The sequence below is a fragment of the Stappia sp. TSB10GB4 genome (genome assembly GCF_900185745.1).
Lineage (GTDB): Bacteria > Pseudomonadota > Alphaproteobacteria > Rhizobiales > Stappiaceae > Stappia.
In genome coordinates this window covers 1-56,356 of record NZ_FYAV01000047.1, presented here as the reverse complement: position 1 = coordinate 56,356, position 56,356 = coordinate 1, and the positions used below count along the sequence as shown (strand labels likewise).

Here is a 56,356-nt window from a genome sequence, read left to right as displayed (position 1 = left end):
CCATGACCGCGATCCTGTCGGACATGGTCATCGCCTCGGCCTGGTCATGCGTCACGTAGATGAAGGTGGCGCCCAGCGCCCGGTGCAGTTGGGCGATTTCCGTGCGCATGTGCACGCGCAGCTTGGCGTCGAGATTGGACAGCGGCTCGTCGAGCAGGAAGGCGCGCGGCTGGCGCACCATCGCCCGCCCGACCGCCACGCGCTGGCGCTGGCCGCCGGAAAGCTGGCCGGGCTTGCGCCGCATCAGCGCGCCGAGGCCGAGCTGTTCGGCTGTGCGCGCCACCTCCGCGCGGATCTCCCGCTCCACCGCGTGTGTCCCTGGCACCGCGTGGCGGATCAGCGGCATGCGCTGCAGCGTCGACAGCCGACGCATGCGCAACGGCACGGCGATGTTGTCCGCCACACTCAGATGCGGATACAGCGCATAGGACTGGAACACCATGGAGAGGTTGCGCTCCGATGGTCGCACGGCGTCGACCACGTCGTCGCCGATCCGCACATGCCCCGAGTTCTGGCGCTCCAACCCGGCGATGATGCGCAGCAGCGTGGACTTCCCGCAGCCTGACGGTCCGAGCAGCGACAGGAACGATCCGTCCTCTATCGTCAGGTCGATCCCTTTCAGGATCTCCGTCCGCTCGTAGCTTTTCCGGATGCCCTCTAGCGTTACGCTTGCCATTGGATCGGCCTCACTGTTTGTCCCTTGCGGACACTGCCTAGCAAGTCGGGTTGACAGTCACATAACCGGAAATAAGCCCTGCTAATGATACGGCGGAGTCCCATCCACCCGGCAGGAGAAACGCCCGTGAAACCCGGTCTGGCCCAGCTCGAGGCGTTTACCGTAGCGGCGCGCGAGCGCGGATTTTCCCGCGCGGCGACGGTGCTCGGCATCACCCAGTCGGCGGTGACGCAGCATGTCGCCAAACTCGAGCGGTTGATGGGGGTGCCCTTGTTCGTGCGCCGTCGCGGAGGGCTCGAGCTGACGCGCCCCGGACAGGACCTGTTCGAGCTCACCGACCGGGTCTTCACCCTGACCCAGCTTGTCGGTGAACGCCTGCAGGCCTACGGGGCCATCGAATCGGGGCATCTGCGGGTCATCGCCAATGCGCCGCGCCCCGTTCTGCCGCTGATCGCCGCCTTCAACCGCCGCTATCCCGGCGTCCGGGTGGCCTTCTCGTTACACAGTTGGTCGGTGGCGATGCAGCGCTTGCGCGGGCGCGATGTCGACATCGCGGTCGTGACCGAGCCCGAGCACGTCGAGGGCATGTACGAGCTTGAGCTGGAGCGCGCCTGTTTCATGGCCTATCTGCGCGGCGAGCATCCGCTCGCCCGCCAGAAGACCCTGTCGCTACGCGATCTCGCGCAGGAATGCGTCGTGCTGCCCGAGGGCGGCTCTCTCACGCGGCGCGCGGTGTCGCAGGCCCTTGCCAGGAACGGCCTTGCGCTCGACCGCGTGATGGAGATGACGAGCTATCCGGTGGTCAAGGAGGCCGTTCTGCACGGCGTCGGCGTCGGCCTGCTGCTCGGCGCGAGCTTCTTCCCGTCGCGCCAGCTTGTCGTGCGGCCGATCGCCGAGATGCCGGAGGCCTACCGGACGGTGCTTGTCACCCCTGCTGACAAGCGCGCGCTCCGGATCGTGCGCGCCTTCATCGACGTCGCAGAAGAAAGTGTCGGCTGATGCCTGCCGCCCGGTCTCAGGCGAAGCCGCGCTTCTTGAGCAGCGGCCCGGCATCGGGCAGGGCGCCGCGGAAGGCGACATAGGCGTCCTTCGGGTCCTGCCGGCCACCGGCGGAATAGATCGCCTCGCGCAGCCGCCGGGCGAGGTCCGCGTTGAAGATGTCGCCGGTTTCCTCGAAGGCGGTGAAGGCGTCCGCGTCCATCACTTCCGACCACATGTAGCTGTAATAGCCTGCCGAATAGCCATCGCCCGAGAACACATGGGCGAAATGGGTCGGCCGGTGGCGCATGGTGATTTCCGCCGGCATGCCGATACGGCTGAGCGTTTCATGTTCCAGCGCCTCGATATCGGCCTCGCCGTCCGCCTGGCGAGTGTGGACGTCGAGGTCGAAGAGCGCGGAGGAGAGATACTCGACCGTCGCGAATCCCTGGTTGAAGTTGCGCGCCGCCAGAACCCGCTCCATCAGGTCTGCCGGCATCGGTTCGCCGGTCTCCACATGCACGGCGAAGCGCGACAGCACTTCCGGCTCGGACAGCCAGTGCTCGTAGAGCTGCGAGGGCAGTTCGACGAAGTCGCGCGCCACGGACGTGCCGGAGATCACCGGATAGGTCACGTCGGAGAGCAGCCCGTGCAGGGCATGGCCGAATTCGTGGAACAGCGTGCGCGCATCGTCAAAGGTCAGCAGCGTCGGCTGCCCCTTGGGCGCCTTGGCGAAGTTCATCACGTTGACGATGATCGGACGGATGTCGGCCGCCAGCTTCTCCTGCCGGCGATAGGCACTCATCCAGGCGCCGCTGCGCTTGGTCGAGCGGTTGAAATAGTCGCCGAGAAACAGGCCGACATGACCGCCATCGGCATCCAGCACCTCGAAGGCGCGCACATCCGGGTGATAGAGCTTCAGCCCGTCGACCTCTCGAAAGGTCAGACCGAACAGGCGCCCGGCGGTGTGGAACGCCGCCTCGATCATCTTCTCCAACTGGAAATACGGCTTCAGCTCTGCCTCATCGAGCGCATGGTCGCGCAGGCGCAGCTTCTCCGCGTAGAAGCGCCAGTCCCAGGGGGCAATGGCGATATTGTCCCCCGTCTCGGCGGCGAGCCGCTGCAGAGCCTCCGCTTCCTTGCGGGCCTGCGCCACCGCCGGGCTCCAGACAGTCTCCAGCAGGTCGCGAACCGCATCCGGTGTGCCGGCCATCGTGTCGTCCAGCTTGTACGCGGCGAAGCTGTCGAAGCCGAGCAGCCTGGCTCGCTCCTCGCGCAGCCTCAGGATCTCGGCGATGACCGCGCGATTGTCCGTGTCGCCGCCGGTCTCGCCGCGCGAGATCCAGGCCTTGAACGCGGTCTCGCGCAGGTCGCGCCGCGTCGAGAACTGCAGGAACGGCTCGATCAGCGAACGCGACAGGGTGATGACATGCTTGCCCGGGTGACCGCGCTCGCTCGCCGCCTCGGCCGCCGCCTGGCGCAGGAAGCCGGGCAGGCCGGCGAGATCGTCCTCGCTCTCCAGCAGAAGGTGATATCCCGCCTCATCGGCCAGCACGTTCTGGGAGAACCGCGTCCCCAGCACGGCGAGCCGCTGCGAGATCTCGGCCATGCGCTGGCGTCCGGCCTCATCGAGGGCCGCGCCGGCGCGGGTGAACATGCGATGGTAGCGTTCCAGGACGCGCGCCTGTTCCTCGTTGAGAGCAAGACTGTCGCGCGCCTCCCACAGCGCCGCGACGCGGGCATAGAGTGCCTGGTTCAGCAGCGTCTCGCTGGAATGGCGCGCAAGCTTCGGCGCAATATCGCGCTCGATCCGCTGCAACTCGTCGGACGTATGGCTGCCCGCAAGGTTGAAGAACACGGAAGCAACCCGTGTCAAGTCGCGGCCCGAGAGCTCCATTGCTTCGATCGTATTGGCAAAGCTCGCGGCCTGCGGGTCGGCGGCAATCCCGTCGATCGATTGCCGCGCCAGCTTCAATGCCGCCCCGAAGGCCGCCTCGTAGTGCCAGGGCTCGATTTCGCCGAAGGGCGGCAGCCCGAAGGGCGCGGTCCATTCGGCAAGCAACGGATTGCGGTCGGCGACTGCGGCAGCGTCGGTCATGGGGTCCTGAAAGATCTCACGAGGAAGGAAGCGGGCCAATTCCCGAGAATCCGGCCCTGTCGCGGACAATATGGGACGGCGAGGCGCTTCTGTCAGCCCCCGTGGAGCGGCCTTTGCTCACAATCCCGCCCACATCAAAGCGAGGGACACGGTGACCACGCCGGCTGTGGTCGACAACAGGATCGCCGCCGACAGTTGCTGGATGAAGATGCCATAGCGCTCGGCAACGACGAAGACATTGCCGGCGATCGGCAGCGATGCAACCACCACCAGCACCGCCGTGCGCGCCGCATCCAGGCCAAACAGTGTCGCAGCGGTAAGGACGGCGAGCGGATGCACAAACAGCTTCATCACGATCATCAGCGAGATCGCCCGTGCCTCGCCCTCGACCCGCCGTGCGGCAAGCTGCACCCCAAGCGAGAAAAGGGCGGTGGCGCCGGCTGCATCCCCAAGGAAGTTGAGCAGGTTCTCTCCCGCCTGCGGCAGTTTCCCTCCCGCCAGCGACAGGAGCGTGCCGCCGACGATGGCGAGCACGAACGGGTTGAAGATCACGCCTTTCGCCACGGTGACGACCAGCCGCCAGCTCGCGCCCTTGCCGGAGGACCATTCCAGCAGCCCGATGCAGAGCGGAATGAAGATCGTCAGGTCCAATACCAGAACGACGGCCATGGGCGCCGCCGCCCGGTCACCGAAGGCTGCGAGCATCAAGGGCAGTCCGAGAAACCCGATATTACCGATTGTCGCCGCCTGGCCGCTGACGGCCATTTCAGCGAGGCCACCTCCGCACAGGATGCGCATGGCCAGCATGGCGAGGCCGAAGGTTACGGCTCCGGCCAGGATCCACACCGGCACCATCGGCCCGGTCAGTGCCGCGATGATGTCCTGCCCCGCCAGCGCTCGGATCACCAGCGCCGGCATCGCGAAGTTGAACACGAAGACATTCAGGCTGCGCACCGCTCCGTCCGGCATCCAGCCTCGCTTCGCGGCGAAGAACCCGAAGGCAATGACAGCGAAGAACGGGCCGGTGATCGAGAGCGTCAGGAGCATGGCATTGCAATCCTTGGTTGAAATGACAGTGGCGGCTTTGGCGCGCCTGGCTCGAATGCGAGGGAATGGACTCAGGATTCGTTAAGAGGGGACGGGGATACTGTGCAGATCATGTCTGCCCTGTCCATCTCCCTTTCAGGCCTACAGGCCGCCGGTCAGCGCTTCGAGGCGTCCGCCCGCCGCATCGTTGCGGCCGGAGCCGAAGCGGGCAATGCGTTGCTCGCCGCGAGCGGTCGGGAGACGACGGACGGACAGAGCGCGGACGGCGACCAGTCGCCTGCCACCGGAGCGCCGGCCATTGGTTTCTCGCCGGATATGGCGGGGGCCATCGTCGACATGATGCAGGCGGAAAATGCCTTCAAGGCCAATGCGCGCGTCGCCGGCCGCATCAGCGACATGCAGAAGGCCTATCTCGACATGTTGGGCAATCGGTCCACGCGCTGATCGACGCCGGCTTCTGCAGCCGGCCGCCTGCAGGCCTCAGACCTTATAGAAATCCCGATACCACTCGACGAAGGCACGCACGCCGTCCTCCACCGAGGTGCGGGGGCGGAAGCCCGTCGCCTGGGTCAGGTCTTCGACATCCGCCCAGGTGGCCAGAACGTCGCCCGGCTGAAGCGGCATCATGTTGCGGACCGCCGTGACGCCGCAGGCCGCCTCGATGGCATCGACATAGCGCAGCAGCTTCACCGGCTCGGAATTGCCGATATTGTGGATCCGATAGGGGGCGGAGCTGGTCGCCGGGTCGGCGGCGGCCGCGTCCCAGTCCTCGTTGACCGCCGGCGGCCGGTCGGCGATGCGCACGATGCCCTCGACAATGTCGTCGACATAGGTGAAGTCGCGCAGCATCTCGCCATTGTTGTAGATGTCGATCGGCTGGCCCGACAGGATCGCCCGGGTAAACTTGTAGAGCGCCATGTCCGGCCGCGCCCAGGGGCCGTAGACGGTGAAGAAGCGCAGGCCGGTGAGCGGAATGCGGAAGAGGTGGGCGTAGCTGTGCGCCATCGCCTCGTTCGCCTTCTTCGTCGCCGCATAGAGCGAGATCGGATGATTGCCGCCGCGATGCGGCGACAGCGGCATCGTCTCGTCCAATCCATAGATCGAGGAGGTGGAGGCGAAGACCACATGGTCGACGGTGTGGGCGCGCGCCGCCTCCAGCACCGTCAGGAAACCGGTGACATTGGCATCCACATAGGCCTGCGGCGCTTCCAGCGAGTAGCGCACGCCCGGCTGCGCCGCGAGATGAATGATCCGTTGCGGCGCGTGCTCGGCCATCAGCGCCATCACCGCCGGGCGGTCCTCCAGCGAGATCCTTGCCTCGATGAAGTTCGGATGCTGGCGCAGGATCTTCACCCGCGCTTCCTTCAGCGCGGGATCGTAATAGGGGCTGACGCAGTCGAGACCGATCACCTGCCATCCGTCGGCGAGCAGGCGGTTTGCCAGGTGAAATCCGATGAACCCGGCCGAGCCCGTGACGAGGATCTTGCGCATCGATGTCCTCAGGCGTCGAGCAGCGAGCGCAGCAGCGGCCGCAGCTCGCGGGCGAGCTCCTCATCCTCCAGCGCGAAGGCGATGTTGGCGGCAAGGAAGCCGGACTTGGAGCCGCAGTCGTAGGTCTCGCCCTCGAAGCGCAGGCCGGTGAAGGGCTGCATGCCCATCAGCGAGATCATCGCGTCGGTGAGCTGGATCTCGCCGCCGGCGCCGGTCTCCTGGCTGCCGAGCAGTTGGAAGATCTCCGGCTGCAGGATGTAGCGACCGTTGATGAACAGGTTGGTCGGCGCCGTGCCCGGCGCCGGCTTTTCGACCATGCCGGTGATGGTGAAGGTCCGCGCGCTCGCATCGCCGTCGACCTCGACGATGCCGTAGTTCTGGGTCTGGTCCTCCGGTACGGCCTCGACCGAGATGACGTTGCCGCCGGACGCATTGTAGATCTCCACCATCTGCGACAGGCAGCCCGGCTCGGATTTCATCAGCATGTCCGGCAGCAGGATCGCGAAGGGCTCGTTGCCGATGATGTCGCGGGCGCACCAGATGGCATGGCCGAGGCCCAGCGGCTCCTGCTGGCGGGTGAAGCTGGTGGTGCCGGGGGCCGGGCGGATCGCCTCGAGCAGCTTCAGCGCCGCCTGCTTGGAGCGGGCGCGCAGCGTGTCCTCCAGCTCGTAGGCGATGTCGAAATGGTCCTCGATCACGTGCTTGTTGCGCCCGGTGACGAAGACGATGTGCTCGATGCCGGCATTGCGCGCCTCGTCGACCACATACTGGATGATCGGCCGGTCGACGATGGTCAGCATCTCCTTCGGCAGGGCCTTCGTCGCGGGCAGGAAACGGGTGCCGAGGCCAGCCACCGGAAGGACTGCCTTGCGGATCTTCTTGTTCTGCATGAAACGCATTTTCCGTGTCTGGTGGAATCGGGAGGCGGCACGGGCCGCAAGGTAACCTGAAAGGATGACGGAACCAAGTTGGCGAAAAGAATGTCGGCGCAACGACTTCGCGCCAATCCGCGCAAGCTTTGTCCCAGGATTGGGGCAAGGATTGGGCAAGGGAACGACCGCCCCGGACCGCCGAGGCGCTTGCGCGCGCGCGCCATGCGGACTACTGACGGGCGGAACGCGCCAGCGGGCGGGCGGCCCATGAGTTGGGGCTGGCCCAGCAGGAGAGACGAGCTGCCATGACCGAGACATGCAATCGAACCGTGACCGTCGGGAACGTCGCCTTCTCGCAGGACGCGCCGCTGTCGCTGATCGCCGGCCCCTGCCAGATGGAGAGCCGGGCGCATGTGCTGGAATGCGCCGCCGCGGTGAAGGAAATCGCCGACAGCCTCGGCATTTCCGTCGTCTTCAAGGCCTCCTTCGACAAGGCCAACCGCACCTCCATCGCCGCCTCGCGCGGCGTCGGCCTCAACGAGGCGCTGCCGGTCTTTGCCGAAATCCGCGAGACGTATGGCATGCCGGTGCTGACCGACATCCACTCCGCCGACCAGTGCGCCCCGGTGGCCGAGGTCGTCGACGTGCTGCAGATCCCCGCCTTCCTCTGCCGCCAGACCGACCTCCTGGTCGCCGCCGCCAAGACCGGCGCGATCATCAACGTCAAGAAGGGCCAGTTCCTCGCCCCCTGGGACATGAAGAACGTCCTCGCCAAGATCGTCGAGACCGGCAATCCCAACGTGCTCCTGACCGAGCGCGGCGCCTCCTTCGGCTACAACACCCTGGTGTCCGACATGCGCGCGCTGCCGATCATGGCGCAGACCGGCGCGCCGGTCGTCTTCGACGCGACCCATTCGGTGCAGCAGCCGGGCGGGCAGGGCACCTCCTCGGGCGGCGAGCGCCACATGGTGGCGGTGCTGGCGCGCGCGGCCGTTGCCGTCGGCGTTGCCGGCGTCTTCATCGAGACCCACCCGGACCCGGACAACACCATCTCCTCCGACGGGCCGAACATGATCGCGCTCAAGGACCTGAAGGATCTGCTCGCCGACCTGATGGCCTTCGACCGCATCGCCAAGTCGCGCCCGCGCGGCATCTGACACGGCCTTTTCCTTGTCGCCCGGCTCGGCTAGGAACAGCCGGACGGCGGCAGGTCCAACCAGCCTTGGCCCACCCACTTTCACAAAGTCCCACCCGCAGGGAGACGAGAATGACCGCAATTGTCGACATCACCGCCCGCGAGATCCTCGACAGCCGGGGCAACCCGACCGTCGAGGTCGACGTGTATCTGGAAGACGGCGCCTTCGGGCGGGCCGCGGTGCCCTCCGGCGCCTCGACCGGCGCGCATGAGGCGGTGGAGCTGCGCGACGGCGGCGCCCGCTACCTCGGCAAGGGCGTGCAGAAGGCGGTCGACGCGGTCAACACCGAGATCTTCGATGCCATCGGCGGCCTGGATGCGGAAGACCAGATCAAGATCGACGAGGCGATGATCGCCCTCGACGGCACGCCGAATAAGGCGCGCCTCGGCGCCAACGCCATCCTCGGCGTGTCGCTGGCCGTCGCCCGCGCCGCGGCCCAGTCGGCCGGCCTGCCGCTTTACCGCTATGTGGGCGGCGCCGGCGCGCGCCTTCTGCCCGTGCCGATGATGAACATCATCAACGGCGGCGCCCATGCGGACAACCCGATCGACGTGCAGGAATTCATGATCATGCCGGTCGGCGCCGACACGCTCGCCGACGCGGTGCGCATGGGCGCGGAAGTCTTCCACACCCTGAAGAAGGGCCTGAAGGACGCCGGCCACAACACCAATGTCGGCGACGAGGGCGGCTTTGCCCCGAACCTCGCCTCGACCGAGGACGCGCTCGGCTTCATCATGAAGTCCATCGAGAAGGCCGGTTACCGCCCGGGCGAGGACATTTGCCTGGCGCTCGACGCCGCCTCCACGGAGTTCTTCAAGGACGGCAAGTATCACCTTTCCGGCGAGGGCAAGGTGCTCGGCCCGGACGAGATGGCCGCCTATCTCGCCGATTTCGTCGGTCGCTACCCGATCATCTCCATCGAGGACGGCATGGCCGAGGACGACTGGGCCGGCTGGAAGGCGCTGACCGATCTGGTCGGCTCCAAGTGCCAGCTCGTCGGCGACGATCTCTTCGTCACCAATTCGGTGCGCCTGCGCGAGGGCATCGAGAAGGGCGTCGCCAACTCGATCCTGGTCAAGGTCAACCAGATCGGCACCCTGACGGAGACGCTGGACGCGGTGGAGACCGCGCATAAGGCGGCCTATACCGCCGTCATGTCGCACCGCTCGGGCGAGACCGAGGACAGCACCATCGCCGACCTCGCCGTCGCCACCAATTGCGGGCAGATCAAGACCGGCTCGCTGGCCCGTTCCGACCGGCTCGCCAAGTACAACCAGCTCATCCGCATCGAGGAAGAGCTGGGCGAGCAGGCCCGCTATGCCGGCCGCAGCATCCTGAAGGGCTGATCAGCCCCTCGCGCTTCAACGCCTGAAACACCGAAACCCGGTGCGCATCCAGCGCGCCGGGTTTTTGTTTGTCGCTAGGCTAGGGATGCTCAGACGCCCGATACATTCTCGCTTAGCCAGCCCAAAAAGAGAACGCTTCGTCGCACTGTTGTTTGATACACGGCGAGAAGCATTCTTTTCCAAGAAAACCAGCGAGCTTAAGCCATTTCATTTGCGTTTCCGAAATTCCTCGTCTCAAACGATACGACGAGGAAATTGGATAATTTTCCCCGATTCCAAATCTAGTACCTCTCGGCGTTCATTTCGCAAAGATATTGGAGGCATTTGGCTCACCGAATCAGTCAAAGTACCTGGTTCAAGGCATGCGATCTCCTCGATTTCCTCAGCAGGTAAGGACAACTCGGACAGTATAGACGAGCGAGCAAAAAAGCCGGACCCCAAAAGAACTTCAAACCCTCTCCTTAACATTCGCGGCCGCTCTATCGACATCTCTCGGTCAAACGGCTCTCTCAGAGGTCCTCGCCACCTTCTTTTTGTCAATTGCCTAAATAAATAAGACGATTCATCTTGATTAAGCAGGCCAAGATCCTGAGCCCTTACGATCATTGCGGAGATCGCGATTCCCCAGCGCCTCTTCGAGATGCAGAGGTTGTCCAATGAAATAACGTTAACTTCACGCAGAAAGGCTTTCTTTGGAAATAGGAGTGCTCCAGCAAATCGAAAAGCCTGTTTCTCGATAATCTTATGGGATGCAGGAGTGTTTACCTGAGATTTCGTGACGTTTCGGTGCAAAACCATGTGACCAAGTTCATGTGCCGCGTCCAGCCTTACCCGTGATGCACTTGCATTGTTTGTATTTACACCGACGAATGTTCTGCCTAATCTAGGTGAGTGAAAGCAGAAGCCGTCCTGCTTGTCGGATACAATATTCAAGGCAACCACAGGTATTCCCGCATTTTCTAATGCTAGTATCATATCCGGAATAGGCTCAGATCGAAGCCCCCAATGCTCCCGAATTTTTTCGGCCGCATTCTCAATATGATCATTTGTTATGTTTTTGAAATCACTTGGGAGATCTAGATTTGGTAAAACCTCTTCCGAAAATTCCACCTCCTCATTCAAAAAGTAGAATATTTCTCTGAGCCATTTCATGCGTTGTTCTGACATCTCTCGCGCACTTTTGCTTTCGGCGGCGCGAGATCGCCAGTGAACGACGCCGAGATCTTCCTCAAAGATTGGTTTGAAAAAAAAATCCCTAGGGAAATTAAGCGCATTAACGATCCTTCCGAAGCGCTCAGGCTGCGGGCTGTCTTTTCCTTCTTCGTAGTTTGTGATTGCCTGCCCTGTAACGCCGACTAAGGCGCCAAGGGCGTTCTTAAATAAGCCGCGAGATAACCGGGCCTCCTTAAGGCGTGCTCCTTGAAAATTAGGCACACCAACACTCATGCTACATCTCCGTTACGTTTAATCTCGCGCCGTCTTACTTTTACAACGACGTTGTCTTTCTGCACCACGGGCGCTTCGGTTGCTCGTGGCTCCACCACACCGTCAGTCATTGCGTCGAAGCCAAATACCGCGACGCGATGAAGATCTAAACGCATCAACCAGCCGGTATAAGATTCATTTGGAACGCCGAGCATAAAAGCTCCCAGCGATCGGTCTTCTAAAGTGAATTTAGGTCCCGCGGGCGCATGAAGAAGAACTGCAACAAGGCTTCCACTCCAGTCGATTATCCTTCTGTACGAATCTCCAAAATCCATTTCAATTTGCTGCACGAACCCAGTAGCAGACACTAGTTGTCGCTTGTAGTTTGAAGTCCGCGGAGGTTCCAGAACTTCCAGCATTGGCTCCTGAATAACTACGATTCGGCCAATTTTTACGAGTAGCTTTTTTTGTCCGTTACATGAAAGCGTTCTGAATTCGTAGGGAACTCCATGTATTTTACATGCGAAAAGGAGAGATTTTACCGCGCAATAGGCGCGTTGTTTTGAGTATATTTCGGCTTTCAATTCCTCTGGGATCGCTGGATCCTTATTAATTCGCTCAAACAGGGAAGGATACTCCCAGGCCAAATTCTTGCCTACAGAAGCCAAAAAGTCCGGGTCGATGTCGTGTTCAAGCGTTTCATGAGCGGTGCTAAGCAGAGTGTTCACCTGTGGACCCCTTGCCCGTGAGACAACTCAAGCATGCTGGTGTGTTTGTCGAAAAAAATCAAGTGTGACGGATTGTTTTGCCCTCACCCAGCCTTCGTCTCATAGGCGTGCTTGATCGCGGCGGCGAGGGTTTCCGGCTTTTCCGCGCCCATGACGATGAAGCGTTCGTCGATGATGAAGGCGGGGACGCCGGTGACGCCGATGCGGTGGGCCTGCTCGACGGCGGCGGTGATCTTGTTGCGGTCGGAATCCGTCGGCAGCAGTTCGGCGACGAGATCCGACATCATGCCGACATCGGCGGCGGCCGAGACCAGCGTCTGCGGGTCGCTGAGGTCCGCGCCTTCCAGGAAATAGAGGCGGAACAGCCGCTCGGCCATCTCGCTCTGCAGCCCGTCGGCGCGCGACCACAGCAGCAGGCGGTGGCAGTCCAGCGTGTTGGGCGAGGTGCGGATGCGTTCGAAGGCGAAGGGGATGCCTTCCTGCAGGCCGGCGGCGGCGATCTGCTCGTGCAGCGCGTCGATGCGCGCCTGGCTGCCGAATTTCTCCATCAGATATTGCTGGCGGTCCTTGCCCTGCGGCGGGATCGTCGCGTCGAGCTGATAGGGCTGCCAGCGCAGGGCAACGGGAATGTCCGGCAGGCTCGCCAGCGCCTTTTCCAGCCGCCGCTTGCCGATATAGCACCAGGGGCAGACCACGTCGGAAATGACGTCGATGGGCATCGCGGCCTGATCGGCGGCGGTCCGGGCGGCTGCCTGCTGCCCGCTCGCGGTGTCGGTCTCCGTCTCGGCGTGCATGGGCAGTCCTTTCGTCGGTTGCGCCAGGAGCGCGAAGGGAGCGCGCCTTAGGACGCGTCAGGCAAAGGCGGTGCTGGCGACGATGGCGCCGATCCGCCGGCGGATGCGCTCCTGCGCCTCCGCATCCCGCAGCACGGCGATATCGCCCAGCCCCTCGACCGTAGCAACAAAATCCTCCTCGCGCGATGCAGCAAGCGTCGCCGAAAGGACGGGGTTGACGGCGGCACCTGCGAAAGGATCGTCATTCGCGGCCATGGAGGTGAGCGGCGGCGGGGCGATCTGCGCCAGTTGCAGGGTCAGCGGCTCCGCTCCGCGCAAGGCGAGCGCTTCGCCGAGCGCCGCCAGATAGCGCTCGAACGCCTCGCGCGGCAGCACCGGCAGGCCCTTGCCCGAACGATGGCGCGGGCGATAGCCGGCCAGCACCCGGTCGGCAAGCGCCCGGCGCGCGCCGGCCCGCAGCAGGCACAGGAGATGCCGGGCGAGGACCTGCGGCGCGGCCCTGCGCGGCACGCAGTCGCTGGCCCCACTCGTCAGCAGGGCAGCCCCCTCCGCCTCGTCGGCGCACAGCGCCAGCACGGGCAGGGCGATATGGCGCGGATCGGCGCGAAGGCGGGCGAGCAACTCGGCCGCGCGGGGTACGGGCAGGTCGCTCACCAGCAGCCGGGCAGGGGCCTCGTCCAGCGCGGCGAGCGCGGCCTCCGCCGTGAGGCAGCCGCGCAGGTCGAGCGCGGCAAGGCGACCGGACAGCGCCATGCCGATGCGCGCACTGTCGCCGGCGACCAGCACCGGAATGCCTCGGGCAAGACCGCCGGTAGGCGCCGCTCTCGGCAAGGCTCCCGGAGCCAGCGGGCCGAAGACGGCCCGGCGCAACCGCGCCTCCTCCATCCGCCGGGCCTGGCGCACGGTCTCGGCCAGCCGCTCCAGCGCCAGGTCCGGCGGGCAGGCGGCGGAGATCATCGCATCCGGCAGGGGCGCTTCAGGGATTTCCGGGGCTTCTGGCGCGGCACACAGCACGAGGCGCGGCACGTGCACGCCCCTTGCGCGCGCCTCGGCCAGGTGCCGGGCAAGGTCTGGGCAGGTGGGGGCGCCGGCAAGGCTCACCACCGCGTCGGGCAGGAGGGAGCTCTGGTCGCCGGCCCATGAGAGGTCGGCAAGCTCGCCCCACGCTTCAGCAAGACGCGCGAGCAGGCCACCCGGATGCTCTGCGAGCCCGTCCAGCAGCACCGACAGGCGGCGGGCGGCCTCCCGGCTCATGCGACCTGCGAATGGCCGAAGCCGGCGCGGGCGGCCAGCGCCTCGCGGTCGACCTTGCCGGCCGCATTGCGCGGCAGGGCGGCGACGGGCAGCACCCGGTGCGGCACCTCGGCAAGGCTGGCGTGCTCGGCCTCCAGATAGGCATAGAAGCCCTCGACATCGAACAGCAGACCCTTCTGCGGCACCATCGCGGCATAGAGCCGGGCGCCGAGAATGCCGTCCTCGACGAGGAAGGCGGCGGCCTCGCGGATGCCGGGGAAGGCGGCATAGAGCGCGTCCAGCGTCGGCAGCGAGCCGACGCCCGGCGCCATCTGGCCGGGAATGCCGAAGCCGGTGATGCCGTTCTCCGTCTGGCGCAGCGGCAGTAGCGTGTCGACGAAGCCGGCCTTGTCGGTCGGCATGCGCACCTTGCAGGCGGGCCAGGCCGAATCCGGCACCATGGCGCCGCGCACCTTCAGCATTGCCGGGCTCGTTTCCGTATCGATGGCGATTTCCAGCAGCGCCGGCGCCTGCGTGGCGGCGGAAGGCGAGCCGATCCGCCCGCTCGGCAGCGGGCGGGGCAGGGCGCTGCCCTCGCGGGTGCGGGCGACCATGGCGAATTCGTCGGCGATATGCAGGTCGACCAGCTCGCGGTTGCTGCCATGCGGGGCAGGGGCGGGCGAATGCGCCTGCCAGACCGGTACGATGCGGCAGTCGGGCCGCTCGATCCGCCGGTCGAGCGCCGGCACCAGGGCGCCGGGGCACAGCACGATATCGGCGTCCGCCGCATCCGCGTGCGCGGCGAGCCGGCGCAGCGAGCCGGGGTGGTGCAGGTGCAGCGTGCCGCCCGACAGCAGCCAGGGGATCAGGCCGGCGCCGATGCCGGCCATGCCGGTCAGCGCGTAAGGGAGCAGGACGTTCGGCGCCTGCGGCAGGGAGAGTTCCAGATAGGGCATCAGGCCGCAGGCGATCCACTGGTTGTGGCTGCGGGCGATGGGCAGCGGCTCGCCGCTGGTGGAGCGGGTCCAGGTCAGCGTCGCCACATGGTCGGCAGCGTTCTGGTCGCGGCGGATCGGCGCCGGCTCCAGATCGTCGGGCAGTTCGCCAAGGATCTGCTCCACCTCCATCAGGCCGTCGGCGACATCGCGCCCCAGACCGAAGACGAAGCGCAGGGCGAAGAGATCGGCGGCGGTGTCGCGTGCCTCCAGGCCGATGGAGCGCCCGCCGAAGCTCTCTCCGGCGACCAGCGCCTTGGCGCCGGCGCGGGTCAGCGCCTCCAGCACGTTCTTCTGGCGCCAGTGCAGCGGCAGCGGCGCGATGACGAGGCCGGCACGCAAAGCGGCAAGGAACGTGATGACCGCGTCCACCGTGCCGGCGCTCTGCAGGCCGATGACATTATCGTGCTTCAGGCCGACGGCGGCGAAAAAGGCGGCGAGCCGGCTGATCTCGGCATCGGCCTCGCCATAGGTGAGGCGGCGCGGCACCTCGCGAAAGCCGCCGGCATCCTCATCGGCATCGCACAGGGCCAGCCGTTCGGAATGGGCGGTCGCGGTCTTGCGGAACAGCGCATCCAGCGTCACGCGGCCCCAGATGCCGCTCTGCCGGTGTGCCTCGATCGTCTTCAGCGGGGTCAGGATCATCTCGTCATTCCCAAGCCACTCAGCGCCTTGCAGCAGTGGACCACCAGGTTTCGAAGCGCGGTCCGGTGATGGACTGGACCTCGGGGCGGTCGATCGCGGTCCAGCGCGCCACCCATTTTTCAGGAAGATGGAACAGGGGCACCACATAGGCACCCGAAATCAGCGCCCGGTCGAAGGCGCGCACGGCGGCGGTGAAGTCCTCCGCCTCGCGCGCGGCCAGCATGGCGTCGATCATCGCATCGACCGCCGGGCTCTTCACCCCGGCATAGTTGAACGACCCTTCCTGTCCGGCGGCCTCGCTGCCCCAGCGATAGCGCTGTTCGTTGCCGGGCGATAGGGAAACCAGCCAGGTGTTCAGCACCACATCATAGTCGAAGGTCTGGCGGCGACGCTGATATTGGGCGCTGTCGACGGAGCGGATCCGCGCATCGACGCCGACGAGTTTCAGCGCCCGCTGATAGGCGATGGCGAGCCGCTCCTGGTCCTGCGATGCCACGAGGATCTCGAAGGACAGCGCCGCGCCGCCGGGGCCGCGCAGGACGCCTCCGTCGATGCGATAACCGGCTTCGCCAAGCAGTTCGACGGCGGCGCGCAGCACCTTGCGGTCGCGCCCCGATCCATCCGCCTCGGTCGGTTGCCAGGTGCCGGCCAGCACGTCCGGAGCGATCTCGTCGGCGAAGGGGGCGAGCAGCGCGCGTTCCGTCTCGCTTGCCGGGCGGCCGAGAGAGGACAGCACGGAATTGTCGAAATAGCCGCCGGTGCGGGCATAGAGCCCATGATAGAGGGTGCGGTTGACCCATTCGAAGTCGAACAGCATCGCCAGCGCCCGGCGCACCCGCACGTCGGACATGACCGGGCGGCGGGTGTTGAAGACGAAGCCAAACATGCCGGCCGGGGTGCCGAGGCGGAAGCTTTCCTTGACCACCTTGCCACTGGTGACCGCCGGAAAATCGAGCGAGGTTGTCCAGCGGGCCGGGTCGGCGACGGGAAGCACCTGGACCAGTCCCTTCTTGAAGGCCTCGAACAGGGTGTTCTCGTCGCGGTAGTATTCGATGCTCAGTCGATCGAAATTGTAGAGGCCGCGGCGGATCGGCAGTTCCTTCGCCCAGTAGTCGGGATCGCGGCGATAGACGATGCGGGTGCCCGGATCGACGCTGTCGATCACATAGGGCCCGGAGCCGATCGGCGGGACGAGCGTGCTGCGGTCGAAGGTCTCGGGATCGATCGTGTGCTTCGCCAGGATCGGCGACATGCCGACGAGCAGCGGCAGTTCCCGGTCGGCCCCATCGTCGAAGGTGAAGCGAAGGCTCCGCTCACCGGTCTTTTCCATCGAGGCGATGCGGGCATAGCGGGCGCGAAAATGCGGGCGCCCCTTGTCGCGCAGGATCTCGAAGGAGAAGATCACATCCTCGACCGTGACAGGCGTGCCGTCGGAGAACCGCGCCTTGTCGTTCAGGCGAAACTCGATCCACTCTCGCGTTTCCGGCATGCGCACGGATTCGGCGAGCAGGCCGTAGAGGGTGAAGGGCTCGTCGAGATTGCGCTCCAAGAGGCTCTCGATCACCAGCGCTCCGAAATCCGTGTCGCGGATGCCGCGCGCGGTGGTTGTTCCCCCCTGGACGATGAACTGATTGAGGCTGTCGAACGAGCCCTGGACGCCATGGGTGACGGTGCCGCCGCGCGGCGCGTCGGGATCGGCATAGGGCAGATGAAGGAAATCGGCGGGCAGGGCGGGCTCGCCATGCATGGCGATGCCGTGGCTCCATGGCACACCGGTCTCCTCCGCCACGCCGGCAAGCGGCGCAAGCGCAAGCACGGCCGCCGCGAGAACGGCGGACAGCCTGGCCAGGGAGAGAATCGGGGCGGGTTTCATTTCGGTCATGCTGTCGAATCCTAGCGCCCAATCACTTTGTTATGGTTAACGCAGTCTCAACGCCAGCCATGCCTCCGGCAGACCGCCCGGTGGAGCCGGGGACTGCGGCATTCGCGCAACAGCGTGGCAATCCCGCACGAATGAGGCGCCGTTGCGACGGCTCGCGCCGCCGACAAACTGGATATTCCCTGCGCCAGACTGTAAAGATGCGCCCGTGATCGCACGGGCCAATGTCTTGCCGCATTCTTTGCGCACAGGTTTGGCAAGCGAGGACAGAGGTTTTCCCGTTGGTGGCGACGACGCGTTTCCATGTGCCCGCCGCAACGAAACAATGGACTTAGGGACGCATTGCATGGCTGAGAGACTGAAGAACCACTTGGCGGGTCTGGCCGTCGGCGTTGTGGCGAGCATCGCTTTCGCAGGCGGCGCCGTTGCGCAGACTGTCGAGCCTTCGGCGGATTCGCCCTGGGTGAAGATCTGCAACACCGACCCGCAGTCCAACAAGGAAATCTGCGTGGTGACGCAGGAACTGCGCACCGACACCGGTCAGTTTCTGGCATCCGTGGCGGTGCGCGAGATCGCCGGCGAAGCCCGCAAGACCCTGCTGATGGCCGTGCCGCCAGGCATGCTGATCCAGCCGGGCCTGCGCGTGCAGGTCGACAACGGCAAGCAGACCGAAGCCAAGTACGGCATCTGCTTCCCGAATGCCTGTTACTCGGAACTGGTGATCGAGGATGCCTTTATCAGCTCTCTGAAGGCCGGCGGGAACCTGATTCTGACGACGCTGAACCAGCAGGCAAAGCAGGTTCCGTTCCAGTTGACGCTGACCGGCTTCACCAAGGTTTATGACGGCGCGGCGATTAATCCGGAGGAACTGCAGCAGAAGCAGCAGCAGTTGCAGTCCGAACTGCAGAAGCGCGCCGAGGAAGCCCGTCAGAAGCTGATCGAGAAGCAGAAGGAAGTGACCGGCTCGAACTGAGCCGCATTCACCTGCCGGCAGAACAAAAGAAACGCCGCGGCTTCGGGCCGCGGCGTTTTTCGTTGGGCAGGCAAAGGATGCGGGAGAGGCCGGCAGTCAGTGCAGGTCCACGTCGCGCGGCCGGTACGAGCCATCGTCCTGCTGCTCGAAGATCTCGTCGACCTGGGGATGGCGAACGGGCTCGCCCGTGTCGTCCGGCACCAGGTTCTGTTCGGAGACATAGGCGACGTATTCCGTCTCCGCGTTCTCGGCGAGCAGGTGATAGAAGGGCTGGTCACGCTCCGGGCGCACGTCCTCCGGGATCGCTTCCCACCACTCCTCGGTGTTGGAGAAAGTCGGGTCGACATCGAAGATGATCCCACGGAAGGGATACACCCGGTGCTTGACGACCTGACCGATCATGAATTTCGCAGTGCGCATCTGTTCGGTTTCAGCCAATTTGAACGTAGGTCGGGATCTTCTCCCTTTGGTCAACACTAGCGCATACGCCCTCAACAGGCGGTTTACAAGTCGCGACCGGCTCCGCCGATCTACAGGCCGTAGAGGGCCGCCATGTCCGGATCCTTGGCCGCGACGATGCGGGCAAGGTCGACGATAACCTTCGCCTGTTTCCAGGTCGCATCGTCCTGCATCTTGCCGTCGATCATCACCGCGCCGGTGCCGTCGGGCATCGCCTCCAGGATGCGCAGCGCGAAGGCGACCTCGGCCGGCTCCGGGCTGAACACCCGCTTGGCGATGTCGATCTGGCTCGGATGCAGCGACCAGGCGCCGACGCAGCCCATCAGGAAGGCGTTGCGGAACTGCGCCTCGCAGGCGGCGGGATCGGAGAAGTCACCGAAGGGACCGTAGAACGCCTTGATGCCGGCCGCCATGCAGGCATCGACCATCTTGGCGACCGTGTAGTGCCACAGATCCTGCTGGAAGACCGCGCGGGGGGCCGTATCCCCTCCGGCATCGGCCAGCACCGTGTAGTCGGGATGGCCGCCGCCGACGCGGGTGGTCTTCATGCCGCGCGAGGCGGCAAGATCGGCGGGACCAAGGCTCATCCCGTGCATGCGCGGGCTGGCGGTGGCGATCGCCTCGACATTCTTGACGCCCTCGGCGGTCTCCAGGATAGCATGGACGAGGATCGGCTTCGACACGCCGGCCCGAGCCTCGAGCTGGGCAAGAAGCTGGTCGATATAGTGGATGTCCCAAGGCCCCTCGACCTTGGGCAGCATGACGACGTCGAGCTTGTCGCCGACCTCGGTGACGATCTCGACGAGATCGTCCAGCACCCAGGGGCTGTTGAGGCAGTTGATGCGGGTCCACAGGCCGGTGGTGCCGAAATCGTTATCCTGCGCCATACGGATGAAACCGCGACGCGCGTCGGTCTTTGCATCGGCGGGGATCGCGTCCTCCAGATTGCCGAGCACCACATCGACCGACCGAATGAGATCCGGCACCTTCGCGCGCATCTTTTCGACATGCGGCGGCACGAAATGGATCATGCGCTCCAGCCGCACCGGCTGCTCGCGCAGCGGCGCCGGCGCCCCGATGGCCAGCGGCTGATAGAAGGCACGCGGTGTCTTCATGATGGTCTCCTCCCGAACGGCCCGCGTCAGCGCGGTTCCTTACCCGTCATGTTGCATTGCATATAATGGCTTTCGCGTTGCGGCATGCAAGCGGGACCTTCGGGCAAGGCGGAAGGCTTCACAGCCACTTGCGGATGATCCACATCCATTGGGCCGGATATTGGCGGATCCACTGCTCGAACAATGCGTGATAGCGGCGGGTGGCGGCCAGCGCGTCGGCCTTGCGGTCGCCGCTCTGCGGCATTTCGACGATGCGGGCCTCGATGCGGAAGCGATTTCCCGGCAGGCGCACGGTTCGGCTGGCGACGAGGGGCACCCCGGCCGCGCGGGCGATGGAGGCCGGATAGACCGTGGCCCAGGCATCGCGGCCGAAAAAGGGAATCACCGCGCCGCGGGGATCGCGCAGGTCGGCGAGCATGGCGGTGCGGCCGCCCGAGCGGGCAAGGGTCAGCAGCCGCCGCGCCGTCTCGTGGCTCTTGGGATAGAGACCGCCTGGATAGATGCGGGCGCGCAGGTCGTAGACCAGACGGTCGACGAGGGGATTCTTGATCGACTGGTAGACCCCGGCCGGCTGCCATCCGGCGGCGAGGCCGCCCATGGCGGTCATTTCCCAGTTACCGGTATGCAGCGAGACGACCACGGCGCCGCCATCACCCACCGCCTTGCGAACGTCCTCCACGTCATATTCGAAGCGATCCGGCTCGGCGACGATGCGGTCGAGTTGCAGGGTTTCGGCGGCGATGCGGCCGAGATTCTCCCACATGTCGAGCACGAGGCGACGGCGCTCGGCCGGCGCAAGGTCCGGCATCGCCTTTTCGAGATTGCCGAGCGCGCGGCGGTGGCGGCTGTTGAAGCGCGCGAACAGACGCCAGCCCTTGCCCATGGCGGCAGACGCCGCATCCGGCGGCAGCAGCCGCAGCAGCCAGAGGGCAAAGCTCAGCAGCCGCCATTCCAGGCGATAGCGCCAACCGCGTCGCGTCGCCGGCAGGGTGCCGGTTTCGCCGGGGGAGTCCGTCTCCATCATCGCCTGTCGTCGTCTCTACTCACTTATGCGGAGGTCGTTGCCGTTGACCGGTCTCGGCGAACCCGCTAGGCCTGCGGTGATTAACCAAGCGGTCGAGGCTTGGCAACACGCTCCCTGTTGAAGCTCCCTGTTGCGCGGGCGTCCCTCCCGTCCGCCGGAGGCCCTGATGGAAAATGTGATCACGCTGGCCCTTCCGTTTTTCGGACTGATCTTTCTCGGGATCGGTGCCGGCAAGCTGAAGGATATTCCCGCCTCGGGGCTGGCGTGGATGCAGTTATTCATCATCTACATCGCCCTGCCGGCGCTGTTCTTCCGCCTGCTCGCCAAGACGCCGATCGAGGAACTGACGAATGTCGGCTATGTGGCGGCGACGACCTTCGCCACCTACAGCGCCTTCGCCATCGCCTTCTGCATCGGCGTGCTGGCCTCGCGCGGCAGCATTCCCGAAGCGACGATCCAGGCGCTCGCCGGCTCCTATTCCAATGTCGGCTACATGGGGCCGGGGTTGACGCTGGCGGTGCTCGGACCGGCGGCGGCCGTGCCGACGGCGCTCGTGTTCTGCTTCGACAATATCCTGCTGTTCACGCTGACACCGCTGATGATGGCTCTCGGCGGCACCGACAACGAACCGCCGCTGAAGACCATGGTGACGGTGCTGAAGCGCATTTTCACTCATCCCTTCATCCTCGCCACCATTGCCGGCGTGATGGCGGCGGCGGTCGAGTTCCAGCCGCCGCAGGCGATCGACACGCTCTTGACCTTTCTCAGCAACGCGGCCGCCCCCTGCGCGCTTTTCGCCATGGGCGTGACGGTGGCGCAGCAGCCGATGGGGCGGGTGCCGCTGGAACTGCCGGTGATCCTCGCCGTCAAGCTGATCGTGCATCCGTTGATCGTGCTGGTGCTGCTGAACTGGATGGGCGGCGTCGAGCCTGCCTGGGTGGCAACGGCGGTGCTGATGGCCTGCCTGCCTCCGGCGGCCAATGTCTTCGTGATCGCCCAGCAATATCATGTCTATGTCCAGCGCGCCTCCAGTGCGATCCTGATCGGCACCATCGCCTCGACGGTCACCGTGTCGGTCTTCATCTATCTGATCACCGAAGGATTGTTGCCGCTTCAGTAGAGGCTGCCCCGCAAGAGCAGCCGTCCGGGAGGAGACAGGACATGACGCAACAGCCGCTTGCCGGCATCACGGTGCTCGATTTCAGCACGCTGCTGCCGGGCCCGCTTGCCAGCTTGATGCTGGCCGAGGCCGGCGCCGCGGTGATCAAGATCGAGCGCCCGGGCGGCGAGGACATGCGCTTCTTTCCGCCAAAGGCAGGACCGGCAAGCGCGCTCTACGCCATGCTCAACCGCGACAAGACCTGTGTCGAACTCGACCTGAAGGACCCGGCCGCGCGCGAGCGCGTGCTCGAACTCGTCGACGGCGCCGACGTGGTGCTGGAGCAGTTCCGACCCGGCGTGATGGCGCGGCTCGGCCTCGGGCCGCAGGACCTTGCCGCCCGCAACCCGCGCCTGATCTACTGTTCGATCACCGGGTTCGGACAGGGTGGCCCGCGCGCGCCGGACGCCGGGCACGACATCACCTACATGGCGCTGACCGGACTGCTGGCGCTCTCCTGTGGCACCGGAGAGGCGCCTGTTCTGCCCCCCGCGCAGATCGCCGACATTGGGGGCGGCAGCTTTCCGGCGGTGATGAACATTCTGCTGGCCTTGATCGCGCGCGAGCGCAGCGGCAGAGGCGCTGTGCTCGACATTGCCATGTGCGACGCGATGTTCACCTTCGCGCTGTTCGCCCAGGCCAAGCTCACGGCGACCGGCAGGGGGCCGGACAACGCCGCCGATCTCCTCACCGGCGCCTCGCCGCGCTATCGCATCTATGCGGCCGGCGACGGCGGGCTGATCGCCGTCGGGGCGCTGGAGGAAAAATTCTGGACCGCGCTGTGCGATGTGGTCGGCCTGCCGGAGGCAGCGCGTGACGACCGCCGCGATCCGGACGGGACGGGCAGGGCGCTTGCCGCAGCCTTCGCCGCGCAGGACACCGCCTATTGGGCGCCCCGGCTTGCCGCCGCCGATTGCTGCGCCGCGCCGCTCGCCACCCTCGCGGAGGCCTTTGCCGATCCACATTTCCGCGAGCGCGGCCTGTTCGACTTCGACGTGACGACGGGCGACGTGACGCTGCCGGCGACGGTGGTGCCGATTGCACCGGTCTTTCGCGGCGCCCGCAGCGCCAGGGCACCGGTATAGCCCCGTGCAGCGTCAGCCGAGCGGCAGGCCGCGCATCAGGCGCGGGCGGGCCATTAGCGGGGCGATGCCCTCGCGCATCAAGAGCCGGCGCAGCGGCGGCACCCGGCCGGCGAGGTAGAGCCCGATCCCGCGCAGCAGTTGCACGGGCAGAAGCTCGCTCAGCAGCGAGCGGTTGAGCAGGTCGACGGCCGTGGTGCGCGAGACGATGTCGGGCCGGCGCGCGCGCTCATAGACGGCGAGCACCGACGGCGCGCCGATGTCCTCGCCGCGGCGGCGGGCAGCGACCAGGATCTCGCCGAGCGCGGCAACGTCGCGCAGGCCGAGATTGAGTCCCTGCGCTCCGATCGGCGGAAACACATGGGCGGCCTCGCCGACCAGCGCACAGCGGTTGGCGGCGACAGTTCTGGCCGTGAGCCCGCCGAGCGGATAGAGCTGCCGCTTGCCCAGAACCCGCATACGGCCGAGGATCGAGGCGGCGCGCCGCTCGATCTCCAGCGCCAGCGTATCGTCGTCGAGCGCATGCAGGCGCTCGGCCTCGCCCGGTTCCTGAACCCAGACCAGCGAGGACTGGCGCCCCTTGAGCGGCACCAGCGTGAAGGGGCCGGTCGGCGTGTGGAACTCGCTGGAATGGCCGTGATGCGGCACATCATGCTCGAGATTGAGCACTAGGGCGCATTGCGGATAGCGCCACTCGCTGACAGCGATTCCCGCCGCCTCCCGCACGGCCGAGCGGCGCCCGTCCGCGCCGATGGCAAGCCGGGCGCAAAGTGTGGTGCCGTCCGAAAGCGACAGGGTGACGCCGCTTTCGCCCGGTTCCAGCGCGTCGAGGCGGGCGTCGATCCGCTCCAGCAGCGGCTCGGTGGCGCAGGCTTCGGCCAGTTCGCGGTTGAGATCGGTGTTGCGGATGTTGTAGCCGAAGGCCGGAAGATCGAGTTCCGAGGCGTCGAAGACCACTTCGGGCGCACGAATCAGCCGGCCGGTCGCGTCGATGATGCGCATGTGCTCCAGCGGTGCGGTGTGCGGGGCGATCCGCTCCCACAGCTTCAGCGAGCGCAGCATCTCGACGGAGGACTCCAGCAGCGCCGTGGTACGATCGTCGGCGGCGGCAACGGCCGGAGCGACAAGCGCGGTGCGGAAGCCATGGCGGGCGAGCAGCAGAGCCATGCCCATCCCCGAGGGGCCGGCGCCGACGACGGCGATATCGGCCTGGCGCGGAGTGTTGCCGCTTGCGGTTTTGCGCTTTGTCATTGCCGGAACCCGATCTTTCCTCGAACCTTCAAGGGGAAGATGACGCGGCAGCGGCGTAATGCAAGCCCGGTGGCGACGCATTTGGTCGCATCCGGCGCAGCGCGGATGCCGCTCCGCGCCCAAGACCACTATCATGCCGCGCGGAGATCCGGGGACGGACCGCAACGGTAGGCAGGAGCAGGACGTGCCGGCAGGACTGGAGATTTCGGCGAAAGGCACGGGCGGCGGAGAGCCGAAGGGCGGCGGCCTGTGGGGGCTCGCCGCGCGGCATCCGCGCGCCACGGTATTTGCCTGCATCGGCGTGGCGGCACTGGCTGGCTGGGCCTATCTGGCGGCAATGGTGGCCGCGATGGTGCCGGTGATGGATATGGACGAACTCGGCCCCGGCATGGTGCTGTTCAACACGTTCAATATCTTCGCCGGCCTGCCGACAGAGGCCCGCGTGTTGCTGGCGGCGATCTGTCTGCCCGAGGGAGCCGCGACCTTCGGCATGCCGGCCTCGGAACTGTGGTCGGCCCACGACATGCTGCTGGTCTTCGTCATGTGGGCGGCGATGGCGCTGGCGATGATGCTGCCGACGGCAGCTCCGGTGATCGCGACTTTCGCCGAGCGAGCGCGGCAACCGGGCGAGGGAACTCACAGCCTCCCGGCCGGGTGGGCGACGTTGCTGCTGGCGCTCGGTTATCTCTCTGTTTGGATGGCCTATACGGTGGTGGCGACGGGCGCCCAGGCGGCCCTGACCGCGGCCGGTGCGCTGACGCCGATGATGGCGCCGGTGACCACCGTTCTGGCGGGCACGACGCTGGTTGCCGCCGGGATCTACCAGTTCACCCCGGCCAAGGCAGCCTGCCTGTGGCGTTGCCGCAATCCGCGGCTGTTCTTTGCCAGCCACCGGCCGAGGTCGCTTGCCGAAACCTTCCGCCTCGGCGTGATGCAGGGCCTGTTCTGCCTCGGTTGCTGTTGGGCCCTGATGACGGTGATGTTCGCCGTCGGCATCATGAACGTCTTGTGGATCGCCCTGCTCGGCCTCCTGATGGGGCTGGAAAAGACCTTCCTCTCGGACCGGCTGCCGCGCCTCGTCGGTGTCTTCCTGCTGCTGTGGGGTGGCTTCCTGCTGATGCTCGCCACCCTCGGCCACACGACCCTGGCCCGTTGAACTGCCCCGAGCCGGGTTTTTGCGACAAAAACATGTCAGTCTTGTTGCAGTTCGCCCCTCTTGCGGGCATAGGAAGGTCAGGGGGAACCATTCTCTCGTCCCTTCCGGCGGGGAGGTGGACCAGGTTACGAGGTTGAGCCTGTGGCAAAGGGAAAGATGGCGGATCTCGACGCTGGCGTTACGGACAGGCTGAAGAGCGCGCATCCGCTGTTCCTGATCCATGTGCTGACCGCGCTCGGCGCCCCCATCGCGCTGCTGGCGCTTCTCGCCGGCTCGCACGGCGACTGGACGATGCTCTTCGTCTGGCTCGGCATTGCGCTCGTCATCGACGGCATCGACGGACCGCTCGCCCGCCGCTTCGACATCGCCCGGCGCATGCCGCAATGGTCCGGCGCCTCGCTCGACTTCGTCATCGACTATGCCACCTATGTCTTCCTGCCGGCCTTCGCACTGGCGGCCAGCGGCATGCTGTCGACCCCGTGGAACTGGATCTGCGGCGGTCTCGTCGTCTTCACCGGTGCGCTCTACTTCGCCGACAACGGCATGAAGCAGCCGGACGGCTCGTTCAAAGGCTTCCCGGCCGGCTGGAACATGGTGGTGTTCGGACTGATGGTGCTGTCCTCGTCGGAGGTCTTCACCGTTCTGTTCGTGGTGGCGCTGTGCGCGCTGACCTTCGCCCCGATCCGCTTCGTGCATCCGGTGCGGGTGACGCGCTGGCGCCCGCTGACGCTGGCCGTGACGCTGCTGTGGTTCGTGGCGGCGGGGTTTGCCATTGCCGACGGCATGTCGGCCGACGGGCCGGTCAAGTGGCTGCTCGCCGTCTCCAGCATCTATCTTCTCTCCGTCTCGGCCCTTCAGCAACTGCTAGACAACCTGCGCTGAGCCGATCGCCGCACCCGCTGGCGGCGTTTCTCCAGGTCGTACAACACCCGCCTTGCAAAAGGGGTTGCCCGCTCTGTCCGGCGCCCCCATCATCCGGCTCACGATCGAGACCCATCCCGACGGGAGCAAGACATGGTGAAAGCAATCAGGGTGCATGAGACCGGCGGACCGGACGTCATGCGCTGGGAAGACATCGAACTGGGCAGCCCGGGCAAGGGCGAAGCGCGGATCCGGCACACGGCCATTGGCCTCAACTTCATCGACATCTATTTCCGCTCCGGCCTTTATCCGGCGCCGGCCGGTCTGCCCTTTACCCCGGGCAACGAGGGCGCGGGCACCGTCGTCGCGGTCGGCGAGGGCGTGACCCATGTGGCGCCGGGCGACCGGGTCGCCTATGTCGGTCCGCTCGGCTCCTATGCCGAGGAGCGCCTGATCCCGGCCGACCGTCTGGTCAAGATCCCGGACGGGGTCGACGACAAGACCGCAGCCGGCATGATGCTCAAGGGCATGACCGCCCGCTATCTGCTGCGCAAGACCTACAACGTGACCTCCGACACCACGCTGCTGTTCCACGCGGCGGCGGGCGGCGTCGGCCTGATCGCCGGCCAGTGGGCGGCAAAGCTCGGCGCAACGGTGATCGGCACGGTCGGCTCCGACGAGAAGGCCGAGCTTGCAAAGGCCAACGGCTACACCCACGTCATCAACTACCGGAGCGAGAATTTCGTCGAGCGGGTGCGCGAGATCACCGGCGGCAAGCTGTGCGACGTGGTGTACGACTCGGTCGGCAGGGACACCTATCCCGGCTCGCTCGACTGCCTGCGCCCGCTTGGCCTGTGGGTGTCGTTCGGTCAGGCGTCCGGACCGATCACCGATTTCAACCTGGGCCTGCTCGGGCCGAAGGGCTCGCTCTATGCCACACGGCCGACGCTCTTCACCTACATCGCCTCGCGCGCCGACCTGGAGGAGACTGCCAACGATCTCTTCGACGTGGTGCGCTCGGGCGACGTCAAGATCCAGGTGAACCAGGAGTACCGGCTTGCCGACGCCGCCAAGGCGCATGAGGACCTGCAGGGGCGCAAGACCACCGGCACCACCGTCCTCGTGCCCTGACAACGCCTGTGGACCGGTCCCGCACCCTCTACGGCCCGGCGCTCCGCTACTTCGCGGCCGTCGCCCGGTCGGGATCGATCCGCTCTGCGGCACGCGAACTGAACGTCGCCTCGAGCGCCGTCAACCGGCAGATCCTGTGGCTGGAGCAGTCGCTCGGCCACACGCTGTTCGACCGGTTGGCGCGCGGGGTGCAACTGACGCCCGCGGGAGAGATCCTGCGGGCGCATGTCCTGCGAACCTTCGCCGATCTGGAGGCGACGCTGGGCGATCTCGACGCGCTGACCGGCATGCAGCGCGGCACCGTGCGCATCGCCAGCGTCGAGAGCGTCACCGAAAGCCTGTTGCCCGACGTGGTCGCCGCCTTTCGCCGCAGCTATCCCGGCATTCACCTTCACCTGGTGCTGACCGGTTCGGAACAGGTGGTGGAGGCGATCATCGCCGGAGAAGCGGATGTCGGCTTCGCCTTCGAGCCGCCGGACGATCCGCGTCTTGCGGTCGCCTTCCACCGGGATCTCGAAATCGGCGCGCTGGTGCGGCCCGGCCATCCGTTGACGCGGCGCGAGCGCGTGTCGCTGGCCGACTGCTTGGTCCATTCCTTCTGCTTTCCCTCGTCCGACCTGTCGTTGCGCAAGCGGCTCGATATGGCGCTCGCCGACGGAGGCTTTCCGCCCGGCGCCTTTGTCGAGGCGAATTCGCTGAAGCTGATGAAGGAACTGACCCGCAGCGACGACACCGTCGCCTTCCTGACCACGCTCGGCCTGGAACGGGATCTGGTCGAGGGCTCGCTGGTGTTCCTGCCGCTGGCCGAACAGCCCCTGAAGCGGGACCGCTTCACCATCCTGACCTCGGCGCATCGCAGCCTCGGCCATGCGGCACGGGCGTTTTTCGATCATTCGGTGGACGCATTGCGCGCTCGTCTTGCGATGATCGATGCCAATTCGGCATCATAGGGGTCGAAAATATCTTCTGGTCGCGCCCGCCTGGCTGCTGCACTCTTTGAGGGCATGCACAATGCGTGACCATATCCGGCAGGGGGGCGATCGCACGCATGGAAGGGGGAGCATGGGACGACTGACGACACATGTGCTGGACACGGCGCTCGGCAAGCCGGCGGCGGGCCTGTCGCTGTCGCTGTGGCGTGAGCGGAACGGCACCTTCGAGTGCATCCGCACCGCCGTGACCAACTCCGACGGACGGGTCGATGCACCGCTGCTGGAGGGCGATACCTTCCGCGCCGGTGTCTACGAGTTGCGGTTCGAGGCGGGCGCCTATCTCGCGGCCTCGGGCGCGAACCTGCCCGATCCGCCGTTTCTTGATATCATCCCGCTGCGTTTCGGGATCGCCGACGAGGCCGGCCACTATCATGTGCCGCTGCTGCTCTCGCCCTTCGGCTATTCCACCTATCGCGGGAGTTGAGCGATGCGCGAAGTCGTCCGTTTCCTGCAAGGAGGCCGTGTCGTCGAACTGGCGGATGTCCGCCCGACCGAGACGGTGCTCGACTATCTGCGCCTGCGCCGCGGTCTTGTCGGCACCAAGGAAGGCTGCGGTGAGGGCGACTGCGGAGCCTGCACGGTTGCGGTCGGACGGCTCGTCGAGGGGCGCCTCGTCTACCAGCCGGTCAATTCCTGCATCCAGTTTCTCGGCATGCTGGACGGCGCCGAACTGGTGACGGTGGAGGATCTCGCCGCGGACGGGCGGCTGCATCCGGTGCAGCAGGCGCTGGTCGACCATCACGGTTCGCAATGCGGTTTCTGCACGCCGGGCTTCGTGATGAGCCTCTTCACGCTCTACCACGCGCCGGAAACACCCGCGACGCGCAAGACCGTCACCGATTGGCTCGCCGGCAACCTGTGCCGCTGCACCGGTTACCGGCCGATCGTCGACGCGGCGATGGCCGCCTGTTTCACCGAGATCGACGATGCCTTCTCGCGGCGCGCGGCCGAAACCGTCGCGGCGCTCGAGGCCATGGAGCGGGACACCCGCGATGTGGTCATCGCGCAGGAGAGGGGCGGCTTCTTCGCCGCGCCCGCAACGCTGGATGCGCTTGCCGAACTGACGGAACGCCATCCGGACGCCACTCTGGTGGCCGGGGCGACCGATGTCGGCCTATGGGTCACCAAGCAGCTCCGTGAGCTGCCGCAGGTCATCTGGCTCGGCCGGGTGCGCGACCTCGACCGTATCGAGGAGACGCCGGGCGGCGTGCTGATGGGGGCGGGCACGACCTTCGCCGCCGCTCATCCCTACATGGCACGGATCGACCCCGACCTTGGCGAGTTGTGGCGGCGGATCGGCTCGCGGCAGGTGCGCGCCTCCGGCACGGTCTGCGGCAACATCGCCAACGGTTCACCGATCGGCGACAGTCCGCCGGCGCTCATCGCGCTCGGCGCGACCATCGAGCTGCGCCGCGGCGAGGCCTCCCGCACGTTGCCGCTGGAAGCCTTCTTCATCGGCTACGGCAAGCAGGACCGCGCCCCGGGCGAGATCGTCACGGGGCTCTATGTGCCGCGTCTCGACCCGAACCACGCCTTCCGCTGCTTCAAGATCTCCAAGCGCTTCGACCAGGATATCACATCGGTGCTCTGCGCCCTGCGGGTCACGCTCGCCGACGGCACGGTCACCGAGGCGCGGCTCGCCTATGGCGGCATGGCCGCAACCCCGAAACGGGCGGAAAATGCCGAACTCGCCCTGCTCGGCGCCCGGCCCGACAGGCCGGCGAGCTGGGCGGCGGCGCTGAAGGCGCTGGCCGACGATTTCGCTCCGATTTCCGACATGCGCGCCAGCGAGGCCTATCGCAAGGAGGTGGCACGCGCCTTGCTCGCCAAGGCTTTGGTGGAAATCGGCGGAACGCCGGACGAGCGCACGCGGGTCAGCGGATTGCGAGCCGGGGAGATCATCCATGCGGCATGACGAGGACAGCGGAACACAGGTCGGCGCGGCGCTCGCCAGCGTCGGCCGGCCGCTGCCGCATGACAGCGCCATCCGCCATGTCAGCGGCAGCGCGGTCTATGTGGACGACATCCGCGAGCCGGCCGGCACGCTGCATGTGGTGCCCGGTTGGGCACGTGACGCCACAAGAGGCAGGATCGTCTCGCTGGATCTCGATCCGGTGCGCGCCCATCCCGGCGTCGTGGCGGTGATCGGCCCGGCGGAGATTCCCGGCAAGAACGACGTCTCTCCCGCCCTCGGCGACGAACCGATGTTCGCGGACGAGGAGATCCTGTTCTGGGGCCAGCCGCTCTTTGCCGTGGTGGCAACCACCCGCGAGGCGGCACGCCATGCCGCCCGCAAGGCGCGAATCGAGGTGGAGGAGCTGCCGCCGCTGCTGACCGTCGAGGACGCGCTGGCGGCGGGCGAGACGGTGCTGCCCGACTACCAGTTCCGCAAGGGCTCGCCGGAAACGGGGCTCGCCACCGCCAGCGATCTGTTGGAAGGCTCGCTGCGCATCGGCGGACAGGAGCATTTCTATCTCGAGGGCCAGGTCTCGCTGGCCGTGCCCGGCGAGGACGGCGACATGTTCGTCCACACCTCCTCGCAGCATCCGAGCGAGACGCAGCACATCATCGCCCGGGTGCTCGGCGTGCCGGACGCGGCGGTGACGGTGGAAGTGCGCCGCATGGGCGGCGGCTTCGGGGGCAAGGAGTCCCAGGCAAACCACTGGGCGGCGATCGCGGCGATTGCCGCGCGTGCGACCGGCCGGCCCTGCAAGCTGCGGCTCGACCGCGACGACGACATGATCATGACCGGCAAGCGGCACGACTTCCGCGTCGACTGGAAGCTCGGCCACGATGCGCGAGGGCTGTTGCGGGTGGTCGACATGCGGCTCTTCGCCCGCTGCGGCTATTCGGCGGACCTGTCGCTCGGCGTCGTTGATCGCTCCATGTTCCACGCCGATTCCAGCTACTACTATCCCGACGCGATGATCCATTCGCGCCGGCTGAAGACCCATACCTGTTCCAACACCGCGTTTCGCGGCTTTGGCGGCCCGCAGGGCATGCTGGCGGCCGAGCGGATGATGGATGCGCTGGCGATCCGGCTCGGCGTCGATCCGCTGGATCTGCGCAAGCGCAACTTCTACCGCGAAGGGCGCGACGTCACGCCTTACGGCATGAAGGTGGAAGAGCACGCGACGCTGCATGCCATCGTCGATGAGCTGGAGCAGAGTTCCGACTATCGCCGGCGGCGGGAGGAGATCGCCGCCTTCAACGCGACCAGCCCGATCCTCAAGAAGGGCCTGGCGCTGACGCCGGTGAAGTTCGGCATCTCCTTCACGCTCAAGCATCTGAACCAGGCCGGCGCCCTGGTGCATCTCTACACCGACGGTTCGATCCACCTGAACCACGGCGGCACCGAAATGGGGCAGGGCCTGTTCCAGAAGGTGGCGCAGATCGTCGCCGAGGAGTTCGGCGTCTCGCTCGACACGGTGAAGATCACCGCGACCCATACGGGCAAGGTGCCCAATACCGGGCCGACGGCGGCCTCCTCCGGCACCGATCTCAACGGCATGGCCGCCAAGATCGCCGCCGAGACCATCCGCGGCCGCCTCGTCGCCTTCGCTACCGAGCGCTACCAGATCGAGCCGGCGGAGATCGTCTTCGCAGACAACCGCGTGCAGCTCGGCGAGCGGAGCATGACGCTCGGCGAACTGGCGCGCGAGGCGCATCTGGCGCGGATCCAACTGTCCGCCGCCGGCTTCTACGCCACGCCCAATATCACCTGGGACCGGCCGAGCGCCTCCGGTCGGCCGTTCTTCTATTTCGCCTATGGCGCGGCCTGTTCGGAAGTCACCGTCGACACGATGACCGGTGAGATGCGGGTCGACCGGGTCGACATCCTCCACGACGTCGGCCACTCGCTCAATCCGGCCATCGACATCGGCCAGATCGAGGGCGGCTTCGTGCAAGGCATGGGCTGGCTGACCACCGAGGAACTGGTCTGGGACGACCGGGGACGCCTGCGCACCCACGCGCCCTCGACCTACAAGATCCCGACCGCCTCCGACGTGCCGGAGGACTTCCGGGTGGAGCTATACGCTTCGGCCGGCAATCCCTCGCCGACGGTCTACCGCTCCAAGGCGGTGGGCGAGCCGCCGGTGATGCTGGCGATCTCCGTCTTCAGCGCCATCCACGACGCGCTGGCGAGCCTCAACCCCGGCGCGATACCGGACTTGGACGCCCCGGCGACTCCGGAAGCGATCCTGCGGGCGGTGCAATCCATGAAGCGGGGCAGGGCCGGCTGATGCGCAACCCCTGGAGCGCCGTTCGCGATCTGCTGCAACGCCATGGCGGCTGCGCCATGGTCAGCGTGCTGGCGCTGCAGGGCTCGGCCCCGCGCGAGATCGGCGCGCGCATGGTGGTGGCGCCGGACGGGTCCTTCCATGGCACCATCGGCGGCGGCACGCTGGAATACGAGGCCATCGCCATCGCAGCCGCGCAGGCCGGCGACGAGAGCTCGACCGACCTGTTGAAGCTGCGCACCTTCACGCTGGGGCCCGATCTCGGCCAGTGCTGCGGCGGCCGGGTGACGCTGGCGGTGGAGAGCTTTTCGCTCGCCCGGCTCGACGAGGCCCGATGCCTTGCCGAACTCGCCGAACGCGGCGGCTTCGCGACACGGGCTGCCATCGGCGCGCAAGGGGAGGTAGCCCCGCGCGAGATCGTCGCCGGCGAAGACACGGTCGACGCGCCGCTGGCGCTGTCGGCAGGGCTGCTGGAGGAGCGGTTCACCGCGGGAGAGACCCGGCTGATGCTGTTCGGTGCCGGCCATGTCGGGCGGGCGATCGTGCTGGCGCTGGCCAGCCTGCCGTTCCGCATCACCTGGGTCGACAGCCGCGCCAACGCCTTCCCCGCGCACGCACCGCGCAGCGTCGAGGCGCGCCATGTCGCCGATCCGCCATCGATCTTTCGCGAGGTCGCGCAAGCGGGCGCGGTGCCGGCCGAAGTCCTGATCATGACCCATGACCACGCGCTTGATCTTGCGATCGCCGACGCGGCGCTGCGGGCGCCCGGCATCGGCGGCGTCGGCATGATCGGCAGCGCCACCAAGGCGGCGCGCATGGTCTCGCGGCTGCGGGCGGCCGGCCACGGCGCGGAGGCGCTCGGTCGCTTCCGCTGCCCCATCGGCATTCCGGGGATCGTCTCGAAGGAGCCGGCCGCCATCGCCGTCTCTGTCGCGGCCGAACTGATGCTGCGCCGGGAGCAGGCGGGAGCTTTCCACAACAAACACGGCGGCAGGCTTGCAGGGGGAATGAGGCTCGTATGATAAGGCGCCGGGGGGAGCGATGACAGCCACGACACCGACAGACCCGCCGGCGATCGGCCGTGACCGGCAGGGCGACATCCTGCTCGAGGCGCGCGGCATCACCAAGCGCTTCGGCGACATCCTTGCCAATGACGACGTCTCGATCGCCCTGCGTGCCGGCGAGATCCACGCCCTGCTCGGCGAGAACGGCGCCGGCAAGTCGACGCTGGTCAAGATCCTCTATGGCGCGTTGGAGCCCAATGGCGGCACGCTGCACTGGCAGGGACGGGAGGTGACCATCGCCTCTCCGGCCGAGGCCCGCAAGCTGGGCATCGGCATGGTGTTTCAGCACTTCTCCCTGTTCGAGGCGCTGACGGTGGCGGAGAACATCGCGCTGGCGCTGCCGCGAGGCACGGCGATGCGCGACTTGTCGGCGCGCATCCGCGAGGTCTCGCACGACTACGGGTTGACGCTCGACCCGCAGGCGATCGTCGCCGACCTGCCCGTCGGCATCCGTCAGCGCATCGAGATCGTCCGCTGCCTGCTGCAGGAACCGCAACTGATCATCATGGACGAGCCGACCTCGGTGCTGACGCCGCAGGAGGCCGACCAGTTGTTCCTGACGCTGGAGCGCCTGACCCTTGAAGGCTGCGCGATCCTCTACATCTCGCACCGCCTGGAAGAGGTGAAGCGGATCTGCCACCACGCCACCGTGATGCGGCACGGCAAGGTCATCTCCGAATGCGACCCGGCACGGGAGACCGCCGCCTCCCTGGCCCGGATGATGGTGGGTAGCGCGGTGCATGACCTGAAGCGCGGCCCCCGCCCGGATGCAGGTGCCGTGCGGCTGGAGCTGCGGGGGCTTTCCGCGCCGGCGGATGGGCCGTTCTCCGTTGCCATCGACACTGTCGACCTGCAGGTCCGCGGCGGCGAGGTGGTGGCGATTGCCGGAATCGCCGGCAATGGGCAGGGCGAACTCTTCGATCTCGTCTCCGGGGAGCGGCTGTCGTCCTCCCACAGCGTCCAGATCGACGGCCAGGCGGCCGGCCGCAGCGGCATCACCGCGCGTCGGCGGGCGGGAGCCGCCTTCGTGCCGGAAGAGCGGCTCGGGCACGGCGCCGTGCCGGGTTTGCGGCTGTCGGAAAACATCGTCCTGACGCGCCATTCCACCGGCGACGGCCTCGTGCGCGGCGGCTTCGTCGATACGGACAGGGCCGGGGAGCTTGAAAAGCGCATCAAGAACAATTTCGACGTGCGCATGTCGCATGACGATGCCGAGGCGCGGGCACTCTCCGGCGGCAACTTGCAGAAATTCGTCATCGGCCGCGAGCTCGACCGGCAACCCGGCGTGCTGGTGGTGAACCAGCCGACCTGGGGGGTTGATGCCGGCGCGGCGGCACTGATCCGCCAGGAACTGATCGATCTCAGCCGGCAGGGCTCGGCGGTGCTGGTGATCAGCCAGGATCTCGACGAGATCTTCGAGATCGCCGACCGGATCGCCGTCATTTCGCGCGGCCACCTGTCGGAGGCGGAGCCGGCGGAGACCATGACGCGCGAGCGCATCGGCCTGCTGATGGGCGGGATGGAAGACCGGCAGGGAGGCGCGACCCATGCGGCTTGAGCTGGAAAAGCGCGCCGAGCATTCGGCAGCGATGGCGCTGCTGTCGCCGGTGATCGCACTCGCCCTGACGCTGGTCAGCGGCGCGATATTGTTCGCAGCGCTGGGGCAGAATCCGGCGCGCGCCCTCTATGTCTTCTTCATCGATCCGCTGACCGCGTCCTGGTCGCTGCAGGAACTGGTGGTCAAGGCGACGCCGCTGATCCTCATCGGTGTCGGCCTTGCCGTCTGCTACCTCTCCAACACCTGGAACATCGGCGGCGAGGGGCAGTTCACGGCGGGAGCTCTCGCCGGTTCGATCCTGCCGATCCTGTTCGCAGGCTTCGAAAGCCCGCTGACCCTGCCCCTGATGCTGCTGATGGGCGTCGCCGGCGGCATGGCCTGGGCCGCGATCCCGGCCTTTCTCAAGGTGCGCTTCGGCACCAACGAGATCTTGACCAGCCTGATGCTGGTCTATATCGCGCAGCTTCTGCTCGACTGGCTGGTGCGCGGCCCTTGGCGCGATCCGGCCGGTTTCAACTTTCCCGAAAGCCGTATGTTCACCGCTGCGGCGACCCTGCCGGCGCTGGCCGACGGGCGCATGCATGTCGGCGCCATCTTCGCGCTGATCGCGGTGGCGGCCCTTGCCGTGGTGCTGATGAAGACGCGAAAGGGCTTCGAGATCCGCGTCCTCGGTCAGGCGCCGAGGGCAGGGCGCTTCGCCGGGTTCTCGCAGAACCGGATGGTATGGTTCGCCTTCCTGCTGGCGGGCGGCCTTGCCGGTCTTGCCGGCATCAGCGAAGTGTCGGGCTCGATCAACCAGCTCACACCGGTGATTTCCCCCGGTTACGGCTTCACGGCGATCATCGTGGCCTTTCTCGGACGGCTGAACCCGATCGGCATCCTGTTCTCGGGGCTGCTGCTGGCGCTGTCCTATCTCGGCGGCGAGGCGGCCCAGGTGGCGCTCGGCATCTCCGACAAGACCACCCGCGTGTTCCAGGGGATGCTGCTGTTCTACGTGCTGGCCTGCGACACGCTGATACTCTACCGCATCCGGCTCGGCGGGCCGGCGGCGACGGGGAAGGGGGCCTGACATGGGCATGTTCGAAGCCATCCTCCTGACCGTCATCACCGCCGCGACGCCGCTGCTGCTGGCCGCCATCGGCGAGCTGGTGGTGGAGCGCTCGGGTGTCCTCAACCTCGGCGTCGAGGGCATGATGATCCTCGGCGCGGTGATGGGCTTTGCCGCCGCCCAGGCGACCGGCTCTCCCTATGCCGGTGCCCTGTGCGCGATGCTTGCCGGCATGACGCTGGCCCTCCTGTTCGGCTTCCTGACGATCCACCTCGTTGCCAATCAGGTGGCGACGGGTCTGGCGCTGACGCTGCTCGGCCTCGGTCTTGCCGGAATGATCGGCGAGGCCTTTGTCGGCCGGCCGGGCGTCCGGCTGCAGGCGATCAACATACCGGTGCTGAGCGATCTGCCGGTGGTCGGGCGGATCCTGTTCGGTCAGGACCTCTTGGTCTACATATCCTTGGCGCTGGTCGCCGCCGTCACCTATGTGCTGTTTCACACCCGGGTGGGGTTGGTCATCCGCGCGGTCGGCGACAACCACGGCTCGGCCCATGCGCTCGGGGTCTCGGTGCGCAAGGTGCGCTACCTCGCGGTGCTGTTTGGCGGCGCCTGTGCCGGGCTTGCCGGCGGCTATCTGTCGCTGGCCTACACGCCGCAATGGATCGAGGGCATGACAGCCGGGCGCGGCTGGATCGCGCTGGCGCTCGTCGTTTTCGCCACCTGGCGGCCGTTGCGGCTGCTGGCCGGCGCCTATCTGTTCGGCGCGGTCGGAATCATGCAGTTTCATGCGCAGGCGCACGGGTTCGGCATTCCCTCGCAGTTCCTCTCGGCTCTGCCCTATGCTGCGACGATTGCCGTGCTTGTGATCATCTCGCGAAACCGTATCCTGACCCGTATCAACACGCCGGCCTGCCTCGGCAGGCCGTTCGTGCCGGACCGGTGATGCGCTGAACAGCGGGCGCGGGACGGGGCAGCCCCATCCGCCGCCTGCCATATTGACAGCCGGCAAACGTCCGGCGGGGCTGAAACAGGGGACAGGAGCAGGAAATGAAGAAGATACTGGGGTTGGCGGCGGCCGCGCTGCTCGGCTTCGGCGTGATCGGTGCCGAGGCGGCCGACAAGCTGAAGATCGGTTTCATCTATGTCGGCCCGATCGGTGATCATGGCTGGTCCTACCAGCACAACCAGGGCCGTCTCGCCATCGAGAAGGAGTTCGGCGACAAGGTCGAGACCGTCTATATCGAGAACGTTTCGGAAGGTCCGGATGCGGAGCGCGCCATCGAGCGCCTGGCGCGCGACGGGGCAGGGCTCATCTTCACCACGTCCTTCGGCTTCATGAACCCGACGCTGAAGGTCGCCCAGAAGTTCCCGGATGTGAAGTTCGAGCACGCCACCGGCTACAAGCGCGCCGACAACGTCTCCACCTATTCGGCCCGCTTCTATGAAGGCCGTTACGTGATCGGCCAGATGGCGGCGAAGATGTCGAAGACCGGCACTGCCGGCTACATCGCCTCCTTCCCGATCCCGGAAGTGGTGCGCGGCATCAACTCCTTCATGCTCGGCGCGCAGTCGGTGAACCCGGACTTCAAGATCAAGGTCGTCTGGGTCAACACCTGGTATGATCCGGGCAAGGAGGCGGATGCCGCCAAGGCGCTGCTCGACCAGGGCGCGGACGTCATTGCCCAGCACACCGACAGCCCGGCACCGCTGCAGGTGGCCGAGGAGCGCGGCGCGATCGGCTTCGGCCAGGCGTCCGACATGATCGCCTTCGCGCCGAAGGCCCAGCTCACCGCCATCGTCGACGACTGGAGCGCCTATTACATCCGCCGCGTCCAGGCCGTGCTCGACGGCACCTGGACGAGCGAGGATGTCTGGGGCGGTTTTGCCGCCGACATGGTCGTGATGGCGCCCTACACCAACGTGCCGGAGGATGTCGCCAAGGATGCGGCCGAGATGGCCGAGAAGATCCGCTCGGGCGAGTTCCATCCCTTCACCGGCCCGATCTACAAGCAGGACGGCAGCGAGGCTGTCGGCGACGGCATCATCCTCGATGACGGCGTCCTGCTCGGCATGAACTGGTACGTCAAGGGTCTGGACGACCAGTTGCCGCAGTAAGGCTGCACTGCGTTTCGCCTTGTGCGAAAGGTGAGGGCCGGGGGCGCAATCCTCCGGCCCTTTTCGTTTGCAGGCACAAGTGCCTTGCTGCGCCAGCGCTCCGCGTCGATAGAATGCGCCTTGGAATTGGGGTTGGCGGGAGGGCGGTGGACCACATGACTCACAAGACATCGGAATGCCTGTTCTGCAAGTTCGCGCGCGGCGATATCCGCCCGCATGTCATCCACGAAGACGACCGCCTGCTTGCCTTCCTCGACATCGGGCCGATCCGCCGCGGCCATGTGCAGATCATCCCGCGTGCCCACCACGATTATTTCGAGATGCTGCCGGAAGACCTCGCCGCCGACATTCTCGCGCTCGGCCAGAAGATCGCCCGCGTACAGAAGCGGCTCTATGGCGTTCCGCGCGTGGCGTTCCTGTTTTCCGGCGGCGACATCGCCCATGCCCACGCGCATCTGGTGCCGATGGTGGAGGGAACCGACATCACCTCGCGCCGTTACATCCGCGAGGAGAAGCTGAGTTTCGCCGCGATCCCGAGCCCGCCGCCTGCGGAACTGGCCGAGGTTGCACGGGAGATTAGGGGCGCTCTGGAACGGGACGAGGCACAGGGCAGGGAGGCGTGAGACTGGAGGCCCTTCCCGCAGCCGAACAGGAACCATTGACTTCGTCCATATTTGGGATATATTCCCGAATATGGACGGAAACGAACGACAGAACCAAGCCCTGGCCGACCATCTCCGGTCGCTGAGAACGGAGAGGGGCCTGACGCTTCAGGACCTTGCGGACAGCAGTGGGGTCAGCAGGGCGACACTCTCCCGCATCGAGAACGCGGACGTCAGCCCAACGGCGGAGACGCTCGGACGTCTGGCATCGGCCTTCGGCCTGCCGCTGTCCCAGCTTCTGGCCCCGCTGGAGCCGGAGTTTCCGCCGCTGCTTCGCCGCGCGGAGCAGGGCACCTGGTCGGATCCGGGCGGCGGTTTCGTCCGCCGGTCGGTGTCGCCGCCCGCCAGCGGCCTGAAGCTGGAAATGATCGAATGCGAGATCACGCCCAACCAGCGCATCTCCTATGAACGACCGGCTGTTGCAGGGCACGAACACCACCTTGTCCTGCTGGACGGAGCGCTGACGCTCACCGTCGACGATGAGCGGTACGAGCTGCGGCCGGGCGACTGCCTGCGCTATCGGCTGTTCGGAGCGTCAAGCTTCGAAACTGGCAAACACTCCGCGCGCTACCTGATCGCGCTGGCCTGAGGGCTCCCCATATGGAAACGCAGATCCTCGAACTCGATGGCCCCGCCATCGAAGCAAATAGTGCCGCGCTCTCCCGCATCCTCATCGACAGTGTCGCCGACGGCGCAGCCATCAGCTTCATGGCGCCCGTGTCCGCGCACGAGGCCGCCCGGTTCTGGCTGGAGACTGTGCGTCCGGAAGTAGAGGCCGGGCGCCGGACGGTTTTCGGTGCGCGGCGCGACGGCGCCCTTATCGGGACCGTGCAGCTTCTCACGGCCATGCCGCCCAATCAGCCGCATCGCTGCGAGATCGCCAAGATGATCGTCCATCCGCAGGCACGACGCCTCGGCACCGGCCGCGCGCTGATGACCCGTGTTCTGGAGCATGCGCGCGCGCTCGGCAAGACGCTGGTGACGCTCGACACGCGCACCGGCGACGTCGCCGAGCCTCTCTATGCCTCCGTCGGGTTCGAGATCGCCGGCACCATCCCGGACTATGCCTTCGACCCGGACGGACGGGCGCGGCACGCCACGACCTACATGTACCGGCGACTTGAAGAAGGAGCCTCGGCCTGAGCGCCGCTGCTGATCGGGCAGTGTCATGGCCGGCAGATTGCCCAGGCGGTTCGTCGGCACGGCAATATCGGCTCGCAACAGCCAGACAGCGCCGAGCCGGGGGAGCGCGAGGCGGCCTTTGGCCCGATCCCGACCATCACATCGCTAATTCGCATAAGATATATTATGGAATATTTTTTATTGATGCCGGTAAGGCATGGCGCGCCGTGCGAGCCGATCCCCCCGGCACAGGAAAACGCTGCGTGAATTAATTCGCCGCGATCCCCGCAACTGCCGAGACATCCATGTGCAGTTGTAGTTATGTATCTTCGAAACGAGCGGGTTTCGCGGGGTCTGATCCGTTGGCATTGAACAAGCAGGACATGCCTGGGCGTGCAGGCATCAACACCTATCTCATCGTGTTGATGCTGGTGTGTCTGATCCCCATTCTCGTGATCTCGGGATATGCCGCATGGCGGACCGGCGAGGCCTACAGGGATACGGCAACCGCGCGTCTCGCCGAGACCGCGCTCACCATTCGCAGCGCAATCGAGGCGGAACTGGAGAGTCGTTTCACGGTCCTCAGCACCTTCGCAACGCTTTGGACGCCGGACGACCGCAGTGATCGCCTGAGGCTTCAGGCCAGCCCCTATGCGGGCATCGGTCTCACCGGCGAAGTCCAGATCATCGAGTTCGAGGGCCGGCGCCCGATGGCTTCCGCCTCGGAGCAGGTTCTGGCCATCGCGCGCCTGTCCTTCGACCGCCAGGCTCCGGTCGTTTCCAACCTCGTGCTCGGCTCCAGATTGTCCGACCACCGGATCCATCTGGCGATACCGTCGGCAGCGGAGAGCGGCGAGCGCGAACGCGTGTTTGTCCTGTCGCTCTCGCCCTCGCAGCTTATTCGCACTCTCCAATATGGCCGCGAGCGGGTGAGCGGCATTCTGATCGCGGTCGCGGATGGCAATGGCCGGATCCTTGCCCGCTCCCGTGACGCGGAAAATGCCGTTGGCCTCAAGGCTCCGGATTGGGACAAGCTGCAGGCCATTTCCGGCAGCAGCGGCTCTTTCGAAGCGATGACGACCGAGGGCCAGAGCACCGTCATGGTCTTTCAGCGCATCGAGATGACGCCCGGCTGGACTGCCGTGGTCGCCGAACCGCTGGAGGTGTTCAACGCGCGCTGGCATACCCCACTGGTGGGTCTGCTGCTCGGCTCCGTGCTGGCGACCGTTCTGGCGACCGTCGTCGCGATCCATATCGGACAGATGATCCGGCGACCCGTTCAGGCTCTTGCCGCACGCAGCCTGGCGATCGCCAGAAGCGAGGGCCGAGGCGATACGCCTCCTGAGGCCCTGCCGCAATCGACGATCCGCGAGTTCGAGGTCGCGCGCGTCAGCTTCGAGGCGGCGGAAGCGGCCCGCCGCACGCTCGAACGCCGTCTGCGCACCGCCGCAAACGCCGGTGCGCTGGTGTTCTGGCGCTGGTCGAAGGCCGGCGATCTCCTGTCGCTGGAAGGATGGGAGACGCTGACAGGAAGGGCGGACAGCGAGGCGCTGGGAACCGCCTGGATCGACCAGGTTCACCCGGACGATCGGGACCGGGTGATGACGGCTATCGGCCAGAAGAAAGAGGGCAGGCTCGACTACTTCGACATCGAGTTCCGCCTGCGCGTCGCCAATGGCCGTTGGCTGTGGGTCCGAGATCGCGGCGGCCCGGTGCTCGACGACGCCGGTCAGGTGATCGAGTGGGCAGGCGTGCTTGAGGATATCGACGCGCGCAAGCAGGACGAGGCGAAGATTGCCCATATGGCGACCCATGACGCCTTGACCGGGCTCGGCAATCGGGTGCTGCTGCACGAGCGGCTGCAATTGGCGGCGGCCGCCGCCGGGCGCGGGGTGACCAGCGCCCTCCTCGCGCTCGACCTCGATCTCTTCAAGCAGGTCAACGATACGCTCGGGCATCCGGCCGGCGACGAAGTGCTGCGGCAGGTGGCCAGACGGCTTTCCGGCTGCGTGCGCGAGGTCGATCTGGTGGCGCGGATCGGTGGCGACGAATTCGCCATCCTGCAGCACGGCGCGGCGCAGCCGGCGGCAGCCAGAACCCTGGCGGAACGGCTGATCGCCGCCGTTTGCGCGCCCTATGACGTCCACGGTCAGAGCATCGTCATCGGCATCAGCGTCGGCGTTGCCTTGATCACCAGCGGAACGCATGGGGCGGACGACCATATGTGGCGGGCGGACAAGGCCCTCTACCGGGCAAAGGCGCTGGGGCGCGGTCGCATCGCGGTCTTTGGCGAGGACATTCTCGGCGGCCCGCAGGACGGATAGCACCGGCCGGCGATCTTGTTCCGGATTGCCGGGTGCGGCTACCCTGGGTCGTCATGCTTGGAGGTTCGTTCATGCCTTTGCCGTTTGAGAGGTTTTTCGCGCGGCCAGCGCATGCCCTGTCCGTCATCCTCCTGTCGCTTGCCCTGTCTCTTGGAGCTGCCACCGCCCGCACGGAGATCGACGCAGATATCGGCGCGGTCCTGGAGAGGGAGCGCGCCGAGCTCGCGCAGACCTGCGGCCCGCTGCTGGAGTTTCTCGACGGCTTCGCGACCTCGGTCGATGTCGACGGCAATGCCCTGCCCGACATTCTGGTCGATTACGGGCGGCTCTCCTGCGACGGCAGCCGGATGATGTTCTGCGGTTCGGCTGGGTGCACCCAGAAGATCTATCTCGGCCGTTCCGGCGGCGCGCCGGAGATGGTCGGCGAGTTTCTCGCTTACGAACTGCGCTTCGATCGCCCCTCGCAGGGCAGCTTTCTCGCCGTGCTGCACGGTGGCTCCTGCGGGCGTGCCGGTGCCGAGACCTGTTTCCGGCGCTATGCGCTGCCCGGCAGCGCGGTCGTTGCGCTGGAGGAAGAACCGCGCGATCGCTGGTTCTTCACCGCGTCCCCCTCGCCCTCCGCCATGCTGGCGACCACCGATGGCGACAGCCTGCGCCTTGTCTGTGACGGCGGTGCGCTGCGCATCGAATACGGACCGACATGGCTGTGGGAGGACGGCGGCTTGGTCAGCGAGCATGCTCGCGACCTTGCAAAGCCTCAGGGGCGGATCGAGATCGACATCGAGGTCGACCGTGGCCAGCCGACGCCGGTTGCCTTCGTGATCGAGGAAACAGCACGCGTGCTGCAGTCCCCGACCTTCGCGCCGGATGAGCCGCTCTTCGCGGCGATGATGCGGGGGAGCGGGATGGATTTGCATCTCGGCGGCTCGCTGGAGCATCTGCGCAATGTCACGCTGAAAGGCTCGTCCAGGGCGATCGGCAGCCTGCTGCGGGCTTGCGGGCAGGGCTGACACGGCTGGACAGAGGAGGGGGCAGCCCCCTTCCCTCGCCTGTTGCCGGGCTCTACCCCTGCTCCTCTTGCAACTCGGCGGCATCCCCCGCCTCCACGACCCTGCGCGCGACCGCCAGCGAAAATCCCTGCCGGCACAGCGCCGCCATCTCCTTGCGCAGCCGATCAGGGTCCCCGTCGCCCCGCCGCCAGGGACCGAAGCGCCGCTTGCGCGCGGCAATGCAGGCCGCCGCAAGGTCGTCGCTTTCCTCTTTCGCGATGAGCTGTTCGGCCAGTTCCTGCTCGATACCCTTGGCGGCCAGCACCGCGCCGATCCGCCGGGCCGAGCGGCCCTTGCGGCGTTCGGAGGCGATCCGCGCCTCCGCAAACAGCCGGTCGTCGACCAGGCCCGATGCGGCGCAGCGGGCCACAACCGCCTCGATCATGTCGCTGAACCCGGCCGGATCGAGGTCGAGCTCGCGGGCCGCGCGCATCACCTTGCGCTCGATCACCCGTCTCAGGTTCTCGCGGCTGGAGCCGTAGCGGTCGAGATAGTGGAGCGCCGCCTTCATCAGCCGCTCCTCGGTCGGCGGACGGGCGGCGCGCGTCATGGCGCGGCGTCGAGGCTGGCCGAAAACCGCAGGCCGTCATAGGCCGGGACCACGCCCTCGGGCAGTTCCGCTTCCAGCGTGCGGTAGTCGAGATCGACATGCATGTTGGTCAGGATCGCCTTGCGCGGTTGCAGGCGCGAGATCCAGTCGAGCGCTTCCGACAGGGAGAAATGCGAAGGGTGCGGCGTGCGGCGCAGCGCGTCGATCACCCAGGTGTCGAGCCCCGAGAACCCGGGTTGAACGCTCGGTGGAATATCTTTCGCATCAGGGAGATACGCGACGTTTCCAAACCTGAATCCGAGCGCGGGAATATCGCCGTGCGGCACTTCCAGCGGCAGGAACGGGATTGGCCCGCCCGCCCCGTCGATCACCCCCGCCTCGCCGTCCACGATGCGCATGTCGCGCAGGATCGGCGGATAGCTCGACCCCGGCGGCGTGGCGAAACCGTAGTAGAACAGGTCATGGGCGCGGCGCGAGGTAAAGGCATCCATATAGACCGGGATCAGCTTGCGATGAGTGATCGCCAGCGGCCGCAGGTCGTCGATGCCGTGCAGGTGGTCGGCATGGGAATGGGTCAGCAGCACTGCGTCGAGATCGGCGACGCGGGCGTCCAGCAATTGCTGGCGCAGGTCCGGCCCGGCATCGACCAGCACGCGGGTGGTACCGTCCGGCCCCTTGCGCTCGACCAGCAGCGCGCAGCGCATGCGCCGGTTGCGCGGCTCGTTCGGGTCGCAGTCGCCCCAGATATTGCCGACGCGCGGCACCCCGGCCGAGGAGCCGCAGCCGAGGATGGTGAAGTCGAGCCTGCCGCCGCCGGCCATCGGTCTCAGCTTTCCGGCAGCAGGTGGCGCGGCACCCGCGAAAACAGGCGGAAGAAGTTCTCCGTGGTCTGGCGGGCCATCTCCGTCTCGCTGACGCCGCGCGTTTCCGCCAGCACCTTGTTGGTATGGGCGACATAGGCCGGCTCGTTGCGCTTGCCGCGCCAGGGCTGCGGCGCAAGATAGGGCGCATCCGTTTCCACCAAGAGCCGGTCGGCCGGCAGCTCGGCGGCGATCGCGCGCAGTTCCTCGGAGCGCTTGAAGGTCAGGATGCCGGAAAACGACACATAGAGCCCCAGCTCGATACCGGTCAGGGCAAGGTCGCGACCCGAAGTGAAGCAGTGCAGCAGGGCCGGAAAGGCCCCCTTCTCCGTCTCGTCCCGCAGGATCGCGGCCATGTCCTCGTCGGCATCGCGCGAATGAATGACCAGCGGCAGACCGGTCTGGCGCGCGGCGGCGATGTGGCGGCGCAGGCCCGCCGCCTGCGCCTCGCGCGGCGCCTTGTCGTAGAAATAGTCGAGCCCGACCTCGCCGATCGCCACCACCTTCTCAAGCGCCGACAGGCGCACCAGATCGTCGGTGGTGACCAGCATCTCGGCCTCCTCCCCCGCATTGTGCGGATGGGTGCCGACCGAGCAGAAGACGGTGTCGTAGCGCTCGGCAAGCGCCCGGATCGTGTCGAACCGGGCGACCCGCGTCGAGATCGTCACCATCAGGCCGACCCCGGCCTCGCCGGCGCGGGCGATGATCGCATCGCGCTCGGCGTCGAAGTCGGGAAAGTCCAGATGGCAATGGCTGTCGACCAGCATCATGCCGCCCCGCCGGCCGGCGCCTCGGCCTCGACATAACGCGGGAAGACGCCCTCGGGCTTGGGCAGCTCCGCGCCGGCGGCAAGCCGCCCGCCCGCTCCCAGCCGGTCAAAAGCGCGTGCATCCGCCGGGACCGCCAAAAGGTCGAGCAGCTTGCCCGCGCTCGTCGGGATGACGGGCTGCGCCAGGATCGCGATCTGGCGGATCACCTCGGCGGTGACATAGAGCACCGTCGCCATGCGCGCCGGGTCGCTCTTCTTCAGCGCCCAGGGCTCCTGCGCGGCGAAATAGCGGTTGGCCTCGGCGACGCAGGCCCACACCACCGACAGCGCCTGATGGATCGCCTGGCGCGACATCGCCTCGCGCGCACCCGCCAGCATCGCATCGGCCTGGCCGACAATCGCCTCGTCCTCGGCCGTGAAGGCGCCCGGCTCCGGCAGGCGGCCCTCGCAGTTCTTGCCGATCATCGACAGCGAGCGCTGCGCCAGGTTGCCGAGGTCGTTGGCAAGGTCGGCATTGATGCGGTTGACGATGGCCTCGTGGCTGTAGTTGCCGTCCTGGCCGAAGGGCACCTCGCGCAGGAAGAAGTAGCGCACCTGGTCGAGGCCGTAATGGTCGATCAAGGCGAAGGGGTCGATGACGTTGCCGACCGACTTCGACATCTTCTCGCCCTTGTTGAACAGGAAGCCATGGGCGAAGACCCGCTTCGGCAATTCGATCCCCGCCGACATCAGGAAGGCCGGCCAGTAGACCGCGTGGAAGCGCACGATATCCTTGCCGATGACGTGCAGGTCCGCCGGCCAGTAGCGCCAGCGCGGGTTGCTCTCGTCCGGGAAGCCGGCGCCGGTGATGTAGTTGGTCAGCGCGTCGACCCACACATACATCACATGCCGCTCATCGTCCGGCACGCGCACGCCCCAGTCGAAGGTGGTGCGCGAGATCGACAGGTCCTTCAGGCCGCGGCTGACGAAGCTCACCACCTCGTTGCGGCGCTCGTCCGGGCCGATGAAGTCCGGATTGGCCTCATAGTGGGCGAGCAGCCGGTCCTGATAGGCCGACAGGCGGAAGAAATAGCTCTCCTCCTCCACCCATTCCACCGGCGAGCCCTGCGGGCCGTAGCGCACGCCATCGGCGCGCAGTTCCGTCTCGTTTTCCTGGTAATAGGCCTCGTCCCGCACCGAGTACCAGCCGGAATAGCTGTCCTTGTAGATGTCGCCGCTGGCCGCCATCCGGCGCCAGATCTCGCGGCTCGCCTCGTGGTGGCGCGGCTCGGTGGTGCGGATGAAGTCGTCGTTGGAACAGCCGAGCGCCGCCGCCATGTCGCGGAAACGGGTGGCGTTGCGCTCCGCCAGGTCCTGGACCGGGATGCCTTCCGCACGCGCGGTCTGCAGCATCTTCTGGCCGTGCTCGTCGGTGCCGGTGAGGAAGAACACGTCGCGACCATCGAGGCGCTGGAAGCGCGCGATGGCGTCCGTCGCCATGCTCTCGTAGGCGTGGCCGATATGCGGCGCGCCGTTGGGATACGAGATGGCAGTGGTGACGAAGAAGGGCGATCGATCGGTCATGGCCTGTCAGAGGGTCCGGATTGCGGGTGGGTGGCCCGGATGGGCGCTCCAGAAGTCGAGTGCGAGGCGGCCGGCGTCAAGCCCGCGCGGTTTCGGCAAGATCGCGCAGGGTGTTGAGCGCGATCTGCTTCCTGTCGAGATTGTAGGCATCCGCCTCGCGCGCGGCGCGGCTGGTCTTTTCCCATACCTCGCTCACCCTGACAAGGCGGTGCAGATCGCCCGCCCCCGCCGCGCCCAGCCGGGCGTGCAGGTGATCGGCGACGAGATCCTGGAACAGGCTCCAGGCATCGTCGGCGCCGCTGCGCGACACCTGATCGGCAAGCTCATGCGCCGCCGCCGCATCCAGGCGCGGCAGCCCCGCCATCAGGCCGGCGAAACTGTCGGCAAGCTCGATGGCATCGCCGGCGGCGAGCTTGATCGCCTTGCGCAGGCTTCCCTGCGCCAGCTCGGCCGCCCTCGCCGCCACCCGGTCGGCCGGATCGGCCACGCCGAGATCTCCGAGCCCTGCCAGCACCTCCTCGCGCGACAGTCCCCGCAGGTGGAGCATGCGGCAGCGTGAGCGGATCGTCGGCAGCAGCCGGCCCGGCGCATGGGAGAGCACGAGAAACAGCGAACGTTTAGGCGGCTCTTCAAGAACCTTCAACAAGGCATTGGCCGCATTGACATTCATGTCGTCGGCGGCATCGACGATACAGATCCGCCAGGAGCCTTCCGCGCCGGTCGACCCGAAGAACGGCACCGTCCGGCGGATCTCGTCCACCGTCAGGTCCTGCTTGATCTTGTCCTTCGCCTTGCGCTTGGGGTCATAGGGGCGGCGCAGATGCAGAAGGCCCGGATGGGCGCCGGCCGCGACCTTGCGGAAGTCCGGATGGCCGGCCGGCAGCGCGCAATCGGTCGCCTCGGCCACCGCCGCGGAGGCCGGGTCGGGATGGGCGAGCGCGAAGCGGGCGAAGCGAAATGCCAGCGTCGCCTTGCCGATGCCCTTCGGGCCGGCGAGGATCCAGGCATGGTGCATGCGCCGCGAGCGATAGGCGGCCAGCAGTTCCTCCTCCGCTTCGCGATGGCCGATCAGGCTGGCCCGCTCGCGCGGCAGCGGCACATCCTCGATGGCATCGGCTTCCGTCAGCAGCGGATCGAGTTCGCTCATCGCCACGCCTCCTCCTCCGCCTGCAGCAGGCGCGCGGAAACCGCCCGCCAGATCTCCTGCTCCACCGCATCCGGCGTCTGCATGCCATCGACCACAAGGAAGCGCTCCGGCTGGCTGGCGGCAAGCTCCAGGAACATCCGTCGGCGCCGGTCCTGCACGTTTTCTCCCTCCGTCTCGAACCGGTCCGGCTGCGGCGCGCTCCCCGTGGAACTGCGCGCCGCCACCCGGGCGATGCCGACATCCGCCGGCACATCGATAAGCACGGTCAGGTCAGGCCGGCAACCGGCCACCGCCAGCGCCTCCAACCGGTCGAGAAAGGCCGTATCGACGCCCGCCTCCCCCTGATAGACGCGGGTGGAGTCGGCGAAGCGGTCGCACAGCACCCAGTCGCCGCGCCTCAGCGCCGGCTCGATCGTCGTGTCGACATGATCGGCCCGTGCGGCGGCAAACATCATCGCCTCCATTTCCGGCCCGAGTTCCTTGATGCGGCCGCCGAGCAGCAGCCGGCGGATGGTCTCCGCACCTGGCGATCCGCCCGGCTCGCGCGTCACCACCACATCGACGCCCGCGCCGTGCAGCCGCTTGCGCAACCGCTCGATCTGGGTCGATTTGCCGGCCCCCTCGCCGCCCTCGAAGGTGACGAAATGGCCTCGGCCGGCGGCGATTGCCGTGTCACTCATTCAGCCACCATCCAAACAGGGTTTCCTTGACCGCATCGGCGGCGCGGCTGGTAAGGGTTCCCTCGCCCGCCTCGGCGCCGGTCAGCAACGGCGCGCGATAGACGATGTCGCTGTCCTTGAGCACCCGCAACTCGCCGACTTCCTCGCCGCGCCTCACCGGCGCCGGCAGCGGACCCTTGTAGATCGCCCGCAGCCGATAGACATGGCGATTGCCGCGCGGCAACAGGATCTGCACCGGCTCGCGCACCACCAGCGGCACGGAGCCGATGGAGCCGCCGAACACCCGCGCCTCGGTCACGGTGTCGCCCGGCGAGAACAGCACCACCTCCTCGAAATCCTTCTCCAGGCTGTCGAAGAGGCGGCGCAGCGCTTCCTCGCGCCGGTCGGCGCCCGGATGGCCGGCCACGACAGCGATCAGCCGGCGGCCGCCGCGCTCCGCCGAGGCCACCGCATTGTAGCCCGCTCCTTGCGCGAAGCCGGCGGCCAGCCCGTCGACCCCGGAGACGGCGCCGATCAGCGGGTTCTTGTTGCGCTGGAAGATCCCGTTCCAGGTGAAGTCGGGCGCGCTGAAGAGCGCGTAGCGGTCGCCGTGGCGGGTCAGCACATAGTCGGCGAGCCGCGCCATGTCCCGCGCCGTCACATAGGAATCGGACGCCTCATAGCCGGTCGGATTCGCGAATCTGCTGCCGGTCAAGCCGATCTCCGCCGCCTTATCGTTCATCCGCGTGGCGAAGGCCGCCTCGCTGCCGGCAAGTCCTTCCGCCAGCACGATGGCGGCGTCATTGGCGTTCTGGATGATCAGTCCGTGCAGCAGGTCGATCACCGGCACGGCGCTGCCGAGCTTGGCGAACATGGTGGAGACGCGGGCCGGCGCGCCGCCGCTGCGCCAGGCATGCTCGCTGACGGTGAAGGCGGTGTCCTCGCTGACCTCGCCCCTGGCCAGCGCGTCGAAGACGACGGCGGCGGTCATCAGCTTAGCGGTGGAGCCGGGCTGGTAGCGCACCGTCGGGTTGCGGCTCGCCAAAAGAGTGCCGGTGGTAATGTCGAGCAGCAGGGCCGAACTGGTGTCGGGCGCGCTTCCGTCTTGCGCTTGCGCTTGCGCTTGCGCCTGCGCCGCCGCGCCGCCGAACCCGAGACCTGTAACGAGCGCGAGGAGCAGCACCAGCAGCGCGGCGACGGTCCCGGGCGGAAGGCCGTGGTGCCGCGCGCCCGCGCCGTCCTGTTTCCGCACTGCGACCGCAGCCGTCATGTCACGCTCTCCCGTCCCGGCCCGATGTCGACGCCATGGCGAAAACATACAGGCTCGGACGGGTCAAGCCTACCTGCGGCGCGAGGTTGTTCAGTCTGACTGGCGCGCGGCGAGTTCGCGCGGCGACAGGCCCTGGCCGATCGCGTCGAAGGCCGCATAGGCTCCCTCGATCCGGGCGCTGGCGCGATAGGACGAGATCGCAGACCCGCGCGCGAAGGTGCTGGGCTGGCCGAGATAGGCCGGTCCCGGCGCCAGCACCGGCTCGCTGGCCACGGCCGGCACGACCGGCAGCGTGTTGCCGTCGTAGCTCATGACCGGCGCGGAAGATGCCGCCGGCGCGGCCTCCGTCGGAGTGTCGTTCTCGAAGGTGCTGAGCGAGGCGACCTGCACCGTCGGCGCGCCCGCCTCGAAGGCGATCGCCGGGTCGAAGGCGGCGGTGACCATCTGGCCGAAGCTGCCGGCGCCGGCAAGAACCGGACCATAAGGCCGGTTGCGCGGCATCGGCGCCGAGCCGGAGAGCGTCGCCACCGTAGAGGTTGCCAAAGTAGAGCTTGCCGGCGCGGACACCGTCGGGCTTGCAGCCGGAATATCGGCCTGAGCCAGCATCGTGCCCGGCATGGTGGCGCCCGGCTCGACCGCGCCCGGACCCCGATAGGAGGCCATCAGGAAGCTCTGGTCCTGCCCGTCCATGCGGGCCCTGCCGACATATTCGACCTTCACCTTGGCCACGCCCGCGCTCTTGAAGTCGAGCATGCTGGCGACCTTCTCGGACAGATCGATGGTGCGGTTGCCATGGAACGGCCCGCGGTCGTTGACCCGGACGATCATCGAGCGGCCGTTCTTGAGATTGGTCACGCGCGCATAGGAAGGAAGCGGCATCGTCGTATGCGCCGCCGTCGGCGCGTTGCGGTCGAAGACCTCGCCATTGGCGGTCATCCGGCCGTGAAAAGTCGGCCCGTACCAGGAGGCGAGACCGACCGAGGTGTAGTTCGGATCTTCCTTCGGGTGATACCACTTGCCGGCGACCTTGTAGGGTTTGCCGACCATTTGGCGACCGCCGCCCTTGGGCACCGGCTGGTTGCCGGAGACGACGCGCGGGCTCGCCGCCACGCCGTATTTCGATTCGGGAAACTTGACCTTCTGGGTCTTCGGGGCGGAGCCGCAGCCGGCAAGGGCGAGACACAAGGAAGAGACCGCCATGATGCCGAGGACGCGCGGAGAAAACCGGCGTTCGCAAACCGGCGCCGCGCCGATTCGATCGGAACTGGGGTTGGTGCTCAGGTGCCGGCGTGCTGTCGCCGGGTCCTTGCCATCATTCATTCTGCCGCCCTACTCGATACCTGACCGGCGGTTTTCGCCTGGGGTTCCGGCCGCAGAGGACATTCTGTCCGCTGGGTCGCTCCTTCGGTCGACATCCCGCTGGCAGGCAGTCGACCGCTCGGGGTCCTCGCCACCTGCGCCAGTGATCACGAAAGGTTGGATAAAGCAACGCCCGTTGAAGGACTTTTGTCCGGGGAGTCGGTCGCTTTCGCCTGCCTTGCGTGCCCTGTCGGTCGGACCCGTCTCGTTGCGATGCTGCCCCCCAAATGGCGCATCACGACACGTGTACCATGCCGTCTCTTACTGCAAGGTGAAGATCGGGTCGACCTGCGCGTCTGTCGCAGGCAGCATTTTTCCACGACCTGTTGCGGAAGGGCCGCAGGTTGGCGGCGGCGGCCCTCATCCGGTGGCCCTTCCGCTCTCGGCTGTCGCGTCTCTCGCACCAGGATGAGCCGTCCCGGCGTAGGCTTCCGGCGTCGGCTCCCGGTGTCAGTTGTCGGTGTCAGCGGCCGATTCGGGCGCGGCCCGACATGCCGTCGTCGCGCTGCCAGTAGAGCGTGTCGCCCTCGCCCTTCGACAAGGTGAAGCAGAACTGTTTGCCGTCGTACCAGGACTCCCACTTCTGGCACAGGCGATTGCCGCGCACCCACCAGCGGCCCTGGTCCTTGGGCTGCATGAAGCGCCCGAGGCCGACCGCGTCGCCGGAACCGTTGACCTGGCCATCGGTGCGGTAGTGGAGCGGGAATTCGCCGCCGAGCGGCACTTTCAGATAGATCCGCTTGCCGGCAACCGTCTTGCGGATCTCCTGTTCGTTGAGCTGAGGGCGCGCCTGCGCCGGAGTTGCGGCGGCGGCAAGTCCTGCGATCAGCGCGAGAAACGCGCCGGCTGTGCGAAACTGCATGGCTGTCTCCAGATCGGGCCTCGGACGTCGTCGGGGCGGGTTCCCACCCGCATCGATACCGGGAGTTACGCCGCAGCTTCGCCGGCGGATCAGGCCGTCCCTCGCGATGCACGCATCTGTGATGCGGGTCACACCATCCGATCGGGGCGCCGGCTACAACGAACACATGGCGCGTGCCCCCGCGCCGGACGCCGAACCAACGGCGCAGCCGCCGATCCGGTCCCTGCCTCGACCTTCCGGATCGGCGGCTTTTCTTTTGAAGGGCCCCTCACCCACCGCTGCCCCTCTCCTGCCCCAAGACCCTCTCCTGCCCCAAGACCCTCTCCCACAAGAGCGAACCCTGTCCCGGCGGGCCCTGTCGGGTCATCGTCCCGGATTGGACCGGAGCGGATCACGGCAGTGCCGGGCCAGTCCGGCCCCGGCCTTGGCGGCGCCCTGTTGCGCCGCGCCTCGCCACCACCCTGTTGCGCCGCGCCTGGCCGCTTGACAAGCCGGGCTGCGAGGGCGAAACGAAGCGCACCGGAAGAGTGGCCGAGTGGTTTAAGGCAGCGGTCTTGAAAACCGCCGTACGGGAGACCGTACCGTGGGTTCGAATCCCACCTCTTCCGCCATCTCGGTCAAAATAGCGCTTCTGGCGAACGAACTACCGCCGAATGTCGCCGTTTTCCCGCGACAGCGCGATCACCTGTGGCGGCGCTGGCGAACGGCGCAGCGCCGCCGATATTCCCACTCTGCAGGATCGAGCGGAGCACACCTCAGCCGTGGCGGGCCTGATAAAGGGCGACAGCGTCAGCTCCGCCCGGAAACTGAAGCCGGTCGGACGTGTCGTGAACGGCGGCCCAGATGGCCTCTGCGACATCCGTTTCCTTCGTCGTTTGCGCCGGCTTGGCGAAGGCTTCGAAGATCGGTGCCGCGAAACCGGCATAGGCCGCAGGGATGAGATCCTCGACCCGCAGATCGGTGTTGTGCGCAAACCGGGTCGTCGGAGCATAGCCCGGTTCCACCAGCTTTGCGCGGACACCGAAGTGGCCAAGCTCATGGGCGAGCGAGCCGGTGAAGCCCTCAATCGCCTGCTTGCTGGCGGTATAGGCGGCGGCCAGCGGCATGGAAGCCAGCGTAACGCTCGATGTCACATTGACGATGACACCAGATCGGCGTTCGCGCATTTGCGGAATGACGGTCTGACACATCGCCATGACACCGAACGTGTTGGTGTCGAACACCTTGCGGATATGCGCCATCGGCGTCGCCTCGAAGGCCCCGACGACGCCGATGCCGGCATTGTTGACGAGCACGTCGATCGGCCCGGCGGCCTCGATGGCGGCGACGATGCTCTCTTCACTCGTCACGTCGAGCGGCAGCATGCGCAGGTTGGACGAAACCGGCAGAAGAGCGGCGTCGGGGCGACGCATGGTCGCGATGACATTCCAGCCCTTGTCGAGGAAATACCTCGCCGTTTCAAGGCCATAGCCCGAGGATGTGCCGGTGATCAGGATCGTTTGCATGGGAGCTTCCATTCGTTTCGGATGGCTCCGTGATAGCTTCAAAGGTCGAGACGATATATAATCAAAAGTCCATTATCGTTTTCCAATCGTCCATATCGGCAGAGGCAGCCTGGTATCGAGACTTCAGCGTGGCTCGCTCTCGATCCTAGCCGGGTTCAGCGGCACTGCTGCTCCGAGCAAATTTTCCGGGTGGACAGCCGAGCCGCTTTCGAAAGGCCGTGCTGAAGGCGCTGGCGGACTCGTAGCCGATCTCGTCGGCGATCCGGTCCAGCGTCTTGGTTCCCCGCAGCAGGGCGTCCTTCGCCAGCGCCATCCGCCAGCGGACGAGATATTCGATCGGGCCGCAGCCGAGGACCGCGCCGAAGCGTGCGGCGAAGGCGGAGCGCGACTGCCCGGCGATCCGGGCGAGACCGGCGACCGTCCAGTCGGCGCGTACATCGGCGTGCATGGCGCCGAGGACGCGCGCCAGAGCAGGATCGCGCATCCCGTTGAGAAGACCGGCGCGATCATCGTCGGTCGCGACACCGCGCAAGCGCAAGGCTTCGATGAGCAAAACCTCCAGCAGCCGCCGGAGGATCATGTCCTTGCCCGGCTCGTCGCCGCTGCATTCCTCCATGATGAGATCGATCACCCGCCTGAACCGCACCGATCGCCCTTCCGAGGGTGGGACATGGATCATCCGCGGCAGCAGGGCGAGCAGGAGCGGAGCGTTGGCCGCCTCGATGCGAAAGGTGCCGCCCAGCGATTCGAAGTCCGCCTCTCCCTCCTGCTCGCCATGGCGGGCGGGCACGTCCATCGGGTCGCGCGGCTCACAGGCGATGGCGGGATGGCTGCTCAAGGTGAAGGCCGGGGTTGCAGGCAGAAGGAGAAAGGCGCCCTTTTCCAGCTTCAGGGGCTGCTCTCCCTCGAAAGCGATCCAGCATGCGCCTTTCAGAATGATCGTGAAGCCTGGAGCGTCGTAAGCCGCATAGCGAACGCCCCAGTGACCCCGCCCGGTAATGGGCTTGGAGATGGCCGTGTTCGGCCGGAGCAGAGCTATCACATCGCTGAGAGGGTCCATATGGACTGTCCGTAATTAATACCCGCTGCTCGCTTATATGCCGTCCTGCCCTCGTCTTCCAGCACGCAAGGGTCGGCAGATCTCGCGGTCTGCCCACCGGGAGCCCGATATCATCGCCGTCTGTCACCCAATCACCGCCGAAAGCCGCCGATCACCGCACCTTTCCGTATTCGGCAAGGAAATCGAGAAGCGCCCTGATGCGCGAAGGCAGCGGTCCGCCCTGGCCGATATGGATGGCGTGGAAGGTTTCCCGATCTCCCGGGTTGAGATGTTCGAGCACCGGAACGAGACGACCGGCGGCAATATCGTCGCGCACGGTGAAGGCGGCGAGGCGCGCAAGCCCGCTCCCGCCTAGCGCAAGTTGCCGCAGCCCCTCGCCGTCACTGGCCTGCACGCGGCCGACTGCCGGAACAACGACAATGTCGTCGTTGGTTTTCATCGGCCAGCCATCGACCTTACGAACATAGCCAAATCCCAGGAGATTGTGCCGGCCGAGATCATCAATGCTTTCCGGCTCGCCAAAGCGGCCAAGATATTGCGGCGCTCCCACAATGATCATGGCGGTATCCCCGAGCTTGCGTGCGACGAGGCTCGATGTCTTCAGCGACCCGGCGCGCACGGCAACATCGGTGCGCTCGGCAAGGAGGTCGACGACCATGTCGGTCTGGACGAGATCGAGCGTGATTCCGGGGTTGTTCGTCTGAAGAGGTGGTAGAGTTTGGGCGGTCTCCCGGCCTGAACCGCCGGGAGACCAGTGGCAGGCGACCGGACCGGGGTTGGGCTTTCGCCCGTCGTCATCAGGGTCCCTGCCGCTTCCTTTTCCCGCTTGGAGAGTTGATGGGGCCTCTGGCCGACACCACGCCCGCGAACAATCCGAAGCACGATCAGGATACCACTGCCATGGCCTTTCTGGAACATGCCCCGTCCCACGTCGTCGGCATCGACGTGTCGAAGCTGACCCTT

General features: G+C 66.6%; 50 protein-coding genes, 1 tRNA gene and 1 pseudogene (1 of these 52 cut by a window edge). 25 read left to right on the top strand and 27 right to left on the bottom strand.

From position 1 onward, the window contains the following. Positions 1-676: the 5' portion of an ABC transporter ATP-binding protein gene (locus TSB10GB4_RS10645; protein ID WP_186395745.1), read on the bottom strand. The gene continues 473 nt to the left of window position 1, outside the view; the window shows 676 of its 1,149 coding nt (coding positions 1-676); it begins with the start codon at positions 674-676; its stop codon lies beyond the left edge, outside the window. A gap of 126 nt (positions 677-802) precedes the next feature. On the opposite strand from TSB10GB4_RS10645, the gene TSB10GB4_RS10640 reads away from it, so the two are divergent. Further along, a complete protein-coding gene (locus tag TSB10GB4_RS10640; protein ID WP_305849844.1) occupies positions 803-1,675 on the top strand; it encodes a LysR substrate-binding domain-containing protein in 873 nt (290 codons plus the stop codon). Positions 1,676-1,691: 16 nt separating this feature from the next. Here the strand turns inward: TSB10GB4_RS10640 and TSB10GB4_RS10635 are convergent, their stop codons facing one another. Both TSB10GB4_RS10635 and TSB10GB4_RS10630 read right to left on the bottom strand, forming a co-directional pair. Then, positions 1,692-3,752 carry a M3 family metallopeptidase gene (locus TSB10GB4_RS10635; RefSeq protein ID WP_186395743.1) on the bottom strand — a complete coding sequence of 687 codons (2,061 nt, stop codon included), beginning with the start codon at positions 3,750-3,752 and terminating at the stop codon, positions 1,692-1,694. Positions 3,753-3,869: 117 nt separating this feature from the next. Then, entirely contained in the window at positions 3,870-4,799 is a 930-nt protein-coding gene (locus TSB10GB4_RS10630; RefSeq protein ID WP_186395742.1) for an AEC family transporter, read from the bottom strand. Positions 4,800-4,910: 111 nt separating this feature from the next. On the opposite strand from TSB10GB4_RS10630, the gene TSB10GB4_RS10625 reads away from it, so the two are divergent. Further along, positions 4,911-5,243 carry a hypothetical protein gene (locus tag TSB10GB4_RS10625; protein WP_186395741.1) on the top strand — a complete coding sequence of 111 codons (333 nt, stop codon included), beginning with the start codon at positions 4,911-4,913 and terminating at the stop codon, positions 5,241-5,243. Between the two features lie 36 nt (positions 5,244-5,279). Here the strand turns inward: TSB10GB4_RS10625 and TSB10GB4_RS10620 are convergent, their stop codons facing one another. Continuing rightward, entirely contained in the window at positions 5,280-6,290 is a 1,011-nt protein-coding gene (locus tag TSB10GB4_RS10620) for an NAD-dependent epimerase/dehydratase family protein (protein ID WP_186395740.1), read from the bottom strand. Positions 6,291-6,298: 8 nt separating this feature from the next. Continuing rightward, positions 6,299-7,180: a UTP--glucose-1-phosphate uridylyltransferase GalU gene (galU, locus tag TSB10GB4_RS10615; RefSeq protein WP_186389505.1), complete on the bottom strand. Its 882-nt coding sequence runs from the start codon at positions 7,178-7,180 to the stop codon at positions 6,299-6,301. 287 nt (positions 7,181-7,467) lie between these two features. Between galU and kdsA the strand changes: the two genes are divergently transcribed. Further along, positions 7,468-8,319: a 3-deoxy-8-phosphooctulonate synthase gene (gene kdsA, locus TSB10GB4_RS10610; protein WP_186395739.1), complete on the top strand. Its 852-nt coding sequence runs from the start codon at positions 7,468-7,470 to the stop codon at positions 8,317-8,319. Between the two features lie 110 nt (positions 8,320-8,429). Then, complete coding sequence (gene eno, locus TSB10GB4_RS10605; protein ID WP_186395738.1) at positions 8,430-9,704, top strand: phosphopyruvate hydratase; 1,275 nt, start codon at positions 8,430-8,432, stop codon at positions 9,702-9,704. Positions 9,705-9,938: 234 nt separating this feature from the next. Here the strand turns inward: eno and TSB10GB4_RS10600 are convergent, their stop codons facing one another. The 6 genes from TSB10GB4_RS10600 to TSB10GB4_RS10575 form a co-directional block, all read right to left on the bottom strand. Further along, complete coding sequence (locus TSB10GB4_RS10600; RefSeq protein ID WP_186395737.1) at positions 9,939-11,150, bottom strand: XRE family transcriptional regulator; 1,212 nt, start codon at positions 11,148-11,150, stop codon at positions 9,939-9,941. Then, positions 11,147-11,857 carry a hypothetical protein gene (locus tag TSB10GB4_RS10595; RefSeq protein WP_186395736.1) on the bottom strand — a complete coding sequence of 237 codons (711 nt, stop codon included), beginning with the start codon at positions 11,855-11,857 and terminating at the stop codon, positions 11,147-11,149. Before TSB10GB4_RS10595 ends, TSB10GB4_RS10600 begins: the two co-directional genes overlap by 4 nt. 83 nt (positions 11,858-11,940) lie before the next feature. Further along, complete coding sequence (locus TSB10GB4_RS10590) at positions 11,941-12,651, bottom strand: DsbA family oxidoreductase (protein WP_186395735.1); 711 nt, start codon at positions 12,649-12,651, stop codon at positions 11,941-11,943. 57 nt (positions 12,652-12,708) lie between these two features. Beyond that, positions 12,709-13,905, bottom strand: a complete 1,197-nt coding sequence (locus TSB10GB4_RS10585) for a hypothetical protein (RefSeq protein ID WP_186395734.1) — start codon at positions 13,903-13,905, stop codon at positions 12,709-12,711. Then, entirely contained in the window at positions 13,902-15,524 is a 1,623-nt protein-coding gene (locus tag TSB10GB4_RS10580) for a class I adenylate-forming enzyme family protein (protein WP_186395733.1), read from the bottom strand. The genes TSB10GB4_RS10585 and TSB10GB4_RS10580 overlap by 4 nt, the downstream gene beginning before the upstream one ends. A gap of 19 nt (positions 15,525-15,543) precedes the next feature. Beyond that, complete coding sequence (locus tag TSB10GB4_RS10575; RefSeq protein WP_244570886.1) at positions 15,544-17,406, bottom strand: extracellular solute-binding protein; 1,863 nt, start codon at positions 17,404-17,406, stop codon at positions 15,544-15,546. Positions 17,407-17,611: 205 nt separating this feature from the next. Between TSB10GB4_RS10575 and TSB10GB4_RS10570 the strand changes: the two genes are divergently transcribed. Continuing rightward, a complete protein-coding gene (locus TSB10GB4_RS10570; protein WP_244570885.1) occupies positions 17,612-18,376 on the top strand; it encodes an invasion associated locus B family protein in 765 nt (254 codons plus the stop codon). 96 nt (positions 18,377-18,472) lie between these two features. On the opposite strand, the gene hspQ is transcribed toward TSB10GB4_RS10570, so the two are convergent. From hspQ to TSB10GB4_RS10555, 3 genes are all read right to left on the bottom strand, one after another. Next, entirely contained in the window at positions 18,473-18,796 is a 324-nt protein-coding gene (hspQ, locus tag TSB10GB4_RS10565) for a heat shock protein HspQ (protein ID WP_186389498.1), read from the bottom strand. A 110-nt stretch (positions 18,797-18,906) separates the two neighbouring features. Next, the gene (locus TSB10GB4_RS10560) at positions 18,907-19,950 is read right to left on the bottom strand and encodes a CoA ester lyase (protein ID WP_186395732.1); all 1,044 of its coding nucleotides are present in this window, start codon (positions 19,948-19,950) and stop codon (positions 18,907-18,909) included. A gap of 118 nt (positions 19,951-20,068) precedes the next feature. After that, on the bottom strand, positions 20,069-20,974 hold the full coding sequence (locus TSB10GB4_RS10555) for a lysophospholipid acyltransferase family protein (protein ID WP_186395731.1): 906 nt from the start codon (positions 20,972-20,974) through the stop codon (positions 20,069-20,071). Between the two features lie 166 nt (positions 20,975-21,140). Here TSB10GB4_RS10555 and TSB10GB4_RS10550 point away from each other — a divergent pair, with 166 nt between their 5' ends. After that, positions 21,141-22,094, top strand: a complete 954-nt coding sequence (locus TSB10GB4_RS10550; RefSeq protein WP_186395730.1) for an AEC family transporter — start codon at positions 21,141-21,143, stop codon at positions 22,092-22,094. 41 nt (positions 22,095-22,135) lie between these two features. After that, positions 22,136-23,218 (top strand): CaiB/BaiF CoA-transferase family protein, encoded by a 1,083-nt coding sequence (locus TSB10GB4_RS10545; RefSeq protein WP_186395729.1) that lies wholly within the window; start codon positions 22,136-22,138, stop codon positions 23,216-23,218. A gap of 12 nt (positions 23,219-23,230) precedes the next feature. Here the strand turns inward: TSB10GB4_RS10545 and TSB10GB4_RS10540 are convergent, their stop codons facing one another. Continuing rightward, on the bottom strand, positions 23,231-24,466 hold the full coding sequence (locus tag TSB10GB4_RS10540) for a UbiH/UbiF family hydroxylase (protein WP_186395728.1): 1,236 nt from the start codon (positions 24,464-24,466) through the stop codon (positions 23,231-23,233). Between the two features lie 184 nt (positions 24,467-24,650). Between TSB10GB4_RS10540 and TSB10GB4_RS10535 the strand changes: the two genes are divergently transcribed. From TSB10GB4_RS10535 to TSB10GB4_RS10455, 17 genes are all read left to right on the top strand, one after another. Further along, positions 24,651-25,622: a DUF2182 domain-containing protein gene (locus tag TSB10GB4_RS10535; RefSeq protein WP_208984675.1), complete on the top strand. Its 972-nt coding sequence runs from the start codon at positions 24,651-24,653 to the stop codon at positions 25,620-25,622. A gap of 141 nt (positions 25,623-25,763) precedes the next feature. Next, a complete protein-coding gene (locus TSB10GB4_RS10530; protein WP_208984673.1) occupies positions 25,764-26,504 on the top strand; it encodes a phosphatidylcholine/phosphatidylserine synthase in 741 nt (246 codons plus the stop codon). 132 nt (positions 26,505-26,636) lie between these two features. After that, the gene (locus tag TSB10GB4_RS10525) at positions 26,637-27,614 is read left to right on the top strand and encodes a quinone oxidoreductase (RefSeq protein ID WP_186395725.1); all 978 of its coding nucleotides are present in this window, start codon (positions 26,637-26,639) and stop codon (positions 27,612-27,614) included. Between the two features lie 8 nt (positions 27,615-27,622). Then, complete coding sequence (locus tag TSB10GB4_RS10520; RefSeq protein WP_186395724.1) at positions 27,623-28,564, top strand: LysR family transcriptional regulator; 942 nt, start codon at positions 27,623-27,625, stop codon at positions 28,562-28,564. Positions 28,565-28,676: 112 nt separating this feature from the next. After that, a complete protein-coding gene (uraH, locus tag TSB10GB4_RS10515; RefSeq protein WP_186395723.1) occupies positions 28,677-29,030 on the top strand; it encodes a hydroxyisourate hydrolase in 354 nt (117 codons plus the stop codon). 3 nt (positions 29,031-29,033) lie between these two features. Then, complete coding sequence (gene xdhA, locus TSB10GB4_RS10510) at positions 29,034-30,521, top strand: xanthine dehydrogenase small subunit (RefSeq protein ID WP_186395722.1); 1,488 nt, start codon at positions 29,034-29,036, stop codon at positions 30,519-30,521. Then, positions 30,511-32,850, top strand: coding sequence for a xanthine dehydrogenase molybdopterin binding subunit (gene xdhB / locus TSB10GB4_RS10505; RefSeq protein ID WP_186395721.1), 2,340 nt, complete (start codon positions 30,511-30,513; stop codon positions 32,848-32,850). The genes xdhA and xdhB overlap by 11 nt, the downstream gene beginning before the upstream one ends. Continuing rightward, on the top strand, positions 32,850-33,869 hold the full coding sequence (gene xdhC, locus TSB10GB4_RS10500; protein WP_186395720.1) for a xanthine dehydrogenase accessory protein XdhC: 1,020 nt from the start codon (positions 32,850-32,852) through the stop codon (positions 33,867-33,869). Before xdhB ends, xdhC begins: the two co-directional genes overlap by 1 nt. 19 nt (positions 33,870-33,888) lie before the next feature. Then, entirely contained in the window at positions 33,889-35,469 is a 1,581-nt protein-coding gene (locus TSB10GB4_RS10495; RefSeq protein WP_186395719.1) for an ABC transporter ATP-binding protein, read from the top strand. Then, positions 35,459-36,538 (top strand): ABC transporter permease, encoded by a 1,080-nt coding sequence (locus tag TSB10GB4_RS10490; protein ID WP_186389483.1) that lies wholly within the window; start codon positions 35,459-35,461, stop codon positions 36,536-36,538. The genes TSB10GB4_RS10495 and TSB10GB4_RS10490 overlap by 11 nt, the downstream gene beginning before the upstream one ends. Before the next feature lies 1 nt (position 36,539). Beyond that, positions 36,540-37,460 (top strand): ABC transporter permease, encoded by a 921-nt coding sequence (locus TSB10GB4_RS10485; protein ID WP_186395718.1) that lies wholly within the window; start codon positions 36,540-36,542, stop codon positions 37,458-37,460. A gap of 104 nt (positions 37,461-37,564) precedes the next feature. Beyond that, on the top strand, positions 37,565-38,632 hold the full coding sequence (locus tag TSB10GB4_RS10480) for a BMP family ABC transporter substrate-binding protein (protein ID WP_186395717.1): 1,068 nt from the start codon (positions 37,565-37,567) through the stop codon (positions 38,630-38,632). A gap of 155 nt (positions 38,633-38,787) precedes the next feature. Continuing rightward, positions 38,788-39,255, top strand: a complete 468-nt coding sequence (locus TSB10GB4_RS10475; protein ID WP_186395716.1) for an HIT family protein — start codon at positions 38,788-38,790, stop codon at positions 39,253-39,255. 70 nt (positions 39,256-39,325) lie between these two features. Then, positions 39,326-39,883 (top strand): helix-turn-helix domain-containing protein, encoded by a 558-nt coding sequence (locus TSB10GB4_RS10470; protein ID WP_186395715.1) that lies wholly within the window; start codon positions 39,326-39,328, stop codon positions 39,881-39,883. Between the two features lie 11 nt (positions 39,884-39,894). Continuing rightward, positions 39,895-40,437, top strand: coding sequence for a GNAT family N-acetyltransferase (locus TSB10GB4_RS10465; RefSeq protein WP_186395714.1), 543 nt, complete (start codon positions 39,895-39,897; stop codon positions 40,435-40,437). A gap of 362 nt (positions 40,438-40,799) precedes the next feature. Continuing rightward, positions 40,800-42,740, top strand: coding sequence for a diguanylate cyclase domain-containing protein (locus TSB10GB4_RS10460; RefSeq protein WP_186395713.1), 1,941 nt, complete (start codon positions 40,800-40,802; stop codon positions 42,738-42,740). A 71-nt stretch (positions 42,741-42,811) separates the two neighbouring features. Then, entirely contained in the window at positions 42,812-43,750 is a 939-nt protein-coding gene (locus tag TSB10GB4_RS10455) for a hypothetical protein (protein ID WP_186395712.1), read from the top strand. A 52-nt stretch (positions 43,751-43,802) separates the two neighbouring features. On the opposite strand, the gene TSB10GB4_RS10450 is transcribed toward TSB10GB4_RS10455, so the two are convergent. The 9 genes from TSB10GB4_RS10450 to TSB10GB4_RS10410 all read right to left on the bottom strand — a co-directional run bounded on the left by TSB10GB4_RS10450 (position 43,803) and on the right by TSB10GB4_RS10410 (position 52,828). After that, complete coding sequence (locus tag TSB10GB4_RS10450) at positions 43,803-44,339, bottom strand: regulatory protein RecX (RefSeq protein WP_186395711.1); 537 nt, start codon at positions 44,337-44,339, stop codon at positions 43,803-43,805. Beyond that, positions 44,336-45,160 carry an MBL fold metallo-hydrolase gene (locus TSB10GB4_RS10445; protein ID WP_186389474.1) on the bottom strand — a complete coding sequence of 275 codons (825 nt, stop codon included), beginning with the start codon at positions 45,158-45,160 and terminating at the stop codon, positions 44,336-44,338. The genes TSB10GB4_RS10450 and TSB10GB4_RS10445 overlap by 4 nt, the downstream gene beginning before the upstream one ends. Before the next feature lie 5 nt (positions 45,161-45,165). Beyond that, a complete protein-coding gene (locus TSB10GB4_RS10440) occupies positions 45,166-45,966 on the bottom strand; it encodes a TatD family hydrolase (protein ID WP_186395860.1) in 801 nt (266 codons plus the stop codon). Then, on the bottom strand, positions 45,966-47,531 hold the full coding sequence (gene metG / locus TSB10GB4_RS10435; RefSeq protein WP_186395710.1) for a methionine--tRNA ligase: 1,566 nt from the start codon (positions 47,529-47,531) through the stop codon (positions 45,966-45,968). Before metG ends, TSB10GB4_RS10440 begins: the two co-directional genes overlap by 1 nt. A 76-nt stretch (positions 47,532-47,607) precedes the next feature. Then, entirely contained in the window at positions 47,608-48,678 is a 1,071-nt protein-coding gene (locus tag TSB10GB4_RS10430) for a DNA polymerase III subunit delta' (protein WP_186395709.1), read from the bottom strand. Continuing rightward, positions 48,675-49,358, bottom strand: coding sequence for a dTMP kinase (gene tmk, locus TSB10GB4_RS10425; protein ID WP_186395708.1), 684 nt, complete (start codon positions 49,356-49,358; stop codon positions 48,675-48,677). Before tmk ends, TSB10GB4_RS10430 begins: the two co-directional genes overlap by 4 nt. Further along, positions 49,351-50,607, bottom strand: a complete 1,257-nt coding sequence (locus tag TSB10GB4_RS10420; protein WP_186395707.1) for a D-alanyl-D-alanine carboxypeptidase family protein — start codon at positions 50,605-50,607, stop codon at positions 49,351-49,353. The genes tmk and TSB10GB4_RS10420 overlap by 8 nt, the downstream gene beginning before the upstream one ends. 90 nt (positions 50,608-50,697) lie before the next feature. Further along, on the bottom strand, positions 50,698-51,807 hold the full coding sequence (locus TSB10GB4_RS10415; protein ID WP_186395706.1) for a septal ring lytic transglycosylase RlpA family protein: 1,110 nt from the start codon (positions 51,805-51,807) through the stop codon (positions 50,698-50,700). 622 nt (positions 51,808-52,429) lie between these two features. Continuing rightward, positions 52,430-52,828: a hypothetical protein gene (locus tag TSB10GB4_RS10410; protein WP_186389467.1), complete on the bottom strand. Its 399-nt coding sequence runs from the start codon at positions 52,826-52,828 to the stop codon at positions 52,430-52,432. A 521-nt stretch (positions 52,829-53,349) separates the two neighbouring features. On the opposite strand from TSB10GB4_RS10410, the gene TSB10GB4_RS10405 reads away from it, so the two are divergent. Further along, positions 53,350-53,439, top strand: a tRNA-Ser gene (locus TSB10GB4_RS10405). A gap of 144 nt (positions 53,440-53,583) precedes the next feature. Here the strand turns inward: TSB10GB4_RS10405 and TSB10GB4_RS10400 are convergent. From TSB10GB4_RS10400 to TSB10GB4_RS10390, 3 genes and pseudogenes are all read right to left on the bottom strand, one after another. Next, positions 53,584-54,333, bottom strand: a complete 750-nt coding sequence (locus TSB10GB4_RS10400) for an SDR family oxidoreductase (RefSeq protein ID WP_186395705.1) — start codon at positions 54,331-54,333, stop codon at positions 53,584-53,586. Positions 54,334-54,478: 145 nt separating this feature from the next. After that, positions 54,479-55,393 (bottom strand): AraC family transcriptional regulator, encoded by a 915-nt coding sequence (locus TSB10GB4_RS10395; RefSeq protein ID WP_186395704.1) that lies wholly within the window; start codon positions 55,391-55,393, stop codon positions 54,479-54,481. Positions 55,394-55,544: 151 nt separating this feature from the next. After that, positions 55,545-56,108: pseudogene (locus TSB10GB4_RS10390) on the bottom strand (LysR substrate-binding domain-containing protein); the annotation flags it as partial. Positions 56,109-56,356: the final 248 nt, after the last annotated feature.

Coding starts and splice junctions, on each gene's coding strand:
- TSB10GB4_RS10635 (WP_186395743.1), bottom strand. CDS start 3,752: ATGACCGACGCTGCCGCAGTCGCCGACCGCAATCCGTTGCTTGCCGAA.
- TSB10GB4_RS10630 (WP_186395742.1), bottom strand. CDS start 4,799: ATGCTCCTGACGCTCTCGATCACCGGCCCGTTCTTCGCTGTCATTGCC.
- TSB10GB4_RS10625 (WP_186395741.1), top strand. CDS start 4,911: ATGTCTGCCCTGTCCATCTCCCTTTCAGGCCTACAGGCCGCCGGTCAG.
- TSB10GB4_RS10620 (WP_186395740.1), bottom strand. CDS start 6,290: ATGCGCAAGATCCTCGTCACGGGCTCGGCCGGGTTCATCGGATTTCAC.
- galU (WP_186389505.1), bottom strand. CDS start 7,180: ATGCAGAACAAGAAGATCCGCAAGGCAGTCCTTCCGGTGGCTGGCCTC.
- kdsA (WP_186395739.1), top strand. CDS start 7,468: ATGACCGAGACATGCAATCGAACCGTGACCGTCGGGAACGTCGCCTTC.
- eno (WP_186395738.1), top strand. CDS start 8,430: ATGACCGCAATTGTCGACATCACCGCCCGCGAGATCCTCGACAGCCGG.
- TSB10GB4_RS10600 (WP_186395737.1), bottom strand. CDS start 11,150: ATGAGTGTTGGTGTGCCTAATTTTCAAGGAGCACGCCTTAAGGAGGCC.
- TSB10GB4_RS10590 (WP_186395735.1), bottom strand. CDS start 12,651: ATGCACGCCGAGACGGAGACCGACACCGCGAGCGGGCAGCAGGCAGCC.
- TSB10GB4_RS10585 (WP_186395734.1), bottom strand. CDS start 13,905: ATGAGCCGGGAGGCCGCCCGCCGCCTGTCGGTGCTGCTGGACGGGCTC.
- TSB10GB4_RS10580 (WP_186395733.1), bottom strand. CDS start 15,524: ATGATCCTGACCCCGCTGAAGACGATCGAGGCACACCGGCAGAGCGGC.
- TSB10GB4_RS10575 (WP_244570886.1), bottom strand. CDS start 17,406: ATGACCGAAATGAAACCCGCCCCGATTCTCTCCCTGGCCAGGCTGTCC.
- hspQ (WP_186389498.1), bottom strand. CDS start 18,796: ATGCGCACTGCGAAATTCATGATCGGTCAGGTCGTCAAGCACCGGGTG.
- TSB10GB4_RS10560 (WP_186395732.1), bottom strand. CDS start 19,950: ATGAAGACACCGCGTGCCTTCTATCAGCCGCTGGCCATCGGGGCGCCG.
- TSB10GB4_RS10555 (WP_186395731.1), bottom strand. CDS start 20,974: ATGATGGAGACGGACTCCCCCGGCGAAACCGGCACCCTGCCGGCGACG.
- TSB10GB4_RS10550 (WP_186395730.1), top strand. CDS start 21,141: ATGGAAAATGTGATCACGCTGGCCCTTCCGTTTTTCGGACTGATCTTT.
- TSB10GB4_RS10545 (WP_186395729.1), top strand. CDS start 22,136: ATGACGCAACAGCCGCTTGCCGGCATCACGGTGCTCGATTTCAGCACG.
- TSB10GB4_RS10540 (WP_186395728.1), bottom strand. CDS start 24,466: ATGACAAAGCGCAAAACCGCAAGCGGCAACACTCCGCGCCAGGCCGAT.
- TSB10GB4_RS10525 (WP_186395725.1), top strand. CDS start 26,637: ATGGTGAAAGCAATCAGGGTGCATGAGACCGGCGGACCGGACGTCATG.
- uraH (WP_186395723.1), top strand. CDS start 28,677: ATGGGACGACTGACGACACATGTGCTGGACACGGCGCTCGGCAAGCCG.
- xdhA (WP_186395722.1), top strand. CDS start 29,034: ATGCGCGAAGTCGTCCGTTTCCTGCAAGGAGGCCGTGTCGTCGAACTG.
- xdhB (WP_186395721.1), top strand. CDS start 30,511: ATGCGGCATGACGAGGACAGCGGAACACAGGTCGGCGCGGCGCTCGCC.
- xdhC (WP_186395720.1), top strand. CDS start 32,850: ATGCGCAACCCCTGGAGCGCCGTTCGCGATCTGCTGCAACGCCATGGC.
- TSB10GB4_RS10495 (WP_186395719.1), top strand. CDS start 33,889: ATGACAGCCACGACACCGACAGACCCGCCGGCGATCGGCCGTGACCGG.
- TSB10GB4_RS10490 (WP_186389483.1), top strand. CDS start 35,459: ATGCGGCTTGAGCTGGAAAAGCGCGCCGAGCATTCGGCAGCGATGGCG.
- TSB10GB4_RS10485 (WP_186395718.1), top strand. CDS start 36,540: ATGGGCATGTTCGAAGCCATCCTCCTGACCGTCATCACCGCCGCGACG.
- TSB10GB4_RS10480 (WP_186395717.1), top strand. CDS start 37,565: ATGAAGAAGATACTGGGGTTGGCGGCGGCCGCGCTGCTCGGCTTCGGC.
- TSB10GB4_RS10475 (WP_186395716.1), top strand. CDS start 38,788: ATGACTCACAAGACATCGGAATGCCTGTTCTGCAAGTTCGCGCGCGGC.
- TSB10GB4_RS10470 (WP_186395715.1), top strand. CDS start 39,326: ATGGACGGAAACGAACGACAGAACCAAGCCCTGGCCGACCATCTCCGG.
- TSB10GB4_RS10465 (WP_186395714.1), top strand. CDS start 39,895: ATGGAAACGCAGATCCTCGAACTCGATGGCCCCGCCATCGAAGCAAAT.
- TSB10GB4_RS10460 (WP_186395713.1), top strand. CDS start 40,800: ATGCCTGGGCGTGCAGGCATCAACACCTATCTCATCGTGTTGATGCTG.
- TSB10GB4_RS10455 (WP_186395712.1), top strand. CDS start 42,812: ATGCCTTTGCCGTTTGAGAGGTTTTTCGCGCGGCCAGCGCATGCCCTG.
- TSB10GB4_RS10450 (WP_186395711.1), bottom strand. CDS start 44,339: ATGACGCGCGCCGCCCGTCCGCCGACCGAGGAGCGGCTGATGAAGGCG.
- TSB10GB4_RS10445 (WP_186389474.1), bottom strand. CDS start 45,160: ATGGCCGGCGGCGGCAGGCTCGACTTCACCATCCTCGGCTGCGGCTCC.
- TSB10GB4_RS10440 (WP_186395860.1), bottom strand. CDS start 45,966: ATGCTGGTCGACAGCCATTGCCATCTGGACTTTCCCGACTTCGACGCC.
- metG (WP_186395710.1), bottom strand. CDS start 47,531: ATGACCGATCGATCGCCCTTCTTCGTCACCACTGCCATCTCGTATCCC.
- TSB10GB4_RS10430 (WP_186395709.1), bottom strand. CDS start 48,678: ATGAGCGAACTCGATCCGCTGCTGACGGAAGCCGATGCCATCGAGGAT.
- tmk (WP_186395708.1), bottom strand. CDS start 49,358: ATGAGTGACACGGCAATCGCCGCCGGCCGAGGCCATTTCGTCACCTTC.
- TSB10GB4_RS10420 (WP_186395707.1), bottom strand. CDS start 50,607: ATGACGGCTGCGGTCGCAGTGCGGAAACAGGACGGCGCGGGCGCGCGG.
- TSB10GB4_RS10415 (WP_186395706.1), bottom strand. CDS start 51,807: ATGGCGGTCTCTTCCTTGTGTCTCGCCCTTGCCGGCTGCGGCTCCGCC.
- TSB10GB4_RS10410 (WP_186389467.1), bottom strand. CDS start 52,828: ATGCAGTTTCGCACAGCCGGCGCGTTTCTCGCGCTGATCGCAGGACTT.
- TSB10GB4_RS10400 (WP_186395705.1), bottom strand. CDS start 54,333: ATGCAAACGATCCTGATCACCGGCACATCCTCGGGCTATGGCCTTGAA.
- TSB10GB4_RS10395 (WP_186395704.1), bottom strand. CDS start 55,393: ATGGACCCTCTCAGCGATGTGATAGCTCTGCTCCGGCCGAACACGGCC.